Annotated in this window: 67 protein-coding genes, 1 pseudogene and 2 other annotated features (2 of these 70 cut by a window edge); of the genes and pseudogenes, 62 read left to right on the top strand and 6 right to left on the bottom strand. The window is 40.7% G+C overall.

All coding sequences use genetic code 11. From position 1 onward, the window contains the following. From clpC to tuf, 24 genes are all read left to right on the top strand, one after another. A protein-coding gene (gene clpC / locus B7E05_RS21795) for an ATP-dependent protease ATP-binding subunit ClpC (protein WP_080876164.1) crosses the window boundary here: on the top strand, window positions 1–2,142 show its 3' portion. The gene continues 291 nt to the left of window position 1, outside the view; the window shows 2,142 of its 2,433 coding nt (coding positions 292–2,433); its start codon lies off the left edge, out of view; the stop codon is at window positions 2,140–2,142. A 218-nt stretch (window positions 2,143–2,360) separates the two neighbouring features. Then, a complete protein-coding gene (gene radA, locus B7E05_RS21790; protein ID WP_080876163.1) occupies window positions 2,361–3,734 on the top strand; it encodes a DNA repair protein RadA in 1,374 nt (457 codons plus the stop codon). Window positions 3,735–3,818: 84 nt separating this feature from the next. Then, a complete protein-coding gene (locus B7E05_RS21785) occupies window positions 3,819–4,916 on the top strand; it encodes a PIN/TRAM domain-containing protein (RefSeq protein WP_080876162.1) in 1,098 nt (365 codons plus the stop codon). Window positions 4,917–5,105: 189 nt separating this feature from the next. Beyond that, on the top strand, window positions 5,106–6,575 hold the full coding sequence (gltX, locus tag B7E05_RS21780; RefSeq protein WP_080876161.1) for a glutamate--tRNA ligase: 1,470 nt from the start codon (window positions 5,106–5,108) through the stop codon (window positions 6,573–6,575). A gap of 67 nt (window positions 6,576–6,642) precedes the next feature. Continuing rightward, window positions 6,643–6,863, top strand: a binding site (T-box leader). A gap of 130 nt (window positions 6,864–6,993) precedes the next feature. Further along, on the top strand, window positions 6,994–7,665 hold the full coding sequence (gene cysE / locus B7E05_RS21775) for a serine O-acetyltransferase (RefSeq protein ID WP_080876160.1): 672 nt from the start codon (window positions 6,994–6,996) through the stop codon (window positions 7,663–7,665). Then, window positions 7,646–9,052: a cysteine--tRNA ligase gene (cysS, locus tag B7E05_RS21770; protein ID WP_080876159.1), complete on the top strand. Its 1,407-nt coding sequence runs from the start codon at window positions 7,646–7,648 to the stop codon at window positions 9,050–9,052. Before cysE ends, cysS begins: the two co-directional genes overlap by 20 nt. After that, on the top strand, window positions 9,052–9,456 hold the full coding sequence (locus B7E05_RS21765; protein WP_080876158.1) for a Mini-ribonuclease 3: 405 nt from the start codon (window positions 9,052–9,054) through the stop codon (window positions 9,454–9,456). Before cysS ends, B7E05_RS21765 begins: the two co-directional genes overlap by 1 nt. Window positions 9,457–9,481: 25 nt before the next feature. Then, entirely contained in the window at window positions 9,482–10,210 is a 729-nt protein-coding gene (gene rlmB, locus B7E05_RS21760) for a 23S rRNA (guanosine(2251)-2'-O)-methyltransferase RlmB (protein ID WP_080876401.1), read from the top strand. Continuing rightward, window positions 10,211–10,717, top strand: coding sequence for an NYN domain-containing protein (locus tag B7E05_RS21755; protein WP_080876157.1), 507 nt, complete (start codon window positions 10,211–10,213; stop codon window positions 10,715–10,717). 338 nt (window positions 10,718–11,055) lie between these two features. Then, complete coding sequence (gene sigH, locus B7E05_RS21750) at window positions 11,056–11,706, top strand: RNA polymerase sporulation sigma factor SigH (protein ID WP_143833282.1); 651 nt, start codon at window positions 11,056–11,058, stop codon at window positions 11,704–11,706. A gap of 199 nt (window positions 11,707–11,905) precedes the next feature. Continuing rightward, a complete protein-coding gene (gene rpmG, locus B7E05_RS21745; RefSeq protein ID WP_080876155.1) occupies window positions 11,906–12,055 on the top strand; it encodes a 50S ribosomal protein L33 in 150 nt (49 codons plus the stop codon). A gap of 49 nt (window positions 12,056–12,104) precedes the next feature. Further along, the gene (secE, locus tag B7E05_RS21740) at window positions 12,105–12,278 is read left to right on the top strand and encodes a preprotein translocase subunit SecE (protein WP_080876154.1); all 174 of its coding nucleotides are present in this window, start codon (window positions 12,105–12,107) and stop codon (window positions 12,276–12,278) included. 209 nt (window positions 12,279–12,487) lie between these two features. Then, window positions 12,488–13,024, top strand: a complete 537-nt coding sequence (gene nusG, locus B7E05_RS21735; protein WP_080876153.1) for a transcription termination/antitermination protein NusG — start codon at window positions 12,488–12,490, stop codon at window positions 13,022–13,024. 265 nt (window positions 13,025–13,289) lie between these two features. After that, complete coding sequence (gene rplK / locus B7E05_RS21730) at window positions 13,290–13,715, top strand: 50S ribosomal protein L11 (RefSeq protein WP_143833281.1); 426 nt, start codon at window positions 13,290–13,292, stop codon at window positions 13,713–13,715. A 166-nt stretch (window positions 13,716–13,881) separates the two neighbouring features. Next, window positions 13,882–14,574: a 50S ribosomal protein L1 gene (gene rplA / locus B7E05_RS21725; RefSeq protein WP_080876151.1), complete on the top strand. Its 693-nt coding sequence runs from the start codon at window positions 13,882–13,884 to the stop codon at window positions 14,572–14,574. Window positions 14,575–14,623: 49 nt separating this feature from the next. Further along, window positions 14,624–14,770 (top strand) — a sequence feature (ribosomal protein L10 leader region). A gap of 83 nt (window positions 14,771–14,853) precedes the next feature. Beyond that, complete coding sequence (gene rplJ / locus B7E05_RS21720; protein WP_080876150.1) at window positions 14,854–15,351, top strand: 50S ribosomal protein L10; 498 nt, start codon at window positions 14,854–14,856, stop codon at window positions 15,349–15,351. 51 nt (window positions 15,352–15,402) lie between these two features. Beyond that, entirely contained in the window at window positions 15,403–15,768 is a 366-nt protein-coding gene (gene rplL / locus B7E05_RS21715; RefSeq protein WP_080876149.1) for a 50S ribosomal protein L7/L12, read from the top strand. Between the two features lie 181 nt (window positions 15,769–15,949). Next, window positions 15,950–16,555: a class I SAM-dependent methyltransferase gene (locus B7E05_RS21710; protein ID WP_080876148.1), complete on the top strand. Its 606-nt coding sequence runs from the start codon at window positions 15,950–15,952 to the stop codon at window positions 16,553–16,555. A gap of 375 nt (window positions 16,556–16,930) precedes the next feature. Next, a complete protein-coding gene (gene rpoB / locus B7E05_RS21705; protein WP_080876147.1) occupies window positions 16,931–20,479 on the top strand; it encodes a DNA-directed RNA polymerase subunit beta in 3,549 nt (1,182 codons plus the stop codon). 358 nt (window positions 20,480–20,837) lie between these two features. Next, window positions 20,838–24,452 carry a DNA-directed RNA polymerase subunit beta' gene (rpoC, locus tag B7E05_RS21700; RefSeq protein WP_080876146.1) on the top strand — a complete coding sequence of 1,205 codons (3,615 nt, stop codon included), beginning with the start codon at window positions 20,838–20,840 and terminating at the stop codon, window positions 24,450–24,452. Window positions 24,453–24,808: 356 nt separating this feature from the next. After that, window positions 24,809–25,228, top strand: a complete 420-nt coding sequence (rpsL, locus tag B7E05_RS21695) for a 30S ribosomal protein S12 (protein WP_080876145.1) — start codon at window positions 24,809–24,811, stop codon at window positions 25,226–25,228. Between the two features lie 36 nt (window positions 25,229–25,264). Continuing rightward, window positions 25,265–25,735 carry a 30S ribosomal protein S7 gene (gene rpsG / locus B7E05_RS21690; RefSeq protein ID WP_080876144.1) on the top strand — a complete coding sequence of 157 codons (471 nt, stop codon included), beginning with the start codon at window positions 25,265–25,267 and terminating at the stop codon, window positions 25,733–25,735. Between the two features lie 43 nt (window positions 25,736–25,778). Beyond that, complete coding sequence (fusA, locus tag B7E05_RS21685) at window positions 25,779–27,857, top strand: elongation factor G (RefSeq protein ID WP_080876143.1); 2,079 nt, start codon at window positions 25,779–25,781, stop codon at window positions 27,855–27,857. A gap of 107 nt (window positions 27,858–27,964) precedes the next feature. After that, a complete protein-coding gene (tuf, locus tag B7E05_RS21680; RefSeq protein ID WP_080876142.1) occupies window positions 27,965–29,152 on the top strand; it encodes an elongation factor Tu in 1,188 nt (395 codons plus the stop codon). Between the two features lie 163 nt (window positions 29,153–29,315). Here tuf and glpX read toward each other — a convergent pair whose 3' ends face one another. Continuing rightward, a complete protein-coding gene (gene glpX, locus B7E05_RS21675) occupies window positions 29,316–30,263 on the bottom strand; it encodes a class II fructose-bisphosphatase (protein WP_080876141.1) in 948 nt (315 codons plus the stop codon). Window positions 30,264–30,731: 468 nt separating this feature from the next. Between glpX and B7E05_RS21670 the strand changes: the two genes are divergently transcribed. From B7E05_RS21670 to rpsI, 37 genes are all read left to right on the top strand, one after another. After that, window positions 30,732–31,508, top strand: coding sequence for a 3-hydroxybutyrate dehydrogenase (locus tag B7E05_RS21670; protein WP_080876140.1), 777 nt, complete (start codon window positions 30,732–30,734; stop codon window positions 31,506–31,508). A 264-nt stretch (window positions 31,509–31,772) separates the two neighbouring features. Next, the gene (locus tag B7E05_RS21660) at window positions 31,773–33,098 is read left to right on the top strand and encodes a short-chain fatty acid transporter (RefSeq protein ID WP_080876138.1); all 1,326 of its coding nucleotides are present in this window, start codon (window positions 31,773–31,775) and stop codon (window positions 33,096–33,098) included. 368 nt (window positions 33,099–33,466) lie between these two features. Further along, entirely contained in the window at window positions 33,467–33,775 is a 309-nt protein-coding gene (gene rpsJ, locus B7E05_RS21655) for a 30S ribosomal protein S10 (protein WP_040985097.1), read from the top strand. Between the two features lie 28 nt (window positions 33,776–33,803). Beyond that, a complete protein-coding gene (gene rplC, locus B7E05_RS21650; RefSeq protein ID WP_080876137.1) occupies window positions 33,804–34,433 on the top strand; it encodes a 50S ribosomal protein L3 in 630 nt (209 codons plus the stop codon). Between the two features lie 26 nt (window positions 34,434–34,459). Continuing rightward, window positions 34,460–35,086 (top strand): 50S ribosomal protein L4, encoded by a 627-nt coding sequence (rplD, locus tag B7E05_RS21645; RefSeq protein WP_080876136.1) that lies wholly within the window; start codon window positions 34,460–34,462, stop codon window positions 35,084–35,086. Beyond that, entirely contained in the window at window positions 35,083–35,370 is a 288-nt protein-coding gene (gene rplW / locus B7E05_RS21640; RefSeq protein ID WP_080876135.1) for a 50S ribosomal protein L23, read from the top strand. The genes rplD and rplW overlap by 4 nt, the downstream gene beginning before the upstream one ends. 42 nt (window positions 35,371–35,412) lie before the next feature. Continuing rightward, window positions 35,413–36,243, top strand: coding sequence for a 50S ribosomal protein L2 (gene rplB, locus B7E05_RS21635; protein ID WP_080876134.1), 831 nt, complete (start codon window positions 35,413–35,415; stop codon window positions 36,241–36,243). A gap of 57 nt (window positions 36,244–36,300) precedes the next feature. Beyond that, window positions 36,301–36,579, top strand: coding sequence for a 30S ribosomal protein S19 (gene rpsS / locus B7E05_RS21630; RefSeq protein WP_080876133.1), 279 nt, complete (start codon window positions 36,301–36,303; stop codon window positions 36,577–36,579). Window positions 36,580–36,597: 18 nt separating this feature from the next. Next, window positions 36,598–36,939 (top strand): 50S ribosomal protein L22, encoded by a 342-nt coding sequence (gene rplV, locus B7E05_RS21625; protein WP_080876132.1) that lies wholly within the window; start codon window positions 36,598–36,600, stop codon window positions 36,937–36,939. A 3-nt stretch (window positions 36,940–36,942) separates the two neighbouring features. Beyond that, window positions 36,943–37,584, top strand: a complete 642-nt coding sequence (gene rpsC / locus B7E05_RS21620) for a 30S ribosomal protein S3 (protein WP_080876131.1) — start codon at window positions 36,943–36,945, stop codon at window positions 37,582–37,584. 18 nt (window positions 37,585–37,602) lie between these two features. Continuing rightward, window positions 37,603–38,037 (top strand): 50S ribosomal protein L16, encoded by a 435-nt coding sequence (rplP, locus tag B7E05_RS21615; protein ID WP_080876130.1) that lies wholly within the window; start codon window positions 37,603–37,605, stop codon window positions 38,035–38,037. Beyond that, window positions 38,027–38,227, top strand: coding sequence for a 50S ribosomal protein L29 (gene rpmC, locus B7E05_RS21610; protein ID WP_080876129.1), 201 nt, complete (start codon window positions 38,027–38,029; stop codon window positions 38,225–38,227). Before rplP ends, rpmC begins: the two co-directional genes overlap by 11 nt. Window positions 38,228–38,244: 17 nt before the next feature. Beyond that, entirely contained in the window at window positions 38,245–38,508 is a 264-nt protein-coding gene (gene rpsQ, locus B7E05_RS21605; RefSeq protein ID WP_080876128.1) for a 30S ribosomal protein S17, read from the top strand. Window positions 38,509–38,550: 42 nt separating this feature from the next. Beyond that, window positions 38,551–38,919: a 50S ribosomal protein L14 gene (gene rplN / locus B7E05_RS21600; protein ID WP_080876127.1), complete on the top strand. Its 369-nt coding sequence runs from the start codon at window positions 38,551–38,553 to the stop codon at window positions 38,917–38,919. Window positions 38,920–38,953: 34 nt separating this feature from the next. Further along, entirely contained in the window at window positions 38,954–39,265 is a 312-nt protein-coding gene (rplX, locus tag B7E05_RS21595) for a 50S ribosomal protein L24 (protein WP_080876126.1), read from the top strand. Between the two features lie 27 nt (window positions 39,266–39,292). Beyond that, window positions 39,293–39,832 (top strand): 50S ribosomal protein L5, encoded by a 540-nt coding sequence (gene rplE, locus B7E05_RS21590; RefSeq protein WP_080876125.1) that lies wholly within the window; start codon window positions 39,293–39,295, stop codon window positions 39,830–39,832. Window positions 39,833–39,861: 29 nt separating this feature from the next. Beyond that, entirely contained in the window at window positions 39,862–40,047 is a 186-nt protein-coding gene (locus B7E05_RS21585) for a type Z 30S ribosomal protein S14 (RefSeq protein ID WP_010652082.1), read from the top strand. 29 nt (window positions 40,048–40,076) lie between these two features. Continuing rightward, on the top strand, window positions 40,077–40,475 hold the full coding sequence (gene rpsH, locus B7E05_RS21580) for a 30S ribosomal protein S8 (RefSeq protein ID WP_080876124.1): 399 nt from the start codon (window positions 40,077–40,079) through the stop codon (window positions 40,473–40,475). A 31-nt stretch (window positions 40,476–40,506) separates the two neighbouring features. Continuing rightward, on the top strand, window positions 40,507–41,043 hold the full coding sequence (gene rplF, locus B7E05_RS21575) for a 50S ribosomal protein L6 (RefSeq protein ID WP_080876123.1): 537 nt from the start codon (window positions 40,507–40,509) through the stop codon (window positions 41,041–41,043). A gap of 30 nt (window positions 41,044–41,073) precedes the next feature. Further along, window positions 41,074–41,433 carry a 50S ribosomal protein L18 gene (gene rplR / locus B7E05_RS21570; protein WP_080876122.1) on the top strand — a complete coding sequence of 120 codons (360 nt, stop codon included), beginning with the start codon at window positions 41,074–41,076 and terminating at the stop codon, window positions 41,431–41,433. 25 nt (window positions 41,434–41,458) lie between these two features. Continuing rightward, window positions 41,459–41,962, top strand: coding sequence for a 30S ribosomal protein S5 (rpsE, locus tag B7E05_RS21565; RefSeq protein WP_080876121.1), 504 nt, complete (start codon window positions 41,459–41,461; stop codon window positions 41,960–41,962). A gap of 13 nt (window positions 41,963–41,975) precedes the next feature. After that, entirely contained in the window at window positions 41,976–42,158 is a 183-nt protein-coding gene (gene rpmD / locus B7E05_RS21560; RefSeq protein ID WP_080876120.1) for a 50S ribosomal protein L30, read from the top strand. A gap of 29 nt (window positions 42,159–42,187) precedes the next feature. Beyond that, window positions 42,188–42,628, top strand: a complete 441-nt coding sequence (gene rplO / locus B7E05_RS21555; protein ID WP_080876119.1) for a 50S ribosomal protein L15 — start codon at window positions 42,188–42,190, stop codon at window positions 42,626–42,628. Between the two features lies 1 nt (window position 42,629). Beyond that, complete coding sequence (secY, locus tag B7E05_RS21550) at window positions 42,630–43,925, top strand: preprotein translocase subunit SecY (RefSeq protein ID WP_080876118.1); 1,296 nt, start codon at window positions 42,630–42,632, stop codon at window positions 43,923–43,925. Between the two features lie 30 nt (window positions 43,926–43,955). Next, entirely contained in the window at window positions 43,956–44,600 is a 645-nt protein-coding gene (locus B7E05_RS21545) for an adenylate kinase (protein ID WP_080876117.1), read from the top strand. 461 nt (window positions 44,601–45,061) lie between these two features. Next, the gene (gene infA / locus B7E05_RS21540; RefSeq protein WP_040985051.1) at window positions 45,062–45,280 is read left to right on the top strand and encodes a translation initiation factor IF-1; all 219 of its coding nucleotides are present in this window, start codon (window positions 45,062–45,064) and stop codon (window positions 45,278–45,280) included. A gap of 31 nt (window positions 45,281–45,311) precedes the next feature. Next, on the top strand, window positions 45,312–45,425 hold the full coding sequence (rpmJ, locus tag B7E05_RS21535; protein WP_080876116.1) for a 50S ribosomal protein L36: 114 nt from the start codon (window positions 45,312–45,314) through the stop codon (window positions 45,423–45,425). A 23-nt stretch (window positions 45,426–45,448) separates the two neighbouring features. Continuing rightward, window positions 45,449–45,814 (top strand): 30S ribosomal protein S13, encoded by a 366-nt coding sequence (gene rpsM / locus B7E05_RS21530; RefSeq protein ID WP_080876115.1) that lies wholly within the window; start codon window positions 45,449–45,451, stop codon window positions 45,812–45,814. A 21-nt stretch (window positions 45,815–45,835) separates the two neighbouring features. Further along, window positions 45,836–46,225, top strand: a complete 390-nt coding sequence (rpsK, locus tag B7E05_RS21525; RefSeq protein ID WP_080876114.1) for a 30S ribosomal protein S11 — start codon at window positions 45,836–45,838, stop codon at window positions 46,223–46,225. Between the two features lie 204 nt (window positions 46,226–46,429). Further along, on the top strand, window positions 46,430–47,374 hold the full coding sequence (locus B7E05_RS21520; RefSeq protein ID WP_080876113.1) for a DNA-directed RNA polymerase subunit alpha: 945 nt from the start codon (window positions 46,430–46,432) through the stop codon (window positions 47,372–47,374). 45 nt (window positions 47,375–47,419) lie between these two features. Then, on the top strand, window positions 47,420–47,773 hold the full coding sequence (rplQ, locus tag B7E05_RS21515; RefSeq protein WP_080876112.1) for a 50S ribosomal protein L17: 354 nt from the start codon (window positions 47,420–47,422) through the stop codon (window positions 47,771–47,773). A gap of 442 nt (window positions 47,774–48,215) precedes the next feature. Further along, window positions 48,216–49,058, top strand: a complete 843-nt coding sequence (locus B7E05_RS21510; protein ID WP_080876111.1) for an energy-coupling factor ABC transporter ATP-binding protein — start codon at window positions 48,216–48,218, stop codon at window positions 49,056–49,058. Then, window positions 49,034–49,903: an energy-coupling factor ABC transporter ATP-binding protein gene (locus B7E05_RS21505; protein WP_080876110.1), complete on the top strand. Its 870-nt coding sequence runs from the start codon at window positions 49,034–49,036 to the stop codon at window positions 49,901–49,903. The genes B7E05_RS21510 and B7E05_RS21505 overlap by 25 nt, the downstream gene beginning before the upstream one ends. After that, on the top strand, window positions 49,896–50,693 hold the full coding sequence (locus B7E05_RS21500; protein ID WP_080876109.1) for an energy-coupling factor transporter transmembrane component T family protein: 798 nt from the start codon (window positions 49,896–49,898) through the stop codon (window positions 50,691–50,693). Before B7E05_RS21505 ends, B7E05_RS21500 begins: the two co-directional genes overlap by 8 nt. Window positions 50,694–50,717: 24 nt before the next feature. After that, window positions 50,718–51,464 carry a tRNA pseudouridine(38-40) synthase TruA gene (gene truA, locus B7E05_RS21495; RefSeq protein ID WP_143833280.1) on the top strand — a complete coding sequence of 249 codons (747 nt, stop codon included), beginning with the start codon at window positions 50,718–50,720 and terminating at the stop codon, window positions 51,462–51,464. A gap of 287 nt (window positions 51,465–51,751) precedes the next feature. Further along, window positions 51,752–52,189 carry a 50S ribosomal protein L13 gene (rplM, locus tag B7E05_RS21490; RefSeq protein ID WP_080876107.1) on the top strand — a complete coding sequence of 146 codons (438 nt, stop codon included), beginning with the start codon at window positions 51,752–51,754 and terminating at the stop codon, window positions 52,187–52,189. A 19-nt stretch (window positions 52,190–52,208) separates the two neighbouring features. Continuing rightward, window positions 52,209–52,601, top strand: coding sequence for a 30S ribosomal protein S9 (gene rpsI, locus B7E05_RS21485; protein WP_080876106.1), 393 nt, complete (start codon window positions 52,209–52,211; stop codon window positions 52,599–52,601). 225 nt (window positions 52,602–52,826) lie between these two features. On the opposite strand, the gene B7E05_RS21480 is transcribed toward rpsI, so the two are convergent. Beyond that, entirely contained in the window at window positions 52,827–53,582 is a 756-nt protein-coding gene (locus B7E05_RS21480; RefSeq protein WP_080876105.1) for an SDR family NAD(P)-dependent oxidoreductase, read from the bottom strand. A gap of 215 nt (window positions 53,583–53,797) precedes the next feature. Between B7E05_RS21480 and B7E05_RS21475 the strand changes: the two are divergent. After that, window positions 53,798–53,884: pseudogene (locus B7E05_RS21475) on the top strand (MerR family DNA-binding transcriptional regulator); the annotation flags it as partial. Between the two features lie 67 nt (window positions 53,885–53,951). On the opposite strand, the gene B7E05_RS21470 reads toward B7E05_RS21475, so the two are convergent. The 4 genes from B7E05_RS21470 to B7E05_RS21455 form a co-directional block, all read right to left on the bottom strand. Beyond that, a complete protein-coding gene (locus B7E05_RS21470) occupies window positions 53,952–54,689 on the bottom strand; it encodes a hypothetical protein (RefSeq protein ID WP_080876104.1) in 738 nt (245 codons plus the stop codon). 33 nt (window positions 54,690–54,722) lie between these two features. Further along, on the bottom strand, window positions 54,723–55,310 hold the full coding sequence (locus tag B7E05_RS21465; RefSeq protein ID WP_080876103.1) for a TetR/AcrR family transcriptional regulator: 588 nt from the start codon (window positions 55,308–55,310) through the stop codon (window positions 54,723–54,725). A gap of 186 nt (window positions 55,311–55,496) precedes the next feature. Further along, window positions 55,497–56,900 carry a glycoside hydrolase family 1 protein gene (locus B7E05_RS21460; RefSeq protein WP_080876102.1) on the bottom strand — a complete coding sequence of 468 codons (1,404 nt, stop codon included), beginning with the start codon at window positions 56,898–56,900 and terminating at the stop codon, window positions 55,497–55,499. A 21-nt stretch (window positions 56,901–56,921) separates the two neighbouring features. Next, window positions 56,922–57,671, bottom strand: partial view of a beta-glucoside-specific PTS transporter subunit IIABC gene (locus tag B7E05_RS21455; RefSeq protein ID WP_080876101.1) — the end only. It continues 1,116 nt past the right edge of the window; only the last 750 of its 1,866 coding nucleotides appear in the window; its start codon lies off the right edge, out of view; the stop codon is at window positions 56,922–56,924.

Below are 57,671 nucleotides of genomic sequence, written 5' to 3'. Positions count from 1 at the left end.
TTAGGCCACTCCTACGTGGGTACAGAACATATCCTTTTAGGTTTAATCCGTGAAGGAGAAGGAGTTGCTGCCCGTGTTTTAAATAACCTCGGTGTGAGCTTAAATAAAGCCAGACAGCAAGTTCTTCAGTTGTTGGGGAGCAATGAGTCTCAGGCAGGCAGACAAGGGCGTACAGGACAGCAGACAAACGCAAGCACGCCTACTTTAGATTCGTTAGCCCGTGATTTAACAGTCAGTGCGAAAGAAGGAAAAATTGATCCAGTTATTGGACGTTCTCAGGAAATTGAACGTGTGATTCAAGTATTGAGCCGCCGCACCAAAAATAATCCTGTATTAATTGGAGAACCTGGTGTCGGGAAGACTGCTGTTGCAGAAGGGTTGGCACAGCAGATTATTGATAACGAAGTGCCGGAAACACTCCGGGACAAACGTGTCATGACATTGGATATGGGTACAGTAGTTGCAGGGACAAAGTATCGTGGTGAGTTTGAGGACCGTCTGAAAAAAGTTATGGAAGAGATTCGTCAATCCGGCAATGTTATTTTATTTATTGATGAACTTCATACGCTTATTGGTGCCGGTGGAGCAGAAGGTGCGATTGATGCATCGAATATCCTGAAACCGTCCCTGGCTCGCGGTGACTTGCAATGTATTGGTGCAACGACACTGGATGAATACCGTAAATATATCGAAAAAGATGCCGCGCTGGAACGCCGTTTCCAACCGATTCAAGTGGATGAACCGACATTGGATGAAACCATTCAAATTTTGAAAGGTTTACGGGACCGCTATGAAGCACATCACCGTGTCACTATTACGGATGAAGCCATTGAAGCAGCGGCAACGTTATCAGATCGTTATATTACCGATCGCTTTTTACCGGACAAAGCTATCGATTTAATTGATGAGGCCGGTTCAAAAGTACGCTTAAATTCCTATACGGTTCCGCCAAATTTAAAAGAGCTGGAACAAAAACTGGAAGAAGTAAGAAAAGAAAAAGATGCTGCTGTCCAAAGCCAGGAGTTTGAAAAAGCAGCTTCTTTAAGAGATTCTGAGCAACGCTATCGGGAAAAACTTGAAAAAACAAAGAATGAATGGAAAGAAAAACAAGGACAAACGGATTCGGAAGTGAAGATGGAAGACATTGCTGCCGTGGTATCTATCTGGACAGGAGTTCCTGTTGCTAAGATGACCAAAGATGAGAGCGATCGTTTGTTAAACATGGAAGAAATTCTTCATGATCGTGTCATTGGGCAATCCGAAGCTGTGGATGCAGTGGCTAAAGCAATACGTCGTGCCCGCGCTGGATTAAAAGATCCGAAGCGTCCAATCGGCTCATTCATATTCCTTGGACCAACTGGTATTGGGAAGACAGAACTTGCCCGTGCACTTGCAGAAGTGATGTTTGCTGATGAAGATGCAATGATCCGGATTGATATGTCAGAGTATATGGAAAGACATGCGACGTCCCGTTTAGTGGGATCTCCTCCGGGCTATGTAGGCTATGAAGAAGGCGGCCAATTAACCGAGAAAGTCCGTCGTAAACCATATTCTGTTGTTCTGCTGGATGAAGTGGAAAAAGCACATCCCGAAGTCTTTAATATTCTTTTGCAGGTGCTTGAAGATGGCCGGCTGACTGATTCCAAAGGAAGAGTTGTTGATTTCCGTAATACCGTAATCATCATGACTTCCAATGTTGGTGCAAATGAACTGAGACGTAATAAATATGTTGGTTTCACTTTAGATAATGACCAGAAGAGAGAACATGAAGATATGAAATCAAAAGTGTTGGATGAATTGAAAAAAGCATTTCGTCCAGAATTTTTGAACCGTATTGATGAGACAATTGTGTTCCACTCTTTAGAGAAAAAACACATGAAAGATATTGCATCATTAATGCTGAAACAGCTGCAAAAACGTTTGGAAGAGCAAGAATTAACGCTTTCTCTTACAGATAAGGCAATTGAAAAAATTGCTAATGAAGGCTTTGATCCAGAATATGGAGCTCGTCCGCTTCGACGTTCTATTCAAAATAATATAGAGAATTTATTATCAGAAGAGCTTTTAAAAGGAAACATCGAAAAAGAGCAGAAAGTGAAGATAGGGTTGAATAGCAAAGGAGACTTTGTTGTCCTTTCTTAATACAGGATGTAAGGTGAGAAAGCTAGAAGAATGCGGTTCTTCTAGCTTTCTTTTTTCCCTGAAGATACTTGTGGCATAAGTATGGAAGAGTGTTTTTAAATTTGATGTTTTTCTGTAACCTATGAAATCGAAAAATAGTCTATAATAGAAAATAAGGCTGGTTCAATGTAGAGTGAAGTTTGTCAGGTTGAACGTTGCCTGAAGGAGGTCCTGAAACGTTGGCAAAAAGGAAAACAAAATTTGTCTGTCAAGAATGTGGATATGAATCAGTGAAGTTTATGGGGAAATGTCCAGCTTGCCAGCAATGGAATACAATGGTTGAAGAAGTTGAAGCTACTGCTGTGAAAGGCAGAGCAGGATATATGTCTGACACAGCCTCCTCTCAAAAACCGGAAAAAATTACTTCGATAGAAACAAAAGAGGAACCCCGTATTACGACGAAAATGCGGGAATTTAATCGTGTATTAGGCGGAGGCGTTGTATTAGGGTCGCTGGTTTTAATTGGCGGGGATCCGGGTATTGGAAAGTCAACCCTCTTACTGCAAATATCTGCGCAATTGGCAGAGAAGGAATTGCCGGTTCTTTATGTGTCTGGTGAGGAATCTACACGGCAAACGAAATTACGTGCTGATCGGTTAGATATAAAAACAGATGCATTATATGTTTTATCAGAAACAAAATTAATGGATATCAGCAGACAGATAGAAGAAATCAATCCTTCCTTTGTTGTCGTGGATTCCATTCAAACGATTTTTAAAGAAGAAGTAACCAGTGCTCCCGGCAGTGTGTCTCAGGTTCGAGAGTGTACCATGGAACTGATGAAAATAGCGAAGACCAAGGGAATTCCCATTTTCATTGTCGGTCACGTGACCAAAGAAGGATCGATTGCCGGTCCACGTTTATTGGAGCATATGGTAGATGCAGTATTGTACTTTGAAGGAGAGAGACACCATACTTACCGTATTTTAAGAGGTGTGAAGAACCGTTTTGGAAGTACGAATGAAATGGGGATTTTTGAGATGAAGGAAGAAGGGTTGCGTGAAGTCATGAATCCTTCAGAAATTTTCCTGGAAGAAAGGTCTCAAGGAGCTGCCGGATCAACCGTTGTCGCTTCGATGGAAGGAACCCGCCCCGTTTTAGTAGAGATACAAGCATTGATTTCACCGACAAGCTTCGGGAATCCGCGCAGAACAGCTACAGGAGTGGATCATAATCGTGTCCCGCTTTTGATGGCTGTATTGGAAAAACGTGTTGGAATGATGCTGCAAAATCAGGATGCTTATATTAAAGTAGCTGGCGGCGTGAAGCTGGACGAGCCGGCAATTGATTTAGCGCTGGCGGTCAGTATTGCTTCGAGCTTCCGTGATCATTCAACGAAGCCGGACGATATTTTTATTGGCGAGGTTGGTTTAACAGGTGAAATTCGCAGGGTGTCCCGTATCGAACAACGGGTACAGGAATCTGCAAAACTGGGATTTAAACGGGTTATTTGCCCGACAAATAATTTAGACGGATGGAATTACCCGGAAGGAATTGAAGTAATCGGTGTTTCTAATGTACAGGAAGCTTTAGAGATTGGATTGCGTCAGTAGATTTTTCATGAGAATTGCTAGTAAAAAAGCATATATTCCATGTTTTTGGGTAATACTACTATAATAGTCAGGAGGTGAAAGGAATTGATGAGAAAAGTAGTACACTTATTTTTTATTATATTAGGCGGTACCATGGGGTATCTCTATCTTCCAGTAATCGTCCGGTTATTAAATGTTGCTGAATCAAGCTGGTTAACTTCATCTATATTGGGAATGATTGTTGGAGCTATTATATTTTTTATCTTGTCTTATTTACTAGTAAACTATATTGTAAATTTCTTTCGTTGGGTGGAAGATGGACTGGTAAAAATACCGGCCATGGATTTGTTTTTTGGCAGTATTGGTTTAATTGTCGGTCTCGTTATAGCTTACTTTGTTAATATGCCGTTCCAAGATATGAGTATTCGTGTATTTTCACAGGTTCTGCCGCTTTTTATCATGATTATTCTCGGGTATTTAGGATTCCAAGTCGGTTTTCGCCGGCGTGAGGAATTTATGAATATACTCAAACCGACGAAAAAGGAAAAGCGCCGCAGCAATGAGGAAGAGGATACAGATACGGCCTCTGTGAGGCCAAGCTCGAAAATTTTAGATACAAGTGTCATCATTGATGGACGTATTGCGGATATTTGCCAGACAAACTTTTTAGAAGGAACCATCGTTATTCCACAGTTTGTCCTTGGTGAATTACAGCATATTGCAGATTCATCGGATGCGTTGAAGCGGAACCGGGGCAGACGTGGTTTGGATATCCTGAACCGGATCCAAAAAGAGCTTGCGGTACCGGTAGAAATCTACGAAGGTGATTTTGAAGATATTCCCGAGGTAGACAGCAAACTGATTAAATTAGCAAAAGTCATTGATGGGATTGTCGTTACCAATGATTTTAATTTAAATAAAGTATGTGACTTCCAGGGCGTGTCGGTCTTAAATATTAATGACCTTGCCAATGCCGTGAAGCCGGTTGTTCTGCCGGGTGAAGAGCTGCATGTTCAAGTTATTAAAGACGGGAAAGAACATAATCAGGGTGTTGCCTATTTAGATGATGGCACGATGATCGTTGTGGAAGAAGGCAGGGATTATATCGGCAAAAATATAGAGGTTGTGATTACCAGCGTTCTGCAAACCTCTGCAGGCCGAATGATTTTTGCAAAACCAAAATTACTTGAAAAAGCGTTGTAAAAAGGGTATAACTGATAAAGGATAAAAAAAGTGATAACATGTATATGTTATCACTTTTCGTATAGAGCTTGTTTATAAGGTGAGGGAAAAAACATCTTTGCTGAGAAGGATTCAAAAAATATCATATCTCATTTTTTGAAAGCAAAAAAGCAGGCAGCTATTATCTAAACAATGAAGGAGGCATTTTAAATGAGTAAGGAAGTCCGCGTACGTTATGCACCTAGTCCAACAGGGCATTTGCATATTGGTAACGCCCGTACGGCTTTATTTAATTATTTATATGCAAAACATTTTGATGGAAAATTTATCATCCGCACCGAAGATACAGATGCTAAAAGAAATGTAGAGGGCGGCGAAGAGAGTCAGTTAAAATATTTAAAATGGCTCGGTTTAGAATGGGATGAAGGTGCAGATATCGGCGGAGATTACGGTCCTTACCGTCAGACAGAACGCTTGGATATCTATCAAAAATTTGTAGATGAACTGCTGGAGCGTAATTTGGCTTATAAATGCTATATGACAGAAGAAGAGTTAGAGGCAGAGCGGGAAGAACAGCGTGCGAATGGACAAGTACCAAAATACGCTGGCAAACACAGCAATCTGACAGAAGAAGAAATAAAGACTTTTGAAGCAGAAGGCAGAACACCGAGTATCCGTCTCCGTGTTCCAAAAAACGAAACCTATACATTCCAGGATATTGTCCGTGGAGCAATCACATTTGAATCCAGTGATTTTGGGGATTGGGTAATTGTAAAGAAAAATGGAATCCCTACTTATAATTTTGCTGTAGCGATTGATGATCATTTTATGGAAATTACGGATGTATTGCGGGGAGAAGAGCATATTTCCAACACACCGAAACAAATGATGGTTTTTGATGCGTTTGGATGGACAGCACCGCGTTATGGACATATGACGCTCATTCTGAATGAAGAACGTAAAAAACTGAGTAAACGTGATGAGCATATTCTCCAATTTATCGAGCAATATCGTAATCTAGGTTACTTACCGGAAGCAATGTTTAACTTCATCAGTTTACTTGGATGGTCTCCAGTCGGTGAAGAAGAGATGTTCACACAAGACGAGTTAATTAACATTTTCGATCCGGAACGTTTATCGACTTCTGCTGCGATTTTTGATCAGCATAAATTGAAATGGATGAACAATGAATATATTAAGAAAGCAGATTTACATCGTGTCGTTGATTTAGCATTGCCGCATTTAATTGAAGCTGGAAAACTCCCGGAAGACATGGATGATGAAACGAGGGAATGGGCAGAAAATGTGATTAGCTTGTACCGTGAACAATTGCGCTACGGAGCAGAAATCGTTGAATTGACAGACTTGTTTTTCCAAGAGGATATTACGTATGGAGAAGCAGAATGGGAAGTTTTAGGAGAAGAACAAGTTCCCGAAGTATTACAAGTATTCACAGATAAATTGATTCATTTAGAGTCGTTTGATAAAGATTCCATTAAAGCACAATTTAAAGCAACCCAAAAAGAAACAGGACATCGCGGGAAAAAGCTCTTTATGCCAATCCGTGTTGCGACAACCGGACAAATGCATGGTCCGGAGCTTCCTTTTGCCATTGAGCTGCTTGGAAGAGATGTTGTTGTGAAGCGTCTGGATAAATTATTAAAGGAAATGAATGCTTAGGAGTTCACATTTCCTGCATTATATAATATATTATCCTTATAAGAAATGCCTATGAAAATGAAATATCAATAAAGCGTTGATGGGGTAAAGTAAAGAAGAATATCTTACACAGAGAGAATCACATTTGCTGCGAGTGATTTTAAGATGTCTTTTCGAAGTGCGCCTCAGAGTCTATCATGGAACGAACATAGAGTACATGGTAGCGGTTCTCTGCCGTTAACAGGAGCAAAGTGGGGAAGGATATTTTTCCTGAACAGAGTGGAACCGCGCTAAAAAAGCGTCTCTGTGTTTTCAATAACACAGAGACGCTTTTTTTATAACTGGTAAAAGGAGAGGGGAGCAAATTGGATAGTAATATACTTCCATATTGTAACAAGGATGCTTCCTGATTATTTAAACCAAAGGGGGCTTTATGTAAATGGTCTTTCGAACAATAAAAGAAGATATGGAAGTTGTATTTGAACAGGATCCAGCCGCCCGGACATATTTTGAAGTGATGTTGACATATTCGGGTGTACATGCAATTTGGGCACATCGCCTTGCGCATTGGCTGTATAATAAAAATCTGAAGTTTTTTGCCCGTTTTGTTTCACAATTCGCCCGTTTTATCACTGGTATTGAAATACATCCCGGAGCAAAAATAGGAAGACGGATGTTTATTGATCATGGAATGGGCGTGGTTATCGGAGAAACATGTGAAATAGGCGATAATGTCACCATTTTTCAAGGGGTAACGCTTGGTGGAACAGGGAAGGAACAAGGCAAACGGCATCCAACGATTGAAGACAATGCAATGGTTGCAACAGGAGCCAAAGTACTGGGAGCTATTACAATTGGAGAAAATTCCAAAATTGGCGGAGGTTCTGTTGTATTAAAGGATGTTCCGGCTAATGCTACTGTTGTCGGTGTTCCTGGTCAAGTCGTTGTACAAGATGGAAAACGTCTGAAGAAAGATTTAGATCATCATAAGATTCCGGATCCGGTTGCGGAAACTTGTAAAGATTTACAAGAGCAGATTAAGGAATTGAAAGCAGAAGTGGAGCATTTAAAGAAAGGAAGAATAAACAACCATGACGATTCAAATATATAATACGTTAACGAGGCAGAAAGAAGAATTTAAGCCGATTGAGCCTGGGAAAGTATCCATGTATGTATGCGGCCCGACCGTGTATAATTATATTCATATCGGAAATGCACGTCCGGCAATTGTCTTTGATACGGTCCGTCGATATTTTGAGTATCGAGGGTACGATGTCAACTACGTTCTGAACTTTACCGATGTAGATGATAAAATTATCAAAGCCGCCAAAGAAGCGAAAGAAGAAGTCGGTGCGCTAGCCGATCGTTTTATTGATGCATATTTAGAAGATGTGCAGGCGTTAGGTGTTAAAAAAGCAACCAAAAACCCGCGTGTGATGGATTCCATGCAGGACATCATTGTGTTTATCAAAGAATTAATCGATAAAGGTTATGCCTATGAGGCGGAAGGTGATGTGTACTTCAAACCGCGTTCTTTTGAAGGGTATGGAAAGTTGTCTCACCAATCGATTGACGAGCTGCGCTCAGGTGCACGTATTCAAATTGGCGAGAAAAAGGAAGATCCTTTAGATTTTGCTCTATGGAAACAGGCAAAAGAAGGTGAAATTGCCTGGGATGCTCCTTGGGGGAAAGGTCGCCCGGGCTGGCATATTGAATGCTCCGCGATGGCTAAAAAATATTTGGGAGATACCATTGATATTCATGCCGGGGGACAGGATTTAACGTTTCCGCATCATGAGAATGAAATCGCCCAATCGGAAGCACATAATGATAAAACTTTTGCAAACTATTGGATGCACAACGGCTACATTAATATCGAAAATGAAAAAATGTCGAAATCACTCGGGAATTTTGTGCTGGCACGAGAGTTGATTGAGCAGCATGATCCGAGAGTACTGCGGTTCTTTATGCTTTCTGTTCACTATCGCAATCCGGTTAATTTTACGGAAGAATTATTACAGAGTGCGAAAACAAGTTTAGAACGGATTGAAACAGCTTATCATAATTTAGGGCACCGCCGGCAAACAAGTATGGACTTCAGAGAAGATAACAAAGAATGGTTCGACCGTATTGAGGAACATACAAAGCATTTTGAAGCGGAGATGGATGATGATTTCAATACAGCAAATGCTATTTCCGTCCTATTTGATTTATCCAAAGATGCGAATGTCTATGTCCAGGAGGAGCAAACTGCTACAGAAGTTATTGATGTTTTTCGTGAGCGCCTTGCCTCTATGCTTCGCGTGTTAGGTATTGATATCGAAGTGGAGCAGGAAGAAATGCTGGATGAAACAATTGAAGCACTGATTGCTGAGCGGAACGAGGCACGTAAAAATCGTGATTTTGCCCGTGCGGATGAAATACGCGACCAATTGAAACAAGAACAAATCATCTTAGAAGATACGCCGCAGGGTGTTCGGTGGAAAAGAGGTAAATAATGAAAGCCAGTGATGTCAGGCAAATGAAAAGTCTCGCTCTAGCTTATATCGGCGATGCCATTTATGAAGTATATGTGCGTGAGCTGTTGTTAGAGCGGGGAACCATTAAACCGAATCAACTGCATCAGGCAGCAATTCGATATGTATCCGGTAAAGCACAAGCGAAGGTGGTTCTGCATTGGCTGGAACAGGATGCGTTTTTAACAGAAGAAGAGAGTCGTGTGGTGGTTCGGGGAAGAAATGCTAAATCAGGCAGTACGCCCAAGAATGTGAATGTACAAACTTATCGATATAGTACCGCATTTGAAGCGTTGATTGGCTATCACTATTTATTAAAAAATGAACAAAGACTACAGAAACTAATGACGAAAGCCATTGATTTTTTAGAAGAAGGGAGTGCTTGAAGTGACACAGGAACAGGAATGGATTATGGGAAAGAACCCTGTTATGGAAGCATTAAAATCCGGTCGTTCTGTTCATAAAGTCTGGATATCTGAACAGATGCAGGGGGGAGCTGTGCATAAAATACAACAGCTTGCCCGGGAAGCGGGAGCGGTTGTTCAGAAAGCACCAAGGTCCAAGCTGGATAAAATGCAGGAGGGAAATCATCAGGGAGTGATTGCCTCCGTTGCTTCTTATCCTTACGCATCAATAGATGAACTTTTCGATAAAGCCGAGAAAAAAGAAGAAGATCCTTTTTTTATTATACTGGATGAATTAGAGGATCCGCATAACTTAGGATCTATTTTGCGCACGGCAGATGCAACAGGTGCACATGGTGTGATTATTCCGAAGCACCGTTCTGTTGGTTTAACAGCTACTGTAGCCAAAACAGCGGCAGGAGCATTGGAGCATATTCCCGTTGCCAGAGTGACGAATATTGCCAATACAATCGATGCGTTGAAGGAAAGAAATGTATGGGTTGTCGGGACAGAAGCAAACGCGGATGAAGATTACCGGCAGCTGGACGGAACACTGCCAATCGGAATTGTTATCGGGAATGAAGGCAAAGGAATGAGTCGTCTTGTGCGAAAAAAATGTGACTGGACGGTCAGCTTACCGATGGTTGGACAAGTATCCTCGTTAAATGCATCTGTTGCTTGCAGTTTACTTCTTTATGAAGTGCTCAGAAAACGTCAGCCATTGGAGAGTTCCTAAATGGTTGTATTAATTGTGGATGGCTATAATATTATCGGTGCCTGGCCAGAGCTGCAGCAACTGAAAGAAAAGGATATTGGACAAGCAAGGGACCGGCTGATTGAACTTCTTGCAGAGTATCAGGCATTTACCGGTGACCGTGTTATCGTTGTCTTCGATGCTTACTACGTTCGGGGAATTGAATCAAAAGAAGAACAATCGAAGGTGGAAGTAATTTACACGAACGAAAAAGAAACTGCAGATGAATGTATTGAAAAACTGGTTAAGACCGTGAAGAATATTCAAACACAAGTTTATGTTGCAACGTCGGATTATGCCGAACAACGTACGATTTTTGGGCAAGGCGCTTTACGTAAATCTGCCAGAGAACTGCAAATTGAAATGGATGATATGAATCAGGAGATTCATATCAACCTGGAGGTATATCAAAAAGAAAAGCCAGCTGTGAAAATCCCGATAAATCAAGATTTACTAAAACGTTTTGAAGAGATGCGCAGGGGGAAATAGAATATATAAGAAGTGTTCAAAACAGGAGGAAACGCTTCTCATACCATTATTGGGGAGTTATTCCTGTGCATGATGAGCAATGGAATAACATACTGCGATAAAAATAATTTTAAACATTTTTTAATAAATAATGACAGTCACAAAGGGTGTGTGCAGAAAGCTGTCCCGCCCTGTTTTATAACACCCGGTATGCAGGTAAAAAGGCTTTATTTTTTGCATAAGCGACAAATTACGACAATTCCTGTCATAAAGGGGTCGTTGACGATATTTTGACTGGTCTAGTATAATAGTTCCTATCGTGGAGATATTTGGAGATATCGATTTAGGGGGGATTGTTAGTGAAAGGCGGGCGAATCAATACACGCAGCAGGAAGTTGGACAAACTAGAAGATATTAATTTGCTGGAATTAATCGATAAAGGTGACAGCCATGCGCTGGACCTCCTTATACATCGGTATTTAAATTTTGTACAGATAAAAGCAAGAGCTTATTTTATCATCGGTGCAGATAAGGAAGACATTGTCCAAGAAGGAATGATTGGATTATATAAAGCTATCCGTGATTTTGATTTAAAACAGACGACTCCTTTTAAAGCTTTTGCCGAGCTATGTGTGACGAGGCAAATCATCACAGCAATAAAAACAGCAACAAGACAAAAGCATCTCCCCTTGAATTCTTATATCTCTCTTGATAAGCCAATCTATGATGAAGAATCCGACCGGACATTGCTTGATATCATATCAAGTTCGGAAGGAAGCAATCCTGAGAAAATGCTGATTAACCAAGAAGAATATGGGGCAATGACATTTAAATTATCAGAATTGTTGAGCGGCTTGGAGAAGCAAGTATTACAGCTCTATTTAGACGGCTGCACGTATCAGGAAATTGCCGAGCAGTTAAATCGGCATATAAAATCTATTGATAACGCTTTAGTGCGTGTGAAGCGGAAACTGGAAATATTGCTTGCAGAAAACGGTGTTACGATTTAAAGAGGAAAAGCAAAAATTTTGTTAAAAACCGGACATTGCTATCTTAGCTAAATCGACCTTATACGTATCTTCTGCATACACACGGAAAACATATAAATATACCTGCCGGATTCCTGAAAACAAGCAGGCGATATTGACATTATGACAGCAAAGTGCTATGTTAATATAGTCTATATCCCTGTGTATTGGGGTGGAATTTATGAATAAGAAAATTGTCTTATCATGTGCAGTATGTTCTGGCAGGAACTATTCAACGAACAAAAACGCAGCCAATCAATCAAAAAGACTAGAAGTGAAAAAGTTCTGTAAGCATTGCAAAACACATACACTGCACCGTGAGACGAAATAGATATAGGTTGATGGACAGATTCGCGTAAGTTCGGGGGGATACAGTTAAGATGTTTAAGTTCTTAAAGAATGTTTCAAATGAAATGAAGAAAGTAAGCTGGCCAAAAGGAAAAGAACTAAGAAACTATACTTTTGTAGTTATTTCTACAGTAATCTTTATGGCAGTATTCTTTTTCGTTGTTGATTTAGGTCTATCAGAAATTTTAAATGCATTTTTTGAATAGTTCCGTTATAATGCAGGTATAATGAAAAGAAGAAAAGTCAGCGAAAGCCCGGTTTATGCGGGTTTTTTAAATTGGGAAAGAAAAAGTGAAAATGTATGCTTGCAGACTGGGAAAAGTGACGTGTCATCTCTTAAGTCCGGTGCTCGGAGCAAGACATTCAAAACAGCTCATAAAGAGGAGGGACAGGGCAATCTATTGTCCGATACAAAATGGAAAAGAATTGGTATGTGGTTCACACGTATTCCGGTTATGAAAACAAAGTGAAAATGAACCTTGAAAAAAGGGTAGAATCCATGGGTATGGAAGATAAGATTTTTCGTGTGATTGTTCCGGAAGATGAAGAAGCAGAAATTAAAAATGGCAAGAAGAAAATGGTGAAGAAAAAATCTTTTCCGGGCTATGTACTAACAGAAATGGTGATGACCGATGATTCATGGTATGTTGTGCGTAATACACCTGGAGTTACCGGGTTTGTCGGTTCCAGTGGACATGGTGCCAAACCGACGCCGATATTGCCAGATGAAGTAGAGGTTGTGCTGAAAAGAATGGGCGTCAATGAGCCAGCAGTACAAGTTGATTTTGACGTGAAAGAAAGTGTACGTGTCACCGACGGCCCGTTTTCCGATTTTACAGGAACAATTGAACAAATTGATACGGATAAACAAAAATTGAAAGTGCATGTGAATATGTTTGGGAGAGAAACACCAGTTGAACTGGACTTTTCCCAAGTGGACAAACTCACGTAAGTTTTGCTGTTGAAAATGAGCCGGTGATAGAAGCGGAAACAGACCGAGTTTTATAAGGCGGCTGTTCTATTTGATAATTAAATCATCAAAAAGCGGTAGACTCCATGATTTTCAAGAATCGGGGGCTTGCTTTTTTTTTGAATTTATGCTAAGATTTTTTTGTTATTCTCGTTCTTAACTAGAAAAAGAGCAAGAAATTGAGTGGGAGGGTAAATAAAATAAGAGACCCTATTACCACATCACGGACTTTAAGGAGGTGTGTCTCGTGGCTAAAAAAGTAATCAAGTTAGTAAAACTGCAAATTCCTGCGGGGAAAGCTAATCCAGCACCACCAGTTGGGCCGGCTCTAGGTCAAGCAGGTGTTAACATTATGGGATTCTGTAAAGAATTTAACGCTCGAACACAAGAACAAGCAGGTTTAATTATTCCTGTTGAAATCACAGTATTCGAGGACCGTTCATTTACATTTATTACAAAGACTCCACCAGCAGCCGTGCTACTTAAAAAAGCAGCTGGAATCGAGTCTGGTTCAGGCGAACCGAACAGATCAAAAGTCGCTGCTGTTAAACGCGACCAAGTACAAGAAATCGCTGAAACAAAAATGCCAGATTTAAATGCTGCAGATGTTGATGCGGCTGTTCGTATGGTTGAAGGTACTGCGCGCAGTATGGGAATCACAATCGAAGACTAATCGGTAATTCCGTAGACGAAATGGAAAGGTTGCGGTTGTTTGTACCCGCAGCCTTATTCATGAGAGTGATGAATGAATAGATGATTCACGTGTCAGACAAGAGAATTTCTCTTGTCCCGTGGGAGGTACAACCGTTATAACCACAAAAGAGGAGGATATAATAAATATGGCTAAATATGGTAAGAAACATCAAGAAGCTTTAAAGCAGATTGATCGTGCAAAAGCATATGAAATTAAAGAAGCTGTAGAACTTGCAAAAAAGACTGCAAAAGCAAACTTTGATGAAACAGTTGAAGCTGCATTCCGTCTCGGCGTAGACCCTAAGAAAGCAGATCAACAAATCCGCGGAGCAATGGTTTTACCGCATGGTACTGGTAAAACACAACGCGTTTTAGTATTTGCAAAAGGCGATAAAGCAAAAGAAGCAGAAGCTGCAGGAGCAGATTATGTTGGAGAAGAAGATTACATCAATAAAATTAACCAAGGCTGGTTTGAATTTGATGTCATTGTTGCTACTCCGGATATGATGGCTCAAGTAGGTAAATTAGGTCGTGTTTTAGGACCAAAAGGTTTAATGCCAAACCCTAAAACAGGAACGGTAACTTTTGAAGTGGAAAAAGCTGTTCAAGACGTTAAAGCTGGTAAAGTAGAATATCGTGTTGATAAATCTGCTAACATTCACGTTCCAATCGGAAAAATTTCTTTTGACGATGAAAAATTAGTAGATAACTTCGCTGCACTAGCTGATCAGCTAGTAAAAATTAAACCACAGGCTTCTAAAGGTACTTACCTTAAAAATGCTTCCATTACATCTACAATGGGACCAGGAATCAAAGTAGATGTTTCAAGTTTCCGTTAATTAGCAGTTGACTTTTAAGCCAACTTTCGATATACTAATTTTCGGTTTCATAAAATCGAATGTTATACCGTAGACAGCAGGGGCTCGTACAAGAGTTTAATCTTCCTGCCGAGGTGTTTATTTTATAGAGCGGCAAACCGTTTTGCTGGTCTGAAGTAAGCTCTCATGTCTACATGAGAGCTTTTTTATAGTGTGTGTTCAACAAGAAATGGACATCCCCTTATAGAAAAGCACGTCCGAACGGTGTAAACAGAATGATTGTTATTAGGAGGTGGAAAGATGTCAGGGATTATTGAACAAAAGAAACAATTAGTAGAGGAAATTGCCGACAAGTTCCGTAATTGCCAAACTGCAGTCGTAGTTGACTATCGCGGACTTGATGTTTCAGAGGTCACTGAACTCCGTAAACAGCTTCGCGAAGCAGGTGTTGAATTCAAAGTATATAAGAATACAATGGTTCGTCGTGCTATCGAATCTGTTGAGCTGAATGAACTCAGTGAAGTATTGACCGGACCTAACGCCATCGCATTTAGTGAAGACGTGGTTGCTCCGGCAAGAATCTTGAATAACTTCAGTAAAGAGCATGAAGCTTTGGAACTTAAAGGTGGAATCATCGAAGGCAATGTGGCTTCGCTTGATCAAATTAAAGAGCTTGCAGACCTGCCAAACTACGAAGGTATGGTATCTATGCTGCTTAGCGTACTTCAAGCTCCAGTTCGTAACTTGGCTTATGCTACAAAAGCTGTTGCTGAGCAAAAAGAAGAGCAAGGTGCTTAATACACCGCGTGTTTTAATAAAAAACAAACTTATATCAGGAGGAATTTAATCATGACAAACGAAGAAATGATTAGTGCAATCAAAGAAATGACTGTACTTGAATTAAACGATTTAGTAAAAGCAATCGAAGAAGAATTCGGCGTAACAGCTGCTGCTCCAGTTGCTGCTGCAGGTGCTGCTGCGGGCGGTGCTGCTGAAGAAGAACAAACTGAATTTGACGTTGTTCTTAACGATGCTGGCGCATCTAAAATCAAAGTTGTTAAAGCAGTTCGCGAAATCACTGGTCTTGGCTTGAAAGATGCGAAAGACTTAGTAGATAACGCTCCTAAACCAATTAAAGAAGCTGTATCGAAAGAAGATGCAGATGAAGTGAAAGAAAAACTTGAAGAAGCAGGCGCTACTGTAGAAGTTAAATAATTTAACGCATATAAAAAGAGCTCGTCGTATTTCAGACGGGCTCTTTTATCACGAAACCAAAAACCACTTTGTTACTAGAAAAAGTTCAAGTTGATATACGAGAATGTTTTTTAGTTTGACAAGTGGTCTTTTTTTCTAATAAAGTATTTTCTTAATTCATGTAAAGTGGGTGCTAATCCATATGACAGATCATTATTATTCGAAACAGCCTCAGGCGGAATCAATACCTCGACACTGGTCTTTTGAGCTGCGTGGCAGGATGTTTCAGTTTACTAGTGATGTTGGAGTTTTCTCAAAAAATGAAGTGGACTTTGGGTCCAGGCTGCTGATTGAGGCTTTTCAGGAACCTGAGGTTAATGGTTCGATATTAGATGTAGGCTGTGGTTATGGGCCTATTGGCTTGTCTTTGGCCTCCAGTTTTCCGGACAGGTGTGTTTGCATGGTTGATGTGAATGAACGTGCTGTCGAATTGGCTCAAAAAAACGCAGAAATAAATAAGGTCTCCAATACAACCATTTTTCAAAGCGATTTGTATGAGCAGTTACACGAAAAAATGTTTGCCTCTATTGTGACGAATCCACCGATACGCGCCGGTAAAAAAATAGTACATGCTATATTGGAAGAGGCGTATCATTATCTGGAGAATCACGGCGAGTTGTGGGTGGTTATTCAAAAAAAACAGGGAGCTCCGTCTGCAAAAGACAAAATAGAAGCGGTGTTTGGTAATGTGGAAATCGTAACGAAGAAAAAAGGTTATTTTATATTGCGAGCAAAAAAGTTTGACTAACAATTAGGCATGTGCTAAGATTGGAAGATGCTAAGATTAGGGTACGTTTGCCTGGCGTTTTTCTGCAAGGAAACGTATAAAATCTTTATAGATGGGAAAAGCTTGTAGAATCGGGAAAAACAAAGGTTCGACAATTTGCTTTTCTATAGTTTATCAAAATTCTCTCATCTGCACAATCTAAAATCACAATATCCTTTGAATAACTGATTTTTTCAATGAACAAAGGAACAGTGGTAAAGCTTGTGGATGGTAGGATAATGAGTTTATAGTTTTATTTTTTAAAGAACAGATGATGAATTATTCAGACGTTCTTTTAAATATGAGTTACATTTTGTAGAGCAACTACTAAAATGGATGATTTAAGGGGTGAAGCAGTTGACAGGTCAACTAGTTCAGTATGGACGGCACCGCCAACGCAGGAGCTATGCACGTATTAATGAAGTGTTAGAATTACCTAACCTGATTGAAATCCAAACCGCTTCTTATGAATGGTTTTTGGAAGAAGGTTTAAGAGAGATGTTCCAGGATATCTCTCCAATTGAAGATTTCACAGGAAATCTATCACTTGAATTTGTGGATTATAGTTTGGGGGATACAAAATATCCCGTAGACGAAGCAAAAGAAAGAGACGTGACATATAATGCTCCCCTCCGCGTGAAGGTTCGTTTAATTAATAATGAAACCGGAGAAGTAAAGGAACAAGAAGTTTTTATGGGTGACTTCCCATTAATGACCGATACGGGAACATTTATTATCAATGGGGCAGAACGCGTTATTGTATCACAACTTGTGCGTTCACCGAGCGTTTATTACAACGAAAAAATTGATAAAAATGGAAAACGCGGTATTACGACAACAGTTATTCCAAACCGCGGGGCATGGTTAGAATTTGAAACAGATGCGAAAGATGTTGCTTATGTCCGTATTGACCGTACTCGTAAGTTACCAATTACCGTTCTGTTAAGAGCATTAGGATTTGGTACAGATCAAGAAATTGTTGATCTGCTGGGCGAGAACGAATATTTACGAAACACACTAGAAAAAGATAATACAGAGAATGCTGAGAAAGCTCTTTTAGAAATCTATGAACGCCTGCGACCTGGTGAGCCGCCGACAGTAGATAATGCAAAGAGTCTATTAGTATCCCGTTTCTTTGATCCAAAACGCTATGATTTAGCGCATGTGGGTCGGTATAAAATGAATAAAAAACTCCATATCAAGAATCGTTTATTCAACCAAGTGCTTGCTGAGCCTGTTGTAGATTCAGAGACCGGAGAAGTTATTGCGAATAAAGGCGATCGTCTGGAAAGAAAATTATTAGATAAAATTCTTCCGTATCTGGAGCGTGAAGAAGAACGTTTCGGTGATAAAACTTACACACCGCATGATGGTGTGTTAGAAGAAGACATTACCGTGCAATCTGTAAAAATTCTTGATCCGACAGATCCAAACGGAGAACGTGAACTGACAGTCATCGGTAACGGTGAAATAACAAAAGAGATTAAAAATATCACTCCAGCTGATATTTTGTCTTCGATCAGTTACTTCTTTAACCTGCTTCATGAAGTGGGGGATACAGATGATATTGACCACTTGGGCAACCGTCGTCTGCGTTCTGTTGGTGAGTTGCTGCAAAACCAATTCCGTATCGGATTATCCCGTATGGAACGTGTTGTTCGCGAAAGAATGTCTATCCAGGACACTTCCAGCGTAACTCCACAGCAATTAATCAATATCCGTCCGGTGATTGCATCGATTAAAGAGTTCTTTGGCAGCTCGCAGCTGTCCCAGTTCATGGATCAGACCAACCCATTAGGTGAATTAACGCATAAACGCCGTTTATCAGCACTTGGACCGGGTGGTTTAACACGTGAACGTGCCGGATTTGAAGTACGTGATGTTCACTATTCCCACTATGGTCGTATGTGTCCGATTGAGACACCAGAGGGACCAAACATTGGTTTGATTAACTCGCTATCCAGTTATGCAAAAGTAAACGAGTTTGGTTTTATTGAATCACCATATCGTCGTGTTGACCCTGAAACTGGAAGAGTAACAGATACGATCGATTACCTGACAGCAGATGAACAAGATAATTATATTGTTGCACAGGCCAACTCGCATTTGGATGATGATAACTTCTTTGTTAATGAGGAAGTAATCGCTCGTTTCCGTGAAGATAACATTATTGTATCTCGCGACAGAATCGATTATATGGACGTATCACCAAAACAGGTTGTTTCCGCTGCGACAGCATGTATTCCATTCTTGGAAAATGACGACTCCAACCGGGCATTGATGGGAGCAAACATGCAGCGTCAAGCAGTTCCTTTGATGAATCCAAAGGCACCAGTTGTTGGAACCGGTATGGAATACGTTAACGGGAAAGATTCCGGAGCTGCTGTTATCTGTCGTCATGATGGATATGTTGAGCGTGTAGAAGCCAAAACTGTTTTTATCCGTCGCGTATCTGAAGTAGACGGTAAACAGGTAGAAGGCGATTTGGATCGTTATGGATTGCAAAAATATCAACGTTCCAACCAGGGAACTTGTTATAATCAACGTCCGATTGTTGCAGAGGGAGACCGAGTAACAAAAGGCGAAGTTCTTGCTGATGGTCCTTCGATGGAAGACGGCGAACTGGCATTAGGCCAAAACGTGCTCGTAGGCTTCATGACCTGGGAAGGTTATAACTATGAAGATGCGATTATTATGAGTGAACGTCTTGTAAAAGATGATGTCTATACTTCCATTCATATTGAAGAATTTGAATCGGAATCTCGTGATACCAAGCTTGGACCGGAAGAAATCACAAGAGATATTCCTAACGTCGGGGAAGATGCACTTAAGAACCTTGATGAACAAGGAATCATCCGTGTTGGTGCAGAAGTAACAGACAGCGATATTCTTGTTGGGAAAGTTACACCGAAAGGAATGACGGAGCTTTCTGCAGAAGAACGTCTATTACATGCGATTTTCGGTGAGAAAGCACGTGAAGTAAGAGATACTTCCTTGCGTGTTCCTCACGGTGGCGATGGAATCGTCTTAGATGTAAAAATCTTTAACCGTGAAGATGGCGACGAGTTACCACCGGGTGTGAACCAGCTTGTTCGTGTATATATCGTTCAGAAACGTAAAATTCACGAAGGAGATAAAATGGCTGGACGTCATGGTAACAAAGGGGTTATCTCCAAAATCTTACCGGAAGAGGATATGCCGTTCTTACCGGATGGTACACCAATCGACATCATGTTGAACCCATTAGGGGTACCGTCACGTATGAATATCGGACAGGTGTTTGAGCTGCATTTAGGAATGGCTGCAAGACAGCTTGGCCTGCACGTAGCAAGTCCGGTATTTGACGGAGCAACAGAAGATGACGTTTGGGAAACACTTGAAGAAGCAGGCATGCCGCGGGATGCGAAGACGGTTCTTTATGACGGACGTACAGGAGAAGCCTTTGACAACCGTATATCTGTAGGTGTTGCGTATATGATTAAACTTGCGCATATGGTTGACGATAAATTGCACGCCCGTTCAACTGGACCATACTCTCTCGTAACGCAACAACCGCTCGGCGGTAAAGCACAGTTCGGCGGACAGCGTTTTGGTGAGATGGAGGTTTGGGCACTTGAAGCTTACGGTGCTGCATATACGCTTCAAGAAATCTTAACTGTTAAATCAGATGATACAGTTGGACGCGTGAAGACGTATGAATCTATCGTAAAAGGTGACAATGCTCCGGAAGCAGGTGTACCTGAATCATTTAAAGTACTCATCAAAGAGCTTCAAAGCCTTGGTATGGATGTGAAGATGCTCTCAAGTACAGAAGATGAAATCGATATGCGTGAGTTGGAAGAAGAAGAAGGCCAGACATCAACGAAACTCAACATTGAAGTGGAAGAAGAACCACTAAATCAATAAAAATAAGTGCAGCAATGGTTCCCTTCCACGCGATGGACTCGGAGCCGGGACTGGAATTCCAATTACTCGTCTCACCGAAAACATTGGTGGTGACACTTCGGCAGAACCATTCTGCACTTTCTATAAAACGCAACTTGATTCAGGGAATGTATTTCAAGTTGCGTTCATTAAGAGATGAAGTGACCGTTTTTCCCAAACCTTATTTATATTTTCCTTCTATAAGGAACAAGGGAAATGACGGGCACTCATGCTTTAATGAAACACAACTTCAATTAAAGAAATCCCAGACTTTCGCCAAAATATGACGATAAGCCAGGTTTTCTCAAACTTTCTTAACTTATAAAGGGAGGATTGCCCCTTGTTAGATGTAAATAATTTTGAGTACATGAAAATAGGGCTTGCTTCATCGGAAAAGATTCGTTCTTGGTCTTACGGTGAGGTGAAAAAACCAGAAACAATTAACTATCGTACTTTAAAACCGGAAAAAGACGGTTTGTTCTGTGAGCGTATCTTTGGACCAACAAAGGATTGGGAATGTCACTGCGGTAAATATAAACGCGTCCGTTACAAAGGTGTTGTCTGTGACCGATGTGGTGTAGAAGTGACAAAAGCAAAAGTACGCCGTGAACGTATGGGGCATATTGAACTTGCTGCTCCAGTATCCCATATTTGGTATTTCAAAGGTATACCAAGCCGCATGGGATTGGTATTAGATATGTCTCCTCGTGCCTTAGAGGAAGTTATCTATTTCGCAGCATATATCGTAACGGATCCGGGAAGCACACCGCTTGAAAAGAAACAATTGCTTTCCGAGAAAGAATACCGTTCTTATTATGATAAATACGGTAATAACTTCAAAGCGCAAATGGGCGCAGAAGCTATCCGTAAATTATTGCAGGATCTTGACCTGGAAAAAGAAGTAGATGCACTTCGTGAAGAGTTGAAAACAGCTCATGGTCAACGTCGTACTCGTGCAATCAAACGCTTGGAAGTAATGGAAGCATTCCGTAATTCTGGAAACGAATCAAACTGGATGGTTTTAGATGTTCTTCCAGTCATCCCTCCAGAAATTCGGCCAATGGTTCAATTAGACGGCGGACGTTTCGCTACGTCAGATTTAAATGACCTTTACCGTCGTGTAATCAACCGTAATAACCGTTTAAAAAGGCTTCTCGATTTAGGCGCTCCAAGCATTATCGTTCAAAACGAGAAACGGATGCTACAAGAAGCAGTGGATGCGTTAATTGATAATGGACGTCGTGGCCGCCCAGTAACAGGACCAGGTAACCGTCCATTAAAATCTCTTTCTCATATGCTGAAAGGGAAGCAAGGCCGTTTCCGTCAGAACCTGTTAGGTAAACGTGTCGACTATTCCGGCCGTTCCGTTATCGTTGTTGGACCTCATTTGAAAATGTATCAGTGCGGTCTGCCGAGAGAAATGGCGCTGGAACTATTCAAACCGTTTATTATGAAAGAACTCGTATCCAGAGGCCTGGCACACAACATTAAATCAGCAAAAAGAAAAATTGAAAGAGTACACCCGGATGTATGGGACGTTCTTGAAGATGTGATTAAAGAACACCCGGTACTTCTAAACCGTGCACCAACGTTGCACAGATTGGGTATTCAAGCATTTGAACCTACGCTGGTGGATGGTCGTGCTATCCGTCTGCATCCGCTTGTATGTACTGCATACAACGCTGACTTTGACGGTGACCAGATGGCTGTACACGTTCCACTTGGAGCAGAAGCACAGGCAGAAGCAAGAATCTTGATGCTGGCAGCACAAAACATTCTTAACCCGAAAGATGGCAAACCAGTTGTTACACCATCACAGGATATGGTACTAGGAAACTACTACCTTACACTGGAACGTGAAGGTGCTGTTGGAGAAGGTTCTTATTTCAAAGATACAAATGAAGCATTAATTGCTTATCAAAATGGATATGTACATCTGCACACACGTGTGGCCGTTCAGGCATCCAGTTTAAATAATAAAACATTTACAGAAGAACAAAACAGCCAGTTGTTGTTAACAACAATCGGCAAACTAATCTTTAATGAAATTCTTCCAGACTCTTTCCCTTATATGAACGAACCTACAAAAGGGAATTTAGAAGAGAAAACACCAGGAAACTATTTTGTTGGTGCTGGTACAGACGTTAAAGAAGAAATTAAAAGCCGTGAAGTGGTTAAGCCATTCAAAAAAGGCTTCTTAGGTGATATTATCGCCGAAGTGTTCAAACGTTTCAAAATCACAGAAACCTCGAAGATGCTGGACCGTATGAAAGATTTAGGATTCAGTTATTCTACAAAAGCCGGTATGACAGTTGGTATCTCAGATATCGTTGTGCTTGCTGAAAAAGAAGGTATTCTAGATGAAGCCCAAGGAAAAGTGGATAAAGTATCCAAACAATTCCGCCGTGGTCTGATTACAGAAGAAGAGCGTTATGACCGTGTTATTGCTATCTGGTCCGAAGCGAAAGATGTGATCCAAGACCGTCTGATGGGATCCTTGAGTAACCGAAACCCTATCTATATGATGAGTGATTCCGGTGCCCGTGGTAACGCATCAAACTTCACCCAGCTTGCTGGTATGCGTGGATTGATGGCCGACCCATCTGGTAAAATCATTGAAATCCCGATCAAATCAAGTTTCCGTGAAGGCCTGACTGTAATGGAATACTTTATTTCCACACACGGTGCACGTAAAGGTCTTGCCGATACAGCACTGAAAACAGCCGACTCAGGTTACTTGACTCGTCGTCTGGTAGATGTTGCGCAGGATGTTATCATCCGTGAAGAAGATTGCGGTACAGACCGTGGCTTAAGCGTAACAGCACTGGAAGATGGTTCAGAAGTAATTGAACCGCTGTTAGACCGTTTAATCGGCAGAACAGCATTCGAAAACGTGAAGCACCCAGAAACTGGCAAAGTCATCGTGGAGAAAAATGAGCTGATTCACGAAGATCAGGCAAAAGCAATTGTAGAAGCTGGTATTGAAGAGGTTATTATCCGTTCTGCCTTTACTTGTAACACCAAGCATGGTGTATGTCAGAAATGTTATGGCCGTAACTTAGCGACCGGTTCTGATGTGGAAGTTGGAGAAGCAGTAGGAATTATCGCCGCGCAATCCATTGGTGAGCCTGGTACACAGCTTACGATGCGTACTTTCCACACAGGCGGTGTTGCCGGAGATGACATTACACAAGGTCTGCCACGTATCCAAGAACTGTTTGAAGCCCGTAATCCGAAAGGGCAAGCTGTGATTACAGAGATTGCCGGTACGGTTCTTGAAATGAAAGAAGTGAAGGATAAACAGGAAGTTGTTATCCAAGGCAAGGTCGAACAACGCAGTTACGCAGTTCCTTATAATGCACGTATGAAAGTGCAAGAAGGAGATCAAGTGGAAGCAGGACAGGAACTCACAGAAGGTTCCGTTGATCCGAAAGAATTGCTCCGTGTCAAAGGTGTAGAAGGCGTTGAAAGCTACTTGCTTAAAGAAGTACAGCGTGTATATCGTATGCAAGGGGTAGAAATCGGAGATAAACACGTCGAAGTAATGGTTCGACAAATGCTTCGTAAAATCCGTGTTGTTTCCGCTGGAGATACAGAAGTATTACCAGGTTCTCTGCTTGAATTACACCAGTTCAGAGATGCAAACCATCAAGTATTTAAAGAAGGTGCGGAACCTGCAACAGGACGCCCTGTACTACTTGGTATTACGAAAGCATCGCTTGAAACAGATTCCTTCTTATCAGCTGCATCCTTCCAAGAAACAACACGTGTCTTGACAGATGCTGCGATTAAAGGAAAACGCGATGAATTACTCGGTTTGAAAGAGAATGTTATTATTGGTAAACTTGTTCCGGCTGGTACAGGAATGCCGCAATATCGTACTTTAGAAGCTGAGCTTGATGCACCTGAAACGGATGAAGAAACGACAGATGAAGAGAGCACACAAAATGTATAAATAACATGTCATTCAGAAGGGGGCTTCCCCCTTCTGAATACAATGTGATCTGCTATACTTGGAGATGCTCTAAAAAAATACCATGAATATATTGACAAACTATACAGAGGGTGGTACTATATTCAAGGTGCTTCTGATTATGCTTGCAAAAGTAATTTTCGAAGCAATCCATAATCGGAACTTCGGTTTATTTCAAACGATAATAACAAAAGCAATCTGAGTATAAGATGAATGATTTTTCGCAATGATTTTTGTGAGAGATTTTTTTATCAGCAAAAATGAACCACCTGGATGTGTGGTATTACAATATGGTTGTTGTTTGATTACTAATTTCTTTTTGAGAGGAGGAAAACACAATGCCAACTATTAATCAATTAGTTCGTAAAGGGCGCGTGTCAAGAACAAAAAAATCTGACTCACCAGCACTTAACAGAGGCTATAACAGCTTTAAAAAGAAAGTGACAGATGAAAATGCTCCACAAAAGCGTGGTGTATGTACTCGTGTAGGTACATTGACTCCGAAGAAACCAAACTCTGCACTTCGTAAATATGCACGTGTACGTTTGTCTAATAACATGGAGGTAACTGCATATATTCCCGGTATCGGTCATAACTTGCAGGAACACAGTGTTGTTCTTATCCGTGGCGGCCGTGTAAAAGACTTGCCTGGGGTACGTTATCATATCGTACGCGGTGCACTTGATACTGCCGGTGTAGAAGGACGCAGACAAGGACGCTCTAAATACGGAACGAAAAAACCAAAACAAAAAAAATAAATGACATCATTTATCTGAAGGAAAGGAGGATATACAATGCCTCGTAAAGGTCCAGTACCAAAGCGTGATGTGTTACCAGATCCGCTTTATAACTCAAAATTAGTTACGCGCCTGATCAACCAGATCATGATTGACGGGAAACGTGGTAAAGCACAAAAAATTCTTTATAATGCGTTTGAATTAGTTTCTGAAAGAAGCGGTCAAAACGCAATGGAGGTTTTTGAACAGGCAATGAAAAATGTAATGCCTGTCCTTGAAGTTCGGGCTCGCCGTGTCGGTGGTTCAAACTATCAAGTACCAGTGGAGGTTCGTCCAGAACGTCGTCAAGCTTTAGGATTACGTTATATTGTTAACTATTCCCGTCTGCGCGGAGAAAAAACAATGGAAGAACGTCTTGCTAATGAAATCCTTGATGCTTCTAATAACACAGGAGCTGCTGTTAAAAGAAGAGAAGATATGCATAAAATGGCAGAAGCGAATAAAGCATTCGCTCACTATCGTTGGTAATTTAAATTTAAGCATTTGCTATCTATAGGAAGGAGAAGAATACATGGCTAGAGAGTTCTCCTTGGAAAAGACACGTAATATCGGTATTATGGCGCACATTGATGCGGGTAAGACAACAACTACCGAACGTATTCTTTTCTATACAGGACGTATTCATAAAATTGGTGAAACCCATGAAGGGGCATCCCAAATGGACTGGATGTCACAAGAGCAAGAGCGTGGAATTACAATCACTTCCGCTGCAACCACTGCTGCTTGGAATGATCATCGTATTAACATCATTGATACACCGGGGCACGTTGATTTCACTGTAGAGGTGGAACGTTCGCTTCGTGTACTTGATGGAGCGGTAACAGTTCTGGATGCTCAATCCGGAGTGGAACCACAAACGGAAACGGTATGGCGTCAAGCGACAACATATGGTGTTCCACGTATTGTATTTATTAACAAAATGGATAAAGTAGGTGCAGACTTCTTGTATTCAACGAATACATTGAAAGAGCGCCTTGGTGCAAACGCACATCCTATCCAAATGCCTATTGGGGCTGAGGATGAATTTAGCGGAATTATTGACTTAATCACAATGGAAGCTCATAAATATTTAGATGATTTAGGTCAAAAATCCGAAACAGTGGAAATTCCTGCTGAGTTGAAAGAACAAGCAGAAGAATTACGTGCAAGCTTGATTGAAGCGGTAGCTGAAACAGACGAAGAGTTGATGATGAAGTATCTTGAAGGGGAAGAAATCTCAAATGATGAACTCACAAGTGCTATTCGTCAAGCTACATTGAATGTAGATTTCTACCCGGTTCTTTGTGGTTCTGCATTTAAAAATAAAGGTGTTCAGCTGATGCTGGATGCAGTTATTGACTATCTTCCTGCTCCAACAGATGTACCTCCAATTGAAGGTATTGTTCCTGGAACAGACGAAGAAGTAACACGCCCGTCTACGGACGAAGCGCCATTTTCTGCATTAGCCTTTAAAGTAATGTCAGACCCTTATGTTGGTAAATTAACATTCTTCCGCGTGTACTCCGGTACACTTAAATCAGGTTCTTATGTAAAGAACTCTGTAAAAGACAAACGGGAACGTATTGGACGTATCCTGCAAATGCACGCTAACTCCCGTCAGGAAATTTCAGTTGCTTACGCAGGTGAAATTGCAGCTGCGGTTGGGTTAAAAGATACTGCTACAGGCGATACATTATGTGACGAAAAGGATCTCGTTATTCTTGAGTCCATGGAATTCCCTGAACCGGTTATCTCGGTTGCTATCGAGCCGGAAACAAAAGCAGACCAGGACAAAATGGCTATTGCGCTTGCTAAACTTGCGGAAGAGGATCCAACTTTCCGTACAGAAACAAACGTAGAAACAGGCCAAACACTTATCTCTGGTATGGGTGAGCTTCACCTGGATATCATCGTAGACCGTCTGAAACGTGAATTTAAAGTAGGCGCACAAGTAGGTGCACCGCAAGTTTCTTACAGAGAAACATTCCGTGCTTCTGCTGAAGTGGAAGGTAAATTCGTACGTCAGTCTGGTGGACGTGGACAATTCGGTCACGTTTGGGTTAAATTTGAGCCAAACGAAGAAGGTGCCGGATTTGAATTTCAAAATAAAATCGTTGGTGGTGTCGTTCCTCGTGAGTATGTCCCTGCTGTTCAACAAGGGATTGAAGAGGCGATGGAAAACGGTGTTATTGCCGGTTATCCATTAATTGATGTGAAAGCTACTCTATATGATGGAAGCTATCACGATGTCGATTCCAACGAAATGGCGTTTAAAGTGGCCGCTTCTATGGCACTGAAAGCTGCTAAAAATAAATGTAACCCGGTTCTGCTTGAACCAATGATGAGAGTAGAAATTGTTATCCCTGAAGAATACATGGGAGACATCATGGGTGATGTAACATCCCGTCGTGGACGCGTAGAAGGTATGGAAGCCCGCGGAACTGCACAAGTTGTTAAAGCATTCGTACCGCTTGCAGAAATGTTCGGTTATGCAACAGCATTACGTTCAAATACGCAAGGCCGCGGTGTGTATACGATGCACTTTGACCACTACGAAGAAACACCGAAAAGCATTACTGAAGAAATTATCAAGAAAAATGCAGGTCAATAATTGATTTTTTCTTCAATCTGACGTATAACATTTAGTAAAGGCCAGGAATTTCTTAATGATTTTCCCGGCTCCTAAAAATTGCTATATATTTAAAGGAGGAACTATAAATGGCTAAAGAAAAATTCGACCGCTCGAAAAGTCACGTAAACATTGGAACAATTGGTCACGTTGACCATGGTAAAACAACTCTAACTGCTGCAATTACTACAGTACTTGCAAAAAGAGGCGACGGTACTGCAATGGCGTACGATCAAATTGATGGTGCTCCAGAAGAGAAAGAACGCGGAATTACAATCGCAACTTCTCACGTAGAGTACGAAACAGAAACACGTCACTATGCACACGTTGACTGCCCAGGTCACGCTGACTATGTTAAAAATATGATCACTGGTGCTGCTCAAATGGACGGAGCTATCCTTGTAGTATCTGCTGCAGATGGCCCAATGCCACAAACTCGTGAGCACATCCTGCTTTCCCGTAACGTTGGAGTACCTTCTATTGTTGTATTCCTTAACAAAACGGACATGGTAGACGATGAAGAGCTACTTGAATTAGTAGAAATGGAAGTTCGTGATCTATTAACTGAATATGACTTCCCTGGTGATGATATTCCAGTAATTAAAGGTTCTGCACTTAAAGCACTTGAAGGTGAAGAAGAATACGAAGACAGAATCCTAGAATTAATGGCTGCAGTGGACGAATATGTTCCAACTCCAGACCGTGACACTGACAAACCATTCATGATGCCAGTAGAGGACGTATTCTCTATCACTGGTCGTGGTACAGTTGCTACAGGCCGTGTTGAGCGTGGACAAGTTCGCGTTGGGGACGACGTAGAAATCATTGGTATCAATGAAGAATCTGCTAAAACAACTGTTACTGGAGTAGAAATGTTCCGTAAGCTTCTTGACTATGCAGAAGCTGGAGATAACATCGGTGCATTGTTGCGTGGTGTATCCCGTGATAATATCAACCGTGGTCAAGTATTAGCTAAACCAGGTTCAATCACACCACACACAAATTTTAAAGCTGAAGTTTATGTATTATCAAAAGATGAAGGTGGACGTCATACGCCATTCTTCTCTAACTACCGTCCGCAGTTCTATTTCCGTACAACGGATGTAACTGGCGTAATCACGCTTCCAGAAGGAACTGAAATGGTAATGCCTGGAGATAACACAGAAATGGAAGTAGAACTTATTGCACCAATCGCGATCGAAGACGGAACTCGTTTCTCTATTCGTGAAGGTGGACGTACAGTTGGTTCTGGCGTTGTAACTACAATCAACAAATAATAAATGCTTTTTATACAGGAAGGCGGCGTGACGACGTTGTCTTTCTGTTCCTAATAAAAAAGAACCTTCGATAAATGATCAGCTGATTATCGAAGGTTCTTTTTTTATTGCGTTGTAACTAACTGTAAGACGCTCCATTCTAGAAACGAGAGGAAGTTTCACTTTATACAGAAATCTTTGGGTGCTCTGTTGCGATATGGCGAAAACATTTATCTAAACCATTTAAAACGATAGAATGTGTAATAAAGATGTCTTGATTATTTTCGATTCCCTGTGAAAGCATATTGCTTGTTATACTTGTAGCTATAAAAGCACACTCATCTGTATTGACTAACTGCTGATGAGAAAGTGCTTCATTTGGGCGGGCAAGTTTCATGGATATGCATCGATTCCATTGTTCATCTGTATTGGGAAGTAATCTCGCCTGCATTTCTCCACCTAAACTTTTTACTCCGACAGCTGCCAGAACTCCTTCAGGTGCACCACCGATACCAATAAATAAGTCTGCGTTACCTTGCCGATGGAGGCATGTTGAAATGGCGGGAATAATATCTCCTTCTTCAAACAATTCTGTTCGAACACCTAAAGCGCGTGCTTCTTCTACCCAATGGTTGTGCCTTTCTCTGTCTTGGATAATCACTTTTAATTCTTCGAGCTGCTTTCCTTTTGCCTCTGCAATGATGCGCAAATTTTTCTCCAGAGGATAATTAATATTAATTTTACCGGCTGCTTCCGGTCCAGTTACAATCTTCTCCATATACATATCAGGAGCATGGAGCAGGGTACCTTTCTTTGCGATGGCAATGACCGCAATCGCATTATTTTTTCCTTTAGAAGTAGAGGTTGTGCCGTCAATTGGATCAACTGCCAAATCGACACCTTCTCCAAGACCAGTACCTACTTTTTCACCGATAAACAGCATAGGGGCTTCATCGATTTCTCCTTCGCCAATAACAATTTCTCCATCCATAGAGATGTTATTTAGCTGGGCACGCATCGAATCTGTAGCTGCCTGATCAGCTTCTATTTTATTTCCGGTACCAATCCAAGGATATGTTGCAAGTGCTGCGGACTCTGTAACATGCAGAAATTCTTGAATGAACTGATTCATAACTGCCAACTCCTTTAGAATTTTTATCTGTAAAAATAAATAACGATGATGAAATACACCATTCCATTTGTGTTTTTAAAGTAACCTAACAAAATGCGTATTAAATTAATAGTAATACAGTTTTCGTTTTATATCAATATGTTTCATTATATTTCATTTATTATTTATTATTATTTTTAATTTTTGTTTTCTAAGTTGGTTCATTTAATGGTTTGCGCTAAAGTAACCATATTCTGGTTTCATCACAATAAGTTATAAAAAGATAATTGAAAAAACAGCTCCTCCAATAGATGCGATTTTGTTATGATATAAGAGAAGTACATTGAAATACGTGTGATCGAACTGGATATATAAACAGGGGTTATGAACTTCTGTGTATGAAGAGTGGATGTCTTAGCTATAAAGCGGAATGGCATTTAGCTCGTTTTTTTTACAGCCAGTTATATTGCGGTAAAAGGAGGATGACATATGGTAGAAAATAAAGTGGTTTTTATAACCGGCGCAGCAAGTGGTATCGGATATGAAATTGGCTGTGCGTTTGCAAGAAACGGTGCAAAGGTAGCTTTGTCAGATGTGAATGCAGAGAAAGTGATGAAAGCTGCGGAAGATTTAAGGAAAAAAGGGTATGACTGTTTTGGATTGAAATGCGATGTTACCAGTGAAGAAGAGCTCAAACAGGCTTTGGGTGACACGGAAGAAAAATGGGGGAGAATAGATGTTTTAATTAACAATGCAGGATTGCAGCATGTATCTGCTGTGGAAGATTTTCCGACTGAGAAATTTGAGTTGATGACAAAGGTTATGCTGGTCGCCCCGTTTATGGCAACCAAACTTATTTTCCCGCTGATGAAAAAGCAAGGCTTTGGACGGATTATTAATATGGCTTCGATTAATGGGCTGATTGGTTTTGCGGGTAAGGCAGCTTATAACAGTGCAAAGCATGGAGTAATCGGCTTAACCAAGGTGTCTGCTTTAGAAGGAGCTGCAGATGGAATTACAGTGAATGCGATTTGCCCTGGGTATGTCGATACGCCGCTGGTACGTGGACAGTTTGCGGATTTGGCAAAAACTCGTAACGTGCCAATTGAAAAAGTACTGGAAGAAGTATTATACCCGTTAGTACCGCAAAAACGGCTTTTAGATGTTCAGGAAGTTGCTGATTATGTCATGTTCTTAGCCAGCGATAAAGCAAAAGGAATTACGGGGCAAGCGGTTGTACTGGATGGAGGATATACTGCTCAATAACGTGACTTTTTAAGTATTTACGAAACGTATCGTTAAAACACGAATCTGGCAGCCGAGTTATCATCGCAGGTGTTTTTCCGTAGTGATTATATTACCTGACAACATTGGCAGAATAATATCTCGGTTGCTGGAAGTTTCACTTTATTCGTTAGAAGTTGTGCTAAAGAAGCAATATTTCCGAATAGATTATAGCAGAAACCGAAGCGGCGTTTTTGGGGAGAACGTTTCGGCTGATGATAAAGCAGCATATAAGGGGGAGTTCGATTGAAAGTTCTAACGAGATTCTTTGACAGGGCGGTACAGAGATATTTACCAGACGCTTTTTTATTTGCTATTATTTTAACCATCTTTGTTTACGTATTAGGTGTTTCCCTAACAGGCAGCGGTCCGATGGAAATGGTAACTTATTGGGGCGATGGTTTTTGGGATCTGCTTGAATTTGGCATGCAAATGTCACTGGTGGTCGTCACCGGATATATTTTAGCAAGCACTCCTGTTGTAAAAGGTTTTTTAGCTAAACTCAGCAGAGCAGCAAAAACGCCGGGGCAAGCGGTGATGCTGGTAACATTGGTTGCTTTGCTTGCTTGTTTAATAAACTATGGATTTGGACTTGTTGTCGGTGCATTGTTTGCTGTTCATGTGGCAAAACGGGTTCCTGGCGTGGATTATCGGATATTGATTGCCAGCGCATACAGCGGTATGGTCATCTGGCATGGCGGTTTTTCTGGATCCGTCCCACTGCTGATTGCCACTCCAGGCCATTTTTTAGAAGATACAATCGGTCTCATTCCAGTAACCGAGACATTGTTCAGTTCATTTAATCTGTTTATTGTCATTACCTTATTGATTACATTGCCGCTTTTCAATCGATATCTATTAAAGGGGGCAGACCCTGTAGGTAAAATAGATCCTTCATTATGGAAGGAAGAAGCCGAAGAGGAAAAGGAAACGGAAATTCATCAACCAGCAACACCGGCAGAAAGGTTGGAGAACAGCCAGACTTTGTCTCTTCTGATTGGCATGATGGGACTCCTTTTTATTGGCTATCATTTCGTTGCGAATGGATTTGATCTGAATATCAATATCGTCAATTTTATTTTTCTTTTCTTAGGGATTCTATTTCATAGGACACCGAGACGTTTTCTGGAAACGGTGAGTAAAGGTGTGAAGAATGCCGGGGGAATTATTATACAGTTTCCATTCTATGCTGGAATAATGGGAATGATGGTATCATCTGGATTATCAGATAAAATCTCATTATGGTTTGTGAGTTTCGCAACAGATTATACACTGCCCATCTTTACATTTCTCAGTGCGGGCGTTGTTAATGCGTTAGTACCTTCGGGAGGCGGACAATGGGCTGTGCAAGGCCCTATCATGATACAAGCAGCGCTTGAAATTGGAGCAGATACAGCAAAAACAGCCATGGCAGTTGCTTGGGGAGATGCCTGGACAAACATGATTCAGCCGTTCTGGGCACTGCCTGTACTCGCCATTGCCGGGTTGAAGATTCGAGATATTATGGGCTTTTGTGTCATGATTTTGCTGTTTACTTTCATTCCGATTGTTATCGGGTTTCTACTATTATAATAGTAGGGTTATATGTTAATGTGGAGCGGGACGGTAAATCAGCTGGTTCCGCTTTTCCTTGTGTTATGAAAGGTATTTCCGAGTTAAAAAGAAGCAAATTTCTACTATTTTATAAGGATATAAAAAAACTTTTAAAATATGCTTGCAATCAGGCTGAATGCTATGTATAATATAAAAATGTGCAAACTTGTAGATAGCTATGTATAAGCTTGCTATGGTCAAAGATATTTGTTATACTAATGTAGTTGACCAATTAATGCGATGATGCGGAAGGTTGTTGGCACACCCGGCCCCTTTGCCATGGCGGTGCGCCGAGGAATTTTCGCGGAGAATGTCTATAATGATATAGGCGAGAAGGAGGGAAAATGATGGCAAAAGAGAAGATAAGAATTCGTTTAAAAGCATACGATCACCGTATTTTAGATCAGTCTGCTGAAAAAATTGTGGATACTGCAAAACGTTCCGGAGCGAAAGTGTCTGGTCCAATTCCACTGCCGACTGAAAGATCTGTTTATACAGTTCTTCGTGCGGTTCACAAGTACAAAGATGCTCGTGAGCAGTTCGAAATGCGTACGCACAAGCGTTTGATCGATATTCTTGAGCCTACACCAAAAACGGTTGATGCGCTGATGCGTTTAGATCTTCCATCTGGTGTAGATATTGAAATTAAATTATAATTTGTTTTAAATACAGGAGGTGTAACGGATGACGAAAGGAATCTTAGGTCGTAAAATCGGCATGACGCAGCTTTTCTCTGAAAATGGAGAAGTTGTACCAGTAACAGTTGTTCAGGCTGAAGCGAATGTTGTGTTGCAAAAGAGAACTTTAGAAAATGATGGTTATGAAGCGTTGCAAATCGGTTTTGCTGATAAAAAGGAATCACGTACAAATAAAGCGGAAAAAGGTCATGCTGAGAAAGCAGGCACTGCCCCTAAGCGCTACGTTCGTGAAATCCGTGGCGCAGAAATTGACAGCTATGAAGTTGGTCAAGAAATCAACGTCGATATCTTTGAAGCCGGCGAAAAAATTGATGTGACAGGTACATCTAAAGGGAAAGGATTCCAAGGTGCTATCAAGCGTCACAATCAACAACGCGGTCCAAAAACACACGGGTCTCATTTCCATAGAGCTCCAGGTGCAATGGGGGAAATTAACTCCATGCGTGTTTTCAAAGGTCATAATTTGCCAGGACATATGGGTGCAGAACAAGTAACCATTCAAAACCTGGAAGTAGTAAATGTAGATGCTGAAAAGAATCTGCTATTGATTAAGGGAAATATCCCTGGTCCAAAAAAATCTCATGTAAAAATCACGAGTACAATAAAAGGTAACTAATCACATAAACGAAGGGAGGATATGTCATGCCTAAAGTAGCACTTTTAAAACAGGATGGAAGCAATGTTGGAGATATTGAATTAAATGACGCTGTTTTTGGTATTGAACCAAACACACATGTACTTCATGAAGCGGTTGTTATGCAACGTGCATCTTTACGTCAAGGTACACACGATGTTAAAAACCGTTCTGAAGTTCGTGGTGGAGGTCGCAAACCATGGCGCCAAAAAGGAACTGGACGCGCACGTCAAGGATCTACCCGTTCACCGCAATGGGTTGGCGGTGGAACTGTCTTCGGACCAACTCCACGCAGCTATAGCTACAAATTACCAAAGAAAGTTCGCCGTTTAGCGTTGAAGTCTGCATTATCTTCTAAAGTAAAAGAAGAAAGCTTATTTGTTTTAGATGCCATCACAATCGATGCACCGAAAACCAAAGAAGTTATTAACATCCTTAACGGATTAAAAGTTGAAGAAAAAGCACTTATTGTTCTTTCAGAGAATAATGAAACAATTGCTCGTTCTGCAAACAACTTACAAAACGTAAAGGTATTAACAGTAGAAGAATTGAATGTACTTGACTTGCTTACGCATGACAAGCTGATTATCACAAAAGATGCAGCTGAAAAAGCAGGGGAGGTGCTCGCACAATGAAAGACCTGCGCGATGTAATTAAACGCCCTGTCATTACAGAGAATACTGCTGATTTAATGGCAGAGAAGAAATACACGTTTGAAGTAGTTGAAAAAGCGAACAAAACAGAAATCAAAGATGCGGTTGAAACCATCTTTGGAGTAAAAGTAGTAAATGTTAACACGATGAACCTTAAAGGTAAATTTAAACGAATGGGCCGTTACGGTGGTTACCGTCCCGATCGTAAAAAAGCGATTGTTCAACTGTCAGAGGATAGCAAAGAACTCGATTTCTTTGAGGCTTAATCGTACGTATAAATAGAATCCAAATTAAAAGGAGGGACAACGATGGCGATTAAAAAGTATAGACCAACTTCAAATGGTAGACGTAATATGTCTGGTTCAGACTTTGCAGAGATTACTACGAATACCCCTGAAAGATCCCTTTTAACTCCATTATCTAAACGTGGTGGACGTAATAACCAAGGGAAATTAACGGTTCGTCATCATGGCGGCGGCCATAAACGCCAATATCGTATTATTGACTTTAAACGCGATAAAGACGGTGTACCAGGACGCATTGCTACAATCGAATACGATCCCAACCGTTCAGCAAATATTGCATTAATCCATTATGCTGATGGGGAAAAACGTTACATCCTTGCTCCGAAAAATATCAAAGTAGGACAAGTAATTGAATCTGGTGAAAATGCAGATATCAAAACAGGGAACGCATTGCCATTGGGTAATATTCCAGTAGGTACTGTTATTCACAACATTGAATTAAAACCGGGACGCGGAGGACAATTAGCTCGTTCTGCTGGGGCAGAAGCGCAAATCCTCGGACGTGAAGAAAAGTATACATTGGTTCGTCTTGCTTCCGGAGAAGTTCGTTTAATTTTAACAAGCTGCCGTGCTACTATCGGTCAAGTAGGTAACATTGAACATGAACTAATCCGTGTAGGTAAAGCCGGCCGTTCCCGTTGGAAAGGTAAACGCCCAACTGTCCGCGGTTCTGTTATGAACCCTAATGATCACCCACATGGTGGTGGTGAAGGACGCGCACCAATCGGACGTAAATCACCAATGTCACCTTGGGGCAAACCAACACTTGGTTACAAAACACGTCAACGTAATAAACCAACTGATAAGTATATCGTTCGTAGACGTAAAAAATAAACGGAAAAACGGACGGGCTGAAACACCCGTCTCTAATCCCCGGAAGGAGGCTTATCCATGGGTCGCAGTTTGAAAAAAGGACCTTTTGCAGATGACCATCTAATGAAGAAAATTGAAGTGCTGAACACCGATGATAAGAAGCAAGTAGTAAAAACATGGTCTCGCCGCTCTACCATCTTCCCGCAATTTGTTGGTCATACCGTTGCAGTATATGATGGACGCAAGCATGTGCCAGTATATATCACGGAAGATATGGTCGGTCATAAATTGGGTGAATTCGCGCCAACTCGTACGTACAGAGGACACGCTGGTGACGATAAAAAAACAAGACGCTAATGAGAGGAGGTACCAGGCATGCAAGCTAAAGCCGTTGCGAAAACAGTTCGTATTGCTCCTCGTAAGGTTCGTTTAGTTATAGATCTAATTCGAGGAAAACAAGTTGGCGAAGCAATCGCTATTTTAAAACATACTCAGCGTGGAGCTTCTCCAGTAGTAGAAAAAGTTTTAAATTCTGCAATTGCCAATGCAGAGCACAACTATGAAATGGATGCAGATAATTTAGTAGTATCCGAAGCTTTTGTTAACGAAGGTGCTACTTTGAAACGTTTCCGCGCACGTGCACAAGGACGTGCAAGCAGAATCAATAAACGTACTAGCCACATTACCGTTGTGGTAACTGAAAAGAAGGAGGGATAGTCAGTGGGTCAAAAAGTGAATCCAACAGGTCTTCGCATAGGTGTCATTAAAGACTGGGAATCTAAATGGTATGCTGGAAAAGACTATGCAGACTTACTACACGAAGATATTAAAATCAGAGAATATCTTGATGAGCGTCTAAAAACGGCTTCTGTTTCTTCTATTGAAATTGAACGCGCAGCAAACCGCGTGAATATCACGATTCATACCGGAAAACCGGGAATGGTCATTGGTAAAGGCGGTTCGGAAGTAGAAGCATTACGTAAATCTTTAAACAACTTAACTGGCAAACGAGTTCATATCAATATTGTTGAAATCAAAAAAGTAGATCTTGATGCAACACTTGTAGCTGATAATATTGCTCGTCAATTAGAAAATCGTATTTCATTCCGCCGTGCACAAAAGCAAGCTATCCAACGTGCGATGCGTGCCGGAGCAAAAGGAATTAAAACGCAAGTATCTGGACGTCTAGGCGGTGCAGATATCGCTCGTGCAGAACATTATAGTGAAGGAACAGTACCACTTCATACTTTACGTGCTGACATTGACTACGGTACAGCAGAAGCTGATACAACGTATGGTAAATTAGGCGTTAAAGTATGGATCTATCGTGGAGAAGTCCTTCCAACAAAAACCGATAAATAAGGGAGGGGGCTCATTACTATGTTAATGCCTAAACGTGTTAAATATCGTAGACAACATCGTGGTAAAATGAGAGGCCAAGCAAAAGGCGGTACAGCTGTTTCTTTCGGAGAATACGGTTTACAAGCAGTTGAGGCTTCTTGGATTACAAGCCGTCAAATCGAGGCAGCGCGTATTGCAATGACGCGTTACATGAAACGTGGCGGTAAAGTTTGGATCAAAATCTTTCCAGACAAACCTTACACTGCAAAGCCTTTAGAAGTTCGGATGGGTTCCGGTAAAGGTGCTCCAGAAGGATGGGTAGCAGTAGTAAAACCAGGTAAAATTATGTTTGAAATTGCAGGTGTACCTGAAGAGGTAGCTCGTGAAGCACTTCGTCTTGCAGCTCATAAATTACCTATTAAAACGAAATTTGTAAAACGTGAAGAAATTGGTGGTGAAAGCAATGAAGGCTAAAGAAATCAGAGATTTAACCACTGCCGAAATTGAAAAAAATGTAAAAACGTTAAAAGAAGAGCTATTTAATTTACGTTTCCAATTAGCTACCGGCCAATTGGAAAACACTGCACGTATCCGTGAAGTACGTAAATCTATTGCTCGTCTTAAAACGGTTGTTCGCGAGCGCGAATTAAGCGTAAATAACTAAAGAGGAGGTTAACCTCAATGTCTGAACGTAATGATCGTAAAGTTTATAGTGGTCGTGTTGTATCCGACAAAATGGACAAAACGATTACAGTTTTAGTTGAAACTTACAAATTCCATAAACTTTATGGAAAACGTGTGAAGTATTCTAAGAAATTCAAAACACATGATGAAAACAACGTTGCAAAAACTGGCGATGTCGTACGCATCATGGAAACTCGCCCGCTATCAGCTACCAAGCGTTTCCGTTTAGTAGAAGTAGTCGAAGAAGCGGTAATTATTTAATAAAGTTCGCTCGGAAGGTATCCGAAGGGAGGTCACAGTGTTATGATTCAACAAGAAACCCGTTTAAAGGTTGCAGATAACTCTGGTGCTCGTGAAGTATTAACCATTAAAGTATTAGGCGGTTCTGGTCGCAAAACTGCCAACATTGGTGATGTTGTCGTTTGTACGGTGAAACAAGCAACACCAGGGGGCGTTGTCAAAAAAGGTGAAGTCGTAAAAGCAGTTATTGTACGTTCTAAATCTGGTGCCCGTCGTAAAGATGGTTCTTACATCCGTTTTGATGAAAATGCTGCCGTAATTGTTCGTGATGACAAAAGTCCAAGAGGAACTCGTATCTTCGGACCTGTTGCACGTGAATTACGTGAAGCTCAATTCATGAAAATCGTATCTCTAGCTCCAGAAGTTTTATAAATGTAAATTTCCTCATCAAGGAGGTGCGTAAAGCATGCATGTAAAAAAAGGTGATAAAGTCAAAGTGTTATCCGGCAAAGACCGTGGTAAAGAAGGTACTGTACTAGAAGCATTTCCGAAAAAAGAGCGTGTATTGGTAGAAGGCGTGAACATGATTCAAAAACATGCGAAGCCGTCTCAAGATAATCCGCAAGGCGGAATTTTGAATATCGAAGCTCCAATTCATGTTTCTAATGTACTGCCGGTTGATCCGAAATCCGGAGAACCAACCCGTGTTGGCTATGAAATAAAAGAAGGTAAAAAAATCCGTATTGCTAAAAAATCCGGTGAAGCATTAGATAAATAAGTTTTTCTGTGAAAGGAGGGCTAACACATGAACGAATTAAAACAAAAATATAATGATGAAATCACTTCATCTTTAATGAATAAATTCAATTATGATTCTGTAATGGAAGTACCTAAAATAGAGAAAATCGTGATCAACATGGGTGTTGGTGACGCTGTACAAAACTCTAAAGCATTAGATAGTGCTGTTGAAGAATTAGCATTAATTTCCGGTCAAAAACCATTGATTACCCGTGCTAAGAAATCCATCGCAGGTTTCCGTCTCCGTGAAGGAATGCCGATTGGTGCAAAAGTTACATTGCGTGGAGAACGCATGTATGACTTCTTGCAAAAACTGATCGCTGTATCACTTCCACGTGTACGTGACTTCCGTGGTATTTCTAAAAAAGCATTCGATGGTCGTGGAAATTACACATTAGGTGTAAAAGAACAGTTGATTTTCCCGGAAATTAATTATGATAAAGTAAATAAAGTCCGTGGTATGGATATTGTTGTTGTAACAACTTCTAACACAGACGAAGAAGCCCGTGAACTTTTAGCTGGCCTGGGCATGCCTTTCCAAAAGTAAGCTAAAAGCTAATACAAGGAGGGAAAATTTTGGCTAAAAAATCTATGATTGCGAAACAAAAGCGCCCGCAAAAATATAAAGTACAAGAATATACACGTTGCGAACGCTGTGGTCGCCCGCATTCCGTCATTCGTAAATTTAAACTTTGCCGTATTTGTTTCCGTGAACTTGCCTATAAAGGTCAAATTCCTGGTGTCAAAAAAGCAAGTTGGTAATCCCCGATTCGGGAAGGAGGTAATTAGTAATGGTTATGACAGATCCAATTGCAGATATGCTTACTCGCATCCGTAATGCGAACATGGTTAAACATGAACAATTAGAGCTTCCTGCTTCTAAAATAAAAAAAGAGATCGCTGATATCCTGAAACGTGAAGGCTACGTGAAGGACTATGAGATGGTTGAAGACAATAAACAAGGTATATTACGTATCTTCTTAAAATACAGTGCAAATGAAGATAGAGTGATTACAGGTATTAAACGTATCAGTAAACCAGGTTTACGCGTATATGCTAAAGCGAACGAAGTACCACGTGTATTGAATGGACTTGGCATTGCTATCGTATCCACTTCTAACGGAATGCTTTCTGATAAAGAAGCTCGTTCCCAAGCGGTTGGCGGCGAAGTATTAGCGTACGTTTGGTAAGAACTTATTTTTAAAAGAGGAGGTGCAAGGAATGTCTCGTGTCGGACTGAAGCCTATTGAAATTCCAGAAGGTGTAGAGTTGAATTTCGACGAAAATACACTGACTGTAAAAGGACCAAAGGGTGAATTAACAAGAGATTTTCATCCGGATATTAAAATAAACGTTGAGGGTAATATCGTAACATTTGAACGCCCAAGTGATCACAAAGATCACCGTGCACTACATGGTACGACCCGCACTTTAATTAATAATATGGTAGTTGGAGTAAGTACAGGTTTTGAAAAATCATTGGAAATCAACGGTGTTGGTTACCGTGTTCAAAAACAGGGAGACAAAACAGTTGTTAACGCTGGTTATTCACATCCTGTTGAACTTGACCCAATTGATGGTATTGACATTGAAATACCTAATAACACACAAATCGTTGTTAAAGGTATTGATAAAGAATTAGTAGGAGCAGTTGCTGCTAATATTCGTGCAATCCGCCCACCTGAACCATATAAAGGTAAAGGAATTAAATATGCGGATGAATATGTACGTCGTAAAGAAGGTAAAACTGCTAAGTAAGTTTAGTCAGCCCAGAAAGGAGTGACCCAGATGATTACAAAGCCTGACAAAAATGTTATTCGTAAAAAGCGTCACAATCGTGTGCGCAGAACATTATCAGGAACTGCAGAACGTCCACGTTTAAATGTGTTCCGTTCCAATAAAAACATTTATGTTCAATTAATAGATGATGTAAACGGCGTAACCCTTGCAAGTGCTTCTACAGTCGATAAAGAACTTGGAATTGACGGTAAGAATGTTGAAGCTGCAAAAGAAGTAGGGGCAGCTGTTGCAAAACGTGCAATTGACAAAGGATATAAATCCGTTGTATTTGATCGTGGTGGTTATTTATATCATGGACGTATCAAAGCTTTAGCAGAGGCAGCTCGTGAGGAAGGCCTTGAATTTTAAAAGTAAAAGGAGGTAAGCATCTATAATGAATACGAATATTGATCCGAGCAAATTAGATATTGAAGAACGTGTTGTTACGGTCAACCGTGTTGCAAAGGTTGTAAGAGGTGGACGCCGTTTCCGCTTTGCAGCATTAGTTGTTGTAGGTGACAAAAACGGTCACGTTGGTTTCGGTACCGGTAAAGCACAAGAAGTACCTGAAGCAATTAAAAAAGCAGTAGATGACGCGAAGAAAAACTTAATTACTGTACCAATCGTAGGCACAACCATTCCACATCAAATTCATGGACAATTTGGTTCTGGTAATGTATTGATGAAGCCTGCTTCTGAAGGTACTGGAGTTATCTCTGGCGGTCCAGTACGTGCGATTTTAGAGCTTGCTGGTGTAGGTGATATCCTGACAAAATCATTAGGATCTAACACACCAATCAACGTTATCCGTGCTACATTGAACGGTTTAACAAACTTAAAAACAGCTGAGGACGTAGCGAAATTACGTGGAAAGTCTGTTGAAGAACTGTTAGGATAAGGAGGGAATCACGATGTCTAAAAAATTGGAAATAACCCTCACTCGCAGTGTTATCGGTGGCAGTGACGTTCAACGTAAAACTGTTGAAGCATTGGGGTTAAAGAAAATTCGTCAATCAGTCGTACGTGAAGATACTCCAGCCATTCGCGGTATGGTTAACAAAGTGTCCCACTTATTGACAGTTAAAGAAGTATAATAAATCTATTGTAAAGAGGAGGTGCTCGCATGAAACTTCATGAATTAAAAGCAGCAGAAGGATCCCGTAAGGAAAGAAACCGTGTAGGTCGCGGAATGTCTTCCGGTAACGGTAAAACTTCTGGTCGTGGGCATAAAGGTCAAAAAGCACGTTCCGGCGGTGGTGTAAGACTTGGTTTTGAAGGTGGTCAAATGCCTTTATTCCAACGTTTACCAAAACGTGGGTTTACCAACGTTAACCGTAAAGAATATGCAATTGTGAACCTTGACACGCTGAATCGCTTTGAAGAAGGAACGGAGGTTACTCCGGAACTGTTATTAGAAACTGGTGTCGTAAGCAAATTGAATGCTGGAATTAAGGTTCTTGGAAAAGGTCAATTAGAAAAGAAACTGACTGTAAAAGCTCATAAGTTCTCTGCATCAGCGAAAGAAGCAATTGAGGCAGCGGGCGGTCAATCTGAGGTGATCTAATTTGTTTCAGACACTCTCCAATTTTTTTCGTGTAACAGATATAAGAAATAAAATTATATTTACACTGCTAATGCTTGTTGTATTCCGTATTGGTACGTTTATTCCTGTACCTTTTACGGATAGATCCGCCCTCAGTTTTATGATGGACCAGCAGAATATGTTTGGCTTCATTAATACTTTCGGCGGCGGGGCACTTGAAAACTTCTCTATTTTTGCAATGGGAATCATGCCTTATATCACCGCATCAATTATTATGCAGCTGTTACAAATGGATGTTGTTCCAAAGTTTGCTGAATGGAAAAAGCAAGGAGAAATGGGACGGAAAAAAATCGCTCAAGTAACACGTTATGCAGCGATCGGTATAGCTTTTATTCAAGCAATTGCAATGTCTGTCGGCTTCAATGCGATGGCAGGCGGGTTATTGATTCATGACCCCGGCGTTATGAAGTTCTTGATGATTGCAGTTGTTTTAACAGGCGGTACAGCTTTTCTTATGTGGTTAGGGGAACAAATTACTGCGCATGGAGTTGGTAATGGTATTTCCATCATTATCTTTGCCGGTATTGTTGCTGCTATCCCGAATGGCGCCGCTCAAATATATAATCAATATTTCTCGAACCCGGGAAGTGAATTGTTTATCAATATTGTTATTGTAACGTTAATTGTCCTGGTTATTATTGCTGTGACGGTTGGAATTATTTTCGTAAACGAAGCATTGCGTAAAATTCCGGTACAGTATGCGAAGAAACTGGTAAATCGTAATCCAGTAGGCGGACAGTCTACGCATCTGCCAATTAAGGTCAATGCAGCAGGGGTTATTCCAGTCATTTTTGCGATTGCCTTTATGGTCGCACCAACGACGATAGCCGGCTTTTTTGAGGGGAACCAAGTAGCCAATGCAGTGTCGTACATTTTTGATTATACACAGCCTGTAGGCATGGTCATCTATGTTGCACTGATTATTGCTTTCTCTTATTTCTATACGTTTGTTCAGGTTAATCCGGAGCAAATGTCAGAGAACTTGCAAAGGCAAGGCGGTTACATTCCTGGTATTCGTCCGGGGCATAATTCAGAAACGTATTTAACAAGGGTTATTCGCAGATTGACCTTTGTCGGCGCCTTATTCTTAGCGGCTGTTTCTGTATTCCCGATTATTCTGGGCGGTCTCGCTAATCTGCCGCAGACAGTTCAAATCGGCGGTACGAGCTTGATTATCGTTGTCGGGGTTGCATTAACAACCATGAAACAATTAGAAGGTCAGCTTGTGAAGCGACATTATAAAGGGTTTATTAAATAAATTTCCTGTCTACAAAAGCGAGGGGAAACAATGAATTTAATCTTAATGGGGCTACCTGGTGCCGGGAAAGGTACACAGGCCGAAAAAATAGAAGAAAAATATCATATCCCCCACATTTCAACTGGGGATATGTTCCGGTCAGCTATTAAAGAGGGTACAGATCTTGGAAAAAAAGCGAAGGAATATATGGATCAAGGAAATCTTGTTCCAGACGAAGTAACGATTGGTATTGTCAAGGAGCGCTTAGCAAAGGACGATTGTGCAAAAGGATTTTTATTAGATGGATTTCCGCGTACAATTGCCCAGGCTGAAGCACTGCAAAAATTGACTGCTGATTTGAATAGAACCATCGACCATGTAATTCATGTGGACGTACCAGAAGAAAAATTGGTAGAGCGTTTAACTGGACGGAGAATTTGTCCGACTTGCGGAACAACTTATCATGTCGTTTATAATCCCCCAAAAGAGGAAGGCATTTGCGATAAGGATGGCTCCCAGTTAATTCAGCGAGATGATGATCAACCTGAAACGGTAAAAAAACGGTTAGCCGTTAACGTAGAGCAAACACAGCCATTACTTGATTTTTATCAGGATAAAGGATATCTTGTGAAAGTAGACGGTGATCGTGATATCGACGACGTCTTCTCCGACATTGAATCCATTTTGGATAAATAAGTCAAGCCTTTTAACGAACAGAATAGATGCAAATCTTGACTCTGCACGTTATAATAGGTGGGATAATGTGTAATGCTTTTATCAAACACGATAAAAATTGGTTCATCAACCTTTTGATATAAACGAACAATTGCCTAGGTGATGGTGAGAGCAGATATACGTTAACAAATTGATTTTTTTACTGAGGTCCATTTGTACGTATGATGCAGGATAGTGATTCAGGTCAGTACAATTGATGTCTCGGTTGTGAACGGTCGGTTGTTTTACGCTGGCCCATGGAGGAAGCAGTGCCCTGATGAATCATCTTTAGATGATGATAGTGCGCTAAATGTACAATGAATGTTTCCCTAATGATGAACGTGAGCAGCAATAGCAAGAACGGCTTGTCACAAAAGGGAAATGAAGCTTATCCTAAATTTAGATAAGGTTGTAACTGATTTGAAGAAGGGAGATCACACACAATGGCGAAAGATGATGTTATTGAAGTAGAAGGTACAGTGACAGATACATTGCCGAATGCGATGTTTAAAGTGGAGCTTGAAAATGGCCACACCGTATTGGCGCATGTATCTGGCAAAATCCGTATGCACTTTATCCGCATTTTGCCAGGCGATAAAGTAACGGTTGAACTTTCTCCGTATGATTTAACCAAAGGACGAATAACGTACCGTTATAAATAAACGAGCTCCGATCTAAAAGGAGGTAATGATGATGAAGGTAAGAGCATCTGTAAAACCAATTTGCGAGAAATGCAAAGTCATCAAACGCAAAGGTAAAGTAATGGTGATTTGTGATAATCCAAAACACAAACAAAAACAAGGCTAAAAAATAGGAGGTGCTAGCATTCTATGGCACGTATTGCAGGTATTGATGTTCCACGTGATAAACGTGTAGTAATTTCCCTGACTTATGTTTATGGTATCGGAAAAACTACAGCACAGGAAATCCTTAAAGAAGCAGGCGTTTCTGAAAGTACTCGTGTTCGTGATTTAACGGAAGACGAATTAGCAAGAATTCGTCAAGCGGTTGAAAACTATACGACAGAAGGTGACCTTCGTCGTGAAGTGTCTCTCAATATTAAACGTTTGATTGAAATCGGCTCTTATAGAGGTATTCGCCACCGTCGCGGATTACCGGCTCGTGGACAAAAAACAAAGAACAACTCCCGTACACGTAAAGGCCCACGTAAAACAATGGCTAACAAGAAAAAGTAATGTAAGGAGGTAAGCTTACTAATGGCACGTAAAACAAATACGCGTAAACGTCGTGTGAAAAAGAATATAGAATCTGGTATTGCCCATATCCGTTCAACGTTTAACAATACGATTGTTACTGTTACGGATACACAAGGTAATGCGATTGGATGGAGCTCTGCTGGTGCTCTTGGTTTCAAAGGATCTAAAAAATCAACTCCGTTTGCTGCACAAATGGCTGCTGAAACAGCTGCACGGTCTGCAATCGAAAACGGCATGAAAACATTAGAAGTTACTGTTAAAGGACCTGGCGCTGGACGTGAAGCTGCAATCCGCTCTTTACAGGCTGCTGGATTAGAAGTTACGGCAATTGTTGACGTAACTCCAGTTCCTCATAATGGTTGCCGCCCACCAAAACGTCGTCGTGTTTAATTTAACCGTATAGAATTTATCAACTTGGTCATACTGGTTGATAAAACATACGGTTATCTACATGTTGTAGATAAACAGATTCCAAAGACAGTTCGTACGAAAGATTTTTAGGTAGCGCAGAAACGCAACTGCCTATTTGAGGAATTTCGGTTAGACTTTGTTTGTCTAGCCGGGGTTTCGACGTTTTAAAGGAGGGTTTGTTAAATGATCGAGATAGAAAAACCAAAAATTGAAACGATTGAAATTAGCGAGGATGCTACGTTTGGGAAATTTGTAGTTGAACCGCTAGAACGTGGATATGGTGCCACACTTGGAAACTCCTTGCGTCGTATCTTACTATCCTCACTACCGGGTGCTGCTGTAACATCTGTTCATATTGATGGAGCACTGCACGAATTTTCAACAATTGACGGAGTTGTAGAGGATGTAACTACTATCATTCTTAACTTGAAAAAACTTGCACTTAAAATCTACTCTGATGATTTAAAAACATTGGAAATTGATGTTCAAGGCGAAGGAGCAGTGACTGCTGCTGACTTAACTTACGACAGTGATGTGGAAGTGATGAACCCGGACCTTCATATTGCGACATTAAACAGTAAAGCCAGCCTGCATATGAAGTTAACTGCTGAAAGAGGCCGCGGTTATCGTCCGGCAGAAGAAAACAAGTTTGATGATCAACCAATTGGTGTTATTCCGATTGATTCCATCTTCACCCCGGTATCACGTGTTACCTATCAAGTTGAGAATACACGTGTCGGTCAAATTGCTAATTATGATAAACTGACATTGGATGTTTTAACGGATGGTAGTATTCGCCCGGAAGAAGCTGTTTCTTTAGGTGCGAAAATTATCACGGAGCATTTAAATATTTTTGTCAGCTTAACAGATGAAGCACAGAGCGTTGAAATTATGGTTGAAAAAGAAGAAGATCAAAAAGAAAAAGTAATGGAAATGACCATTGAAGAGCTTGATCTTTCTGTTCGTTCTTACAACTGCTTGAAGCGTGCTGGAATCAACACGGTTCAAGAACTTGCAAATAAATCAGAAGAAGATATGATGAAGGTTCGTAATTTAGGACGTAAATCATTAGAAGAAGTAAAAGTGAAATTGGAAGATCTAGGATTAGGTCTTCGCGATGATGACTGATTTAACCAGTCACCTGTAGAGTTTCGAAAAAGGGAGGGATAGTCCGTGGCTAGAAAATTAGGACGTAGAACAGATGACCGCATGGCTCTTCTTCGCAACCTTGCATCTGATGTGATTATTCATGAGCGCGTGGAAACAACAGAAGCAAAAGCGAAAGAGTTAAGATCAATTGTAGATAAAATGATTACGCTTGGGAAGCGTGGCGACTTACATGCACGCCGTCAAGCTGCTTCATTTTTATACAACAAAGAAGCGGATGAAGATAATAACGTAATTCAAAAACTATTTGATGATGTTGCTGCGCGCTATGAAGATAGACAAGGTGGATATACACGTGTTCTTAAACTTGGTGAACGCCAAGGCGATGGCGCTAAAATGGCAATCATTGAGTTGGTTTAATTTACTACAAACGGCAAGGGGCAGGACTCAATCTCTCTCAGAGGTTATCCAAGCCCTTTTTTTGTATTGGAAAATGATGATTCACTAATCTTTGATGTGTTTTGCTTAGTTTAAGATATCTATTGTTTTTAATTTATAGAGAAGAATATAATGAAATATATTCTTCTCAATACCCAGCGGAGGAAATACACGGAGACTCCTACGGGAGAGCGTAGTGGGAAGACCCCGCAGGTAAAAAAGTGGTCTTCTTTTTACCGAGGAGGCTGAGCTCAAGCCCGTGGAAAGCGTAGTGTATTTCCGTAGCGTTGGCCGGAATTGCTATTAAACTTTATCAGCTTTTGTTTAGTAATTACTTTCGTTCATGAACTGCTATGGGTAAAATAATAACCATAATAGAAAAAACAAATTACATAATAAAAAAACAGGAGAAGGGGGTGTCTGGATGGATAGTAAAAAGTTAGTAGAGTTTAAGAATGTTTCCTTTCAATATGAGGAAGAGGGAGAACTGGTATTAAATCAGGTTTCCTTTGATATTTATGAAAGCGAATGGGTTGCCATCATCGGTCATAATGGCTCTGGAAAATCAACCATTGCCAAACTGCTTAATGGATTGTTGATGCCTAAAGACGGAGAGATTATCGTTAATGGTCAAAAAGTAGATGACGATACCGTTTGGGATATACGTAAAGATGTAGGGATGGTCTTTCAAAATCCGGATAACCAATTTGTCGGGGCTACTGTGCAAGATGATGTCGCATTTGGAATGGAAAATAGAGGAGTCCCCCGAGAAGAGATGAGAGAGAGAATCCAGCGCACCTTATCTGCTGTTCGTATGCAGGATTACCTCATAACCGAACCGCACCGTCTATCGGGTGGTCAAAAACAACGTGTAGCTATTGCGAGTGTTTTAGCGATAGCTCCCAAGGTATTAATTTTAGATGAGGCTACTGCGATGCTGGATCCGACAGGAAGACAAGAAATTATGCATACGGTGAATGATATTCAGGAGTCAGAAGGGCTGTCCTTGGTTACCATCACACATGACTTGCAGGAGATTGTCCAGGCTGATCGTGTGATTGTGATGAATCAAGGACAAGTTTGGAAGGAAACAACGCCAAGAGAACTGTTTCTGCAGCGGGAAGCGTTACGTACAATCGGTTTAGATGTTCCCTTTGTGGGACAATTAACGGATGAGCTGTTGAAGCAGGGAGTCCCATTAACAGAAGCAGCGCTAAACCACGAAGAGTTGTTGGAGGAATTATGGAAATTCAATTCAAAGACGTAAGTTATATTTATCAAGAGAATAGTCCTTTTGCCCATAAGGCGCTTGAAGACATGTCCTTCACGATGGATTCGGGTTCATTTGTTGCCGTTATCGGTCATACTGGTTCCGGAAAGTCGACCCTGATTCAGCATCTCAATGGTTTGAGCCTGCCGAGCAGAGGAGAGATAACAATTGGTGATTTCCAATTGACTTCTGAAGGAAAGCCTAAGGGTATCCGTGAGTTGCGAAGAAAAGTCGGTGTTGTTTTTCAATATCCGGAGCACCAGTTATTCGAAGAGACGGTTGCTAAAGACATTGCTTTTGGTCCAAAGAATTTTGGGGTGGAGCAGGAGGAAATTAATCGTCGGATTGAGGATATTCTCCCAGCTGTGGGTCTTCCGGAAGAATTATTGGCACGTTCGCCATTTGATTTAAGTGGAGGACAGAAGCGGCGTGTAGCTATTGCAGGGGTTTTGGCAATGAGTCCGGAAGTTCTCGTATTGGATGAACCTACTGCCGGCCTTGATCCGCGCGGGCAGCGTGAAATGATGGATATGTTTTATAAGCTGCATAAAGAGCGTAACCTGACAACGGTACTAGTGACACATAGTATGGAAGATGCGCTGACTTATGCGGATAAAATCATCATTTTAAATAAGGGACAAAAATATATGGAAGGCCCGCCGCTTGATGTGTTTAGACAAGCAGATAAGCTTCGGGAGGTACAATTAGGCGTCCCAGAAGTGATTCAGTTTCTGAACCAATACAATGAACGTTTTGGTACCTCTATCAGCTATCACCATCAGTCCTTACCAGAATTAGCGCATGAGATAAAGGAACAGCTGGAGGTGGGCTCGGATGAATAATGCTTTAATCATTGGCCAGTATGTTCCTGGGAATTCCTTTATTCACCGATTAGACCCAAGAACGAAAATCACTGTCGTCTTTTTCTTTGTGATTGTCGTCTTTTTCGCAAATAATGTAGCGTCTTACAGCTTATTAACGGCATTTTCATTGCTTTGTGTATTGAATTCCAGAGTGCCGTTGAAATTTATATTAAAAGGATTGCTGCCGGTCTGGTTTTTAATTATATTTACTTTTATTCTGCATTTGATTATCACAAATGAAGGAAATCTCGTATTAGACTGGGGTTTTATCAAGATTTACAGCGGCGGGATTATACAAGGTTTTGCGATTTCTCTGCGTTTTTTTCTGTTGATTCTGACCACCTCATTATTAACGCTGACAACCACGCCGATTGAAATTACCGATGCGATGGAGGAAATGCTTCATCCATTGAAAAAAATCAAATTTCCTGTTCATGAGCTGGCCTTGATGATGTCTATTTCTCTACGTTTTATCCCTACTCTAATGCAGGAAACGGATAAAATTTCCCGTGCCCAGGCAGCACGTGGTGTTGATTTTCGTACAGGGCCTGTCAAAGATCGGGTGATGGCAGTAATTCCATTATTGGTTCCTCTGTTTGTCAGTGCATTTAAACGTGCGGAAGACTTGGCGATGGCCATGGAAGCCCGGGGTTACCAAGGCGGAGAAGGAAGAACCAAACTTCGTGAATTACATGTAGGCGTTAAAGATATCCTGGTTCTGATTGCCTTTGTACTGATATTAGCCGCATTGTTTTTCGTAAGACAGTAATGGATGGAAGAAAGGGTTGTATACATGGAAAGGTTAAAATGTACGATTGCTTATGACGGTTCGGGTTTTGCAGGGTTTCAAGTGCAGCCTGCTCACCGGACTGTACAAGGCGTACTGGAAAAAGCCTTGATTAAAATGCACAAAGGCGAGGCCATTCGTATTCAGGCATCAGGACGTACAGATACAGGTGTGCATGCAGTTGGACAGGTTATTCATTTTGATACGCCGTTAACCATTCCTGAACGCAACTGGAAGCAGGCAATCAATACACTTTTGCCGGATGATGTCCGGATAATGCATATTGAAAAAGTTCATGACAGTTTTCATGCCCGCTACAGCGTGAAGCAGAAAGAGTATCATTATATTGTCTTAAACCGGGAAGATCCGGATGTATTCCGCCGCGACTATGTATTGCACTTTCCTAAAGATCTGGATATAGAGGCCATACAAGCCGCCTGCAAGCATTTAGAGGGGACACATGACTTTACCACCTTTTCATCTGCGAAATCGTCTGTGAAAGGCTCTAAAGTGCGTACATTATTCCATGCATCCTGCAGAAGGAAAGACAATGACATCGAATTTGTTTTTCGTGGGAGCGGTTTTTTGTACAATATGGTGCGGATAATGGTTAGTGCGCTTTTGGACGTAGGAATTGGAAAGCGGAAACCAGAAGATATACCTGTCCTTTTAGCTGCAAAAGAAAGAGGACAGCTTGGAAAAACGATTTCCCCAAATGGACTGTATCTATGGGAAGTAAGTTATGACGAATAGGGAAAGAACGAATCATAGATTTGGAATAGAACGGATGCGTCATTGAAGCGGCTTATCTTATAAAAAGCGGTAAAGTAGCAGGATGAATATTGAATGGCTTAAGAAAGAAAATCAAAAAATGTTTTCAATTACTTTCATCCCAGGCTTGACTTTTGGTTAAGAAAGTTATAAGATGATATATGGCATTTTATTTCTAAACCATGATTAGCCCCGGAAACTAATTGTGTTAAGAATAAAAATATGATTACGAAGAATAAAGAATCATTGATATATGGAGGGAAAAAATCATGCGCACAACTTTCATGGCAAATGAAGCAAACATTGAACGCAAATGGTTAGTTGTGGATGCGGAAGGACAACGTTTAGGACGTTTAGCAAGCGAAGTAGCTGCTATCTTACGTGGTAAACATAAACCTACGTACACACCACATGCAGACACTGGTGACAATGTTATTATCATCAATGCAGACAAAATTGAACTATCAGGAAACAAAATAACAGACAAAATGTATTATAATCACTCCAACCATCCAGGTGGATTGAGATCTCGTAACGCATACGAAATGCGTACAAAATATCCTGAAGAAATGCTTGAAGTTGCAATCAAAGGAATGCTTCCAAAAGGACCTTTAGGACGTAAAATGAAAAAGAAATTGCATGTATATAGAGGCGCTGAGCACAATCATCAGGCTCAAAAACCAGAAGTTTACGAACTTCGCGGATAATTAAAGGGAGGTAAATGAATTGGCACAAGTACAATACTACGGCACAGGTCGCCGTAAAAAATCAACTGCCCGCGTACGTCTCGTACCAGGGACAGGAAATGTTACAATCAATGGTCGCGATGCTAGAGACTATTTTCCATATGAAACGCAATTACTCATCTTGAACCAGCCGCTTGCTACAACAGAAACTCAAGGAACGTATGATGTTCTTGTTAATGTACATGGCGGTGGTTTCACTGGTCAAGCTGGTGCAATCCGTCACGGCGTTGCACGTGCATTATTGCAAGCTGATCCAGAGTATCGTGCTGCTTTAAAACCAGAAGGGTACCTTACAAGAGATTCCAGAGCGAAAGAGCGTTATAAATACGGTCTTAAGAAAGCTCGTCGTGCACCACAATTCTCAAAACGTTAATAAATCGAATTTACAAATCCCTCAACCACTTGTGGTTGAGGGATTTTACTATATATGTGCTTTTTTAAAAAGTTGTACAAAAATCAACCTTCCAATAGAAAAGTCTTTCATTTTACCTGGGGAGGACACCATTGAATCAACGCTGCAAAACGGTATAGATCTAGTAAGAATGAAAAAAGCGTAGTACCTCGAGTCTGTACCACGCTTTTTTCCATCTGTGTTATATTATTGAACTGTAAATCCGCCATCAACGGATATGGATTGGCCAATGACATAGGTTGCGCCCGGTGAACATAACCAGTGGACAACGGAAGCAACTTCCTCTGCTTTACCTATACGGCGAATAGGGAGCTGGTTGATTAATTCATCCATTGCATTACTTTCATTAATTAACATATTTTCAACCATTGGCGTTTCAATGATTCCTGGTAGAACTGCATTAACCCGGATGCCTTTTGAGGCAACTTCTAAGGCAGTACTCTTCGTTAATCCAATCACTCCATGTTTCGATGCGTGGTATACAGAACGGCCAGGAACACCAACAATTCCCCCCATAGAAGAACAGTTAACAATAGCTCCTTCGCTACCTTGTTTTTCAAATTGTTTCAATTCATATTTCATGCAGAGCCAAACGCCCTTCGCATTAACATCCATGACATCATCAAAAACGTCTTCTTCTAAATCAACTGTGTCTGTGACTGGGTTTTGAATACCAGCATTGTTAAATGCATAATCTAATCTTCCAAATGTATCAACTGTTTTTTCTACCATTGCTTTCACAGCTTCTTCGTCTGAAACATCACATTGAATAGCTATCGCTTGATAACCCGCATCAACTAAGGCTTGTGCTTCTTGAGTAGGTTCGTTTATATCAACTAAGGCCACACTTGCTCCTTCTTTTGCAAACAATTGTGCCGTTGCAAGTCCCATTCCACCTTTTGCTCCAGTTGCTAGTGCTACTTTACCTTTCATCGTTGTCATGAAAAATCCTCCTTATAATTTAATGGCAATACACTTGGGCCTCTGCATTTTTCTCTTACAAACCAAATGGTAAACCTTACAGTCAACTCTAGGTCAAGTGCATTTAAAAAGTTTTTAATTCATACAGCTACTTAATGCGTTTGACACTCGGAATATATCACGATATCCTCAAGTTATATCGAAGTCTAACTTATAAAAAAGAAAGGTGCGTCATGATGAAGACTTATTCTATCGGTGAAGCTGCAGAAGAATTGAATCTGACTGTATATACCTTGCGTTACTACGATAAAGAAGGACTTATGCATATTGGCGTGTTCGAATCATTTTGAAACAGAAGCAGTATCGATTATATCTTCAAGTCAACGATGCTTAGTCGTTATTATTTTTTTCGCCTTTTATCCATTGCAGCCAATAAGAAAATTCACATGCTAAATGCATTTGATGTGATGAAATAATACTTGTAGGGCTTAGTGCAGGAAATTCAACGGAAAGCTTAACTTTTATACCCGTTTTTGTGTCTTTAATTTGGTGGCGAACTCCTCCGATAACTGTGCCATCTTTCAGACGAGCAACACCTGCTGATTGATATGCATAAGCGTCATCTCTAGGTGTTTGTAACCCTGTTTCATCATCAAAAACAATAAAAAACTGAACAGGTAAAGGAGCGTTTCCGGTCGTCTCAATGACTTCAAGTTCATTTTCTCCTAAAGGCCTTAATGCATAGTGGTCCGGACAAGCAGATAAATTTACACGATTGTTTTTATCTGATGAATTTAACATAAGAGTATCTATACCCTTTATTGCTTCTTCAGCTGTTATTCCATCTAAATGGATTTCTGTTTGAGAAAATTTTCGTCTACTTCCAGATAGAAAAGCACCCATCCGCATAACCGTTTTACTTAATTTCAATTTAGATTCCAATTTGTTATACATTTCTTGATAAGAGGACTCCATTTTTAGATTGGTTAGCTTATCAATCATGCTATCTGGATCATTTATTTCAGCACTTTTATAACCTAATATGTTAAAAACTTTTTTAACACGTTTTCTTTTCCATTGTGTCAATTGCTCGTTTGTAATGCTTTTTCCGTCAATATAAATGTTCATATGAACTCTCCTTTGCCCTATGTCAGCTATATTTTAGATATCAGCTTTCTGATTGTATTTTAGTATGGTTAATACCAAATGAATCGTTTCTTTCTTCACAGCATCATTCAGATCTAACTTATTTGAGTGAGCAATACTGCTGAGTCCATATAAAATAAATTCAGAGGCTAAAATGGGATTATCCGTGTTGAAAATTCCTGTTTTTATCCCATCCTCAATCACCTTTTGTATTAGCGGCTGTATTTGTAGGAATAGTTTCTGTTCGAGCTGAAAATGCTGTTCTGTTTGAAAAGCATCCGTATTTTTATAAGGTTCTAGTTTTTCAGCAAATGCCCAAAAAGTCTCTAAGGATTCTGTTATCTTTTGCATAACGGTAAGTTTATCAGAACCAAGTATTTGTTGGATTTTCTCGATATTATTAACAATAAAATCATTTAAAATTTCATCAATGAACGCTTCTTTAGATGTGAAGTAATAATAAAATAATCCTGTTGCTACACCTGCGCGATTAACGACATCTTTTATGCTAAATCCTTTTATTCCACCTTTCATATAAAACTCCAAACCAATATCCATTAACTCTTGGCGTCTTATATCTGGTTCTTTAGATATTCGTTTCATTGTCCATCTCCTATTATATCTTTTATGACTGAATCTAATTCAATAGTACGTCACTGAATATAGTTCAGTCAAGTGTTATAAAAAACCACTCATTTTGAAAAATAAATGAGTGGAATTCATTTTTTTGTTCGTTACGAAACACATAAGGCCCGTTTGTAACAAACTGATTTTTTATTCTTTTATAGGTTAATCTAACCCATTATTTTTAATCACATCTTGATACCAGTAAAAACTATCCTTCCTTATCCGGCGCAGTTCCTTCAGATCAAAATCATCTCGATCGATATAAACCAGGCCATAGCGTTTCGCAAACCCTTGACGGGAGCTTAGCAAATCCGTGAAAGACCATGGAGAATAACCGAATAACTCTACGCCATCTGCAATGGCATCATTACAAGCGGCGATATGATCTTTTAAGTAGTCAATACGGTAATCATCATGTATTTTACCGTCTTCGGTTAACTGGTCGCCGGTTCCTAAACCATTTTCGGTAATAATCATCGGCAGACGGTACTTTTCATAATAGTCATTAAGCAGAAGTCTTAAACCTGTCGGGTCTACTTGAATGCCGTAATCTGTGACGACGAGGTTCTCGTTTTTCTCCATTTTAAAGTAGCCATATAAATCAAAATCAATATCATTTACCTTTGTGCCAACAGGATGCGCTTCATCTGCTGGAAGATAGCTGGCTACTAACGTACGATAATAGTTCACAGCGAGATAATCCGGTTTGGACGCTTTTAAAATCGCTTCGTCCTCCGGCTTGGTTTCCGGATAAATACCACATTCCTTTAAGTAAGCTTTATAATAACCCGGATATTCGCCAAAACAGTACATTTCCAAGGCGTAATTGGTTTTGAAATTATCATTCATTCGAGCTGCCCATACATCTTCCGGACGATTGGAATGAGGGTATGTCATGGTAGAAGATACTGCCGGTCCAATTTGTGCATTTGGAAGGATTTCTCGGCAGGCATTCGTCGCAAGCGCATGCGCTAAAAACATATGATAATCCATTTGTGCTCTCACTTTTTCAGCTTGTTCAGCTGGCACATCATACATATTCATTCGAATATTTACACGGGCCATCAGGTTTTGTTCGTTATGCACCTGCCAATACGTTACGCGATCACCGAAAGCTTCAAAGCAGGTTTTCGCATATCTTTCAAAAGCATACGCACAATCACGGCTTTCCCAGCCATTGTACTTATCGACAAGGGCAAATGGAAGGTCAAAGTGGTATAGGGTAACAAATGGGGTAATATCATTCTCTAATAAGAAATCAATCACCTTATTATAAAAATCAATTCCCTGTTGATTCACCTCGCCATCGCCATCCGGAATAATTCTTGCCCAGGAAATAGAGAAGCGATAAGCTTTTAAGCCGAGTTCCTTCATTAAAAGAATGTCTTCCTTATAGTGATGGTAGAAATCACTGGCAACAGTGGTATCAGCTTGTACATCTGATTTTAGAAAAGCATTGTAATCCGCTACTGTTTTTCCCTTGCCATCTTCGTTCCATGCTCCTTCGATTTGGAAGGCGGAGGAGGAAGCTCCCCACCAAAAATCGTTACTGAAATAATTTGTCATTATCGTCACTCCTGTATTTTTTTATGAAACAGTTCCGTCTTTATTGCTTTCGACAATAGAAACATTCGGATACTGCGAAGAATTCGTGATAATTATTGGGGTGGTAAGATCATAGCCCTTTGCTTTGATTTCATCTATATCAAATGAAACAATTTTTGTTCCTTTGCTTATCTCATCACCAGCGTTCACATGGGCTTCAAACCCTTTTCCATTTAATTCTGCGGTATCAAAGCCGATATGAATTAACAATTCAACACCATTTTCCAGCTCCAGTCCGATAGCATGTAATGTCGGGTAGAGAACAGAGACCTTACAATTGGCTGGTGCCACTACTTCACCGACTGTTGGCTGGACTGCTATGCCTTCTCCTAATGCTCCTGATGAAAAAACCTCATCTTGTACATCGGATAATGGCATCATTTTTCCTTGAATTGGTGCAGGTATGTTTTCTTTTGTGTCTGTCATGGTATTTGGGACATCCGCTTTGCTGTCTCCAAGACCTTCATCCGTAGCATCCTCTTCTTCAGGAACATCCTTAAAGCCGAATAACATTGTCATTGCCGCAGCGCCAAAGAAGGCAATCGCAATACCAATAATATAACATAAGAATGCTTTTGTCCCGGCTTCAATATAGACCGGAATTGTTAAAAAACCTTGGTTGGCAAAGGCTGTACCATAGGAACCGCCCCAGCCCATCAGGCCGCCGCCTATTGCTCCGCTGATGACGGCATAAATCATTGGTTTTCGCAGTCGGAGGTTCACCCCGTAAAT

The organism is Oceanobacillus timonensis (assembly GCF_900166635.1).
Taxonomy (GTDB): Bacteria; Bacillota; Bacilli; order Bacillales; family Amphibacillaceae; genus Oceanobacillus; species Oceanobacillus timonensis.
This window is presented reverse-complemented; position numbering and strand designations above follow the sequence as displayed.

Coding starts and splice junctions, on each gene's coding strand:
- rpmD (WP_080876120.1), top strand. CDS start 41,976: ATGTCTAAAAAATTGGAAATAACCCTCACTCGCAGTGTTATCGGTGGC.
- rplD (WP_080876136.1), top strand. CDS start 34,460: ATGCCTAAAGTAGCACTTTTAAAACAGGATGGAAGCAATGTTGGAGAT.
- rpsK (WP_080876114.1), top strand. CDS start 45,836: ATGGCACGTAAAACAAATACGCGTAAACGTCGTGTGAAAAAGAATATA.
- rpsJ (WP_040985097.1), top strand. CDS start 33,467: ATGGCAAAAGAGAAGATAAGAATTCGTTTAAAAGCATACGATCACCGT.
- tuf (WP_080876142.1), top strand. CDS start 27,965: ATGGCTAAAGAAAAATTCGACCGCTCGAAAAGTCACGTAAACATTGGA.
- rplF (WP_080876123.1), top strand. CDS start 40,507: ATGTCTCGTGTCGGACTGAAGCCTATTGAAATTCCAGAAGGTGTAGAG.
- B7E05_RS21500 (WP_080876109.1), top strand. CDS start 49,896: ATGAATAATGCTTTAATCATTGGCCAGTATGTTCCTGGGAATTCCTTT.
- rpsL (WP_080876145.1), top strand. CDS start 24,809: ATGCCAACTATTAATCAATTAGTTCGTAAAGGGCGCGTGTCAAGAACA.
- cysE (WP_080876160.1), top strand. CDS start 6,994: ATGGTCTTTCGAACAATAAAAGAAGATATGGAAGTTGTATTTGAACAG.
- glpX (WP_080876141.1), bottom strand. CDS start 30,263: ATGAATCAGTTCATTCAAGAATTTCTGCATGTTACAGAGTCCGCAGCA.
- rplE (WP_080876125.1), top strand. CDS start 39,293: ATGAACGAATTAAAACAAAAATATAATGATGAAATCACTTCATCTTTA.
- rplV (WP_080876132.1), top strand. CDS start 36,598: ATGCAAGCTAAAGCCGTTGCGAAAACAGTTCGTATTGCTCCTCGTAAG.
- rpsM (WP_080876115.1), top strand. CDS start 45,449: ATGGCACGTATTGCAGGTATTGATGTTCCACGTGATAAACGTGTAGTA.
- B7E05_RS21470 (WP_080876104.1), bottom strand. CDS start 54,689: ATGAACATTTATATTGACGGAAAAAGCATTACAAACGAGCAATTGACA.
- rplX (WP_080876126.1), top strand. CDS start 38,954: ATGCATGTAAAAAAAGGTGATAAAGTCAAAGTGTTATCCGGCAAAGAC.
- rpmG (WP_080876155.1), top strand. CDS start 11,906: ATGAATAAGAAAATTGTCTTATCATGTGCAGTATGTTCTGGCAGGAAC.
- rplN (WP_080876127.1), top strand. CDS start 38,551: ATGATTCAACAAGAAACCCGTTTAAAGGTTGCAGATAACTCTGGTGCT.
- rpsQ (WP_080876128.1), top strand. CDS start 38,245: ATGTCTGAACGTAATGATCGTAAAGTTTATAGTGGTCGTGTTGTATCC.
- rpsE (WP_080876121.1), top strand. CDS start 41,459: ATGAATACGAATATTGATCCGAGCAAATTAGATATTGAAGAACGTGTT.
- rplO (WP_080876119.1), top strand. CDS start 42,188: ATGAAACTTCATGAATTAAAAGCAGCAGAAGGATCCCGTAAGGAAAGA.
- rplM (WP_080876107.1), top strand. CDS start 51,752: ATGCGCACAACTTTCATGGCAAATGAAGCAAACATTGAACGCAAATGG.
- B7E05_RS21465 (WP_080876103.1), bottom strand. CDS start 55,310: ATGAAACGAATATCTAAAGAACCAGATATAAGACGCCAAGAGTTAATG.
- B7E05_RS21765 (WP_080876158.1), top strand. CDS start 9,052: ATGAAAGCCAGTGATGTCAGGCAAATGAAAAGTCTCGCTCTAGCTTAT.
- B7E05_RS21505 (WP_080876110.1), top strand. CDS start 49,034: ATGGAAATTCAATTCAAAGACGTAAGTTATATTTATCAAGAGAATAGT.
- rplP (WP_080876130.1), top strand. CDS start 37,603: ATGTTAATGCCTAAACGTGTTAAATATCGTAGACAACATCGTGGTAAA.
- truA (WP_143833280.1), top strand. CDS start 50,718: ATGGAAAGGTTAAAATGTACGATTGCTTATGACGGTTCGGGTTTTGCA.
- fusA (WP_080876143.1), top strand. CDS start 25,779: ATGGCTAGAGAGTTCTCCTTGGAAAAGACACGTAATATCGGTATTATG.
- rplA (WP_080876151.1), top strand. CDS start 13,882: ATGGCTAAATATGGTAAGAAACATCAAGAAGCTTTAAAGCAGATTGAT.
- rpsG (WP_080876144.1), top strand. CDS start 25,265: ATGCCTCGTAAAGGTCCAGTACCAAAGCGTGATGTGTTACCAGATCCG.
- rplW (WP_080876135.1), top strand. CDS start 35,083: ATGAAAGACCTGCGCGATGTAATTAAACGCCCTGTCATTACAGAGAAT.
- nusG (WP_080876153.1), top strand. CDS start 12,488: ATGGAAAAGAATTGGTATGTGGTTCACACGTATTCCGGTTATGAAAAC.
- rpmC (WP_080876129.1), top strand. CDS start 38,027: ATGAAGGCTAAAGAAATCAGAGATTTAACCACTGCCGAAATTGAAAAA.
- rplB (WP_080876134.1), top strand. CDS start 35,413: ATGGCGATTAAAAAGTATAGACCAACTTCAAATGGTAGACGTAATATG.
- B7E05_RS21545 (WP_080876117.1), top strand. CDS start 43,956: ATGAATTTAATCTTAATGGGGCTACCTGGTGCCGGGAAAGGTACACAG.
- B7E05_RS21520 (WP_080876113.1), top strand. CDS start 46,430: ATGATCGAGATAGAAAAACCAAAAATTGAAACGATTGAAATTAGCGAG.
- rpmJ (WP_080876116.1), top strand. CDS start 45,312: ATGAAGGTAAGAGCATCTGTAAAACCAATTTGCGAGAAATGCAAAGTC.
- B7E05_RS21480 (WP_080876105.1), bottom strand. CDS start 53,582: ATGACAACGATGAAAGGTAAAGTAGCACTAGCAACTGGAGCAAAAGGT.
- B7E05_RS21710 (WP_080876148.1), top strand. CDS start 15,950: ATGACAGATCATTATTATTCGAAACAGCCTCAGGCGGAATCAATACCT.
- rplR (WP_080876122.1), top strand. CDS start 41,074: ATGATTACAAAGCCTGACAAAAATGTTATTCGTAAAAAGCGTCACAAT.
- rplC (WP_080876137.1), top strand. CDS start 33,804: ATGACGAAAGGAATCTTAGGTCGTAAAATCGGCATGACGCAGCTTTTC.
- B7E05_RS21460 (WP_080876102.1), bottom strand. CDS start 56,900: ATGACAAATTATTTCAGTAACGATTTTTGGTGGGGAGCTTCCTCCTCC.
- secE (WP_080876154.1), top strand. CDS start 12,105: ATGTTTAAGTTCTTAAAGAATGTTTCAAATGAAATGAAGAAAGTAAGC.
- rpsS (WP_080876133.1), top strand. CDS start 36,301: ATGGGTCGCAGTTTGAAAAAAGGACCTTTTGCAGATGACCATCTAATG.
- rlmB (WP_080876401.1), top strand. CDS start 9,482: ATGGGAAAGAACCCTGTTATGGAAGCATTAAAATCCGGTCGTTCTGTT.
- B7E05_RS21670 (WP_080876140.1), top strand. CDS start 30,732: ATGGTAGAAAATAAAGTGGTTTTTATAACCGGCGCAGCAAGTGGTATC.
- rplJ (WP_080876150.1), top strand. CDS start 14,854: ATGTCAGGGATTATTGAACAAAAGAAACAATTAGTAGAGGAAATTGCC.
- infA (WP_040985051.1), top strand. CDS start 45,062: ATGGCGAAAGATGATGTTATTGAAGTAGAAGGTACAGTGACAGATACA.
- B7E05_RS21510 (WP_080876111.1), top strand. CDS start 48,216: ATGGATAGTAAAAAGTTAGTAGAGTTTAAGAATGTTTCCTTTCAATAT.
- B7E05_RS21755 (WP_080876157.1), top strand. CDS start 10,211: ATGGTTGTATTAATTGTGGATGGCTATAATATTATCGGTGCCTGGCCA.
- gltX (WP_080876161.1), top strand. CDS start 5,106: ATGAGTAAGGAAGTCCGCGTACGTTATGCACCTAGTCCAACAGGGCAT.
- rplL (WP_080876149.1), top strand. CDS start 15,403: ATGACAAACGAAGAAATGATTAGTGCAATCAAAGAAATGACTGTACTT.
- cysS (WP_080876159.1), top strand. CDS start 7,646: ATGACGATTCAAATATATAATACGTTAACGAGGCAGAAAGAAGAATTT.
- rpsH (WP_080876124.1), top strand. CDS start 40,077: ATGGTTATGACAGATCCAATTGCAGATATGCTTACTCGCATCCGTAAT.